The organism is Burkholderia sp. WAC0059, assembly GCF_002870125.1.
In the GTDB taxonomy this organism is placed as follows: domain Bacteria; phylum Pseudomonadota; class Gammaproteobacteria; order Burkholderiales; family Burkholderiaceae; genus Paraburkholderia.
Map to the genome: position 1 here is coordinate 1 of NZ_PNEO01000009.1, position 57,471 is coordinate 57,471.

General features: G+C 69.7%; 49 protein-coding genes (1 of these 49 only partly in view). 28 read left to right on the top strand and 21 right to left on the bottom strand.

Annotated elements, in window-relative coordinates:
* The first annotated feature begins 338 nt into the window (after positions 1–338).
* From CY652_RS10845 to metH, 5 genes are all read left to right on the top strand, one after another.
* Positions 339–1,979 (top strand): DUF3108 domain-containing protein, encoded by a 1,641-nt coding sequence (locus CY652_RS10845; RefSeq protein ID WP_102130720.1) that lies wholly within the window; start codon positions 339–341, stop codon positions 1,977–1,979.
* 137 nt (positions 1,980–2,116) lie between these two features.
* Positions 2,117–2,905, top strand: coding sequence for a 3-oxoadipate enol-lactonase (gene pcaD, locus CY652_RS10850; protein WP_102130721.1), 789 nt, complete (start codon positions 2,117–2,119; stop codon positions 2,903–2,905).
* 167 nt (positions 2,906–3,072) lie between these two features.
* Positions 3,073–3,330 (top strand): BTH_I0359 family protein, encoded by a 258-nt coding sequence (locus tag CY652_RS10855; RefSeq protein WP_102130722.1) that lies wholly within the window; start codon positions 3,073–3,075, stop codon positions 3,328–3,330.
* A gap of 285 nt (positions 3,331–3,615) precedes the next feature.
* Complete coding sequence (locus tag CY652_RS10860) at positions 3,616–4,692, top strand: homocysteine S-methyltransferase family protein (protein WP_102130723.1); 1,077 nt, start codon at positions 3,616–3,618, stop codon at positions 4,690–4,692.
* 116 nt (positions 4,693–4,808) lie between these two features.
* Positions 4,809–7,538: a methionine synthase gene (gene metH, locus CY652_RS10865; RefSeq protein ID WP_102130724.1), complete on the top strand. Its 2,730-nt coding sequence runs from the start codon at positions 4,809–4,811 to the stop codon at positions 7,536–7,538.
* Positions 7,539–7,651: 113 nt separating this feature from the next.
* Here the strand turns inward: metH and CY652_RS10870 are convergent, their stop codons facing one another.
* On the bottom strand, positions 7,652–7,978 hold the full coding sequence (locus CY652_RS10870; protein ID WP_102130725.1) for a DUF1840 domain-containing protein: 327 nt from the start codon (positions 7,976–7,978) through the stop codon (positions 7,652–7,654).
* A 357-nt stretch (positions 7,979–8,335) separates the two neighbouring features.
* Here CY652_RS10870 and argS point away from each other — a divergent pair, with 357 nt between their 5' ends.
* The 5 genes from argS (at position 8,336) to CY652_RS10895 (ending at position 14,356) form a co-directional block, all read left to right on the top strand.
* Positions 8,336–10,120: an arginine--tRNA ligase gene (gene argS / locus CY652_RS10875; RefSeq protein ID WP_102130726.1), complete on the top strand. Its 1,785-nt coding sequence runs from the start codon at positions 8,336–8,338 to the stop codon at positions 10,118–10,120.
* 69 nt (positions 10,121–10,189) lie between these two features.
* Positions 10,190–10,981, top strand: a complete 792-nt coding sequence (locus CY652_RS10880; RefSeq protein WP_102130727.1) for an SPOR domain-containing protein — start codon at positions 10,190–10,192, stop codon at positions 10,979–10,981.
* Between the two features lie 173 nt (positions 10,982–11,154).
* Positions 11,155–11,793, top strand: a complete 639-nt coding sequence (locus tag CY652_RS10885; RefSeq protein WP_102130728.1) for a thiol:disulfide interchange protein DsbA/DsbL — start codon at positions 11,155–11,157, stop codon at positions 11,791–11,793.
* Positions 11,794–11,811: 18 nt separating this feature from the next.
* Positions 11,812–12,588 (top strand): SDR family oxidoreductase, encoded by a 777-nt coding sequence (locus CY652_RS10890; protein WP_102130729.1) that lies wholly within the window; start codon positions 11,812–11,814, stop codon positions 12,586–12,588.
* Positions 12,589–12,760: 172 nt separating this feature from the next.
* On the top strand, positions 12,761–14,356 hold the full coding sequence (locus CY652_RS10895; RefSeq protein WP_102130730.1) for an ABC transporter substrate-binding protein: 1,596 nt from the start codon (positions 12,761–12,763) through the stop codon (positions 14,354–14,356).
* Between the two features lie 97 nt (positions 14,357–14,453).
* On the opposite strand, the gene CY652_RS10900 is transcribed toward CY652_RS10895, so the two are convergent.
* The 3 genes from CY652_RS10900 to CY652_RS10910 form a co-directional block, all read right to left on the bottom strand.
* Positions 14,454–15,476: a sulfate ABC transporter substrate-binding protein gene (locus tag CY652_RS10900; RefSeq protein ID WP_102130731.1), complete on the bottom strand. Its 1,023-nt coding sequence runs from the start codon at positions 15,474–15,476 to the stop codon at positions 14,454–14,456.
* A 127-nt stretch (positions 15,477–15,603) separates the two neighbouring features.
* Positions 15,604–16,386, bottom strand: coding sequence for an enoyl-ACP reductase FabI (fabI, locus tag CY652_RS10905; RefSeq protein WP_102130732.1), 783 nt, complete (start codon positions 16,384–16,386; stop codon positions 15,604–15,606).
* A gap of 57 nt (positions 16,387–16,443) precedes the next feature.
* Positions 16,444–19,005, bottom strand: coding sequence for a DUF3141 domain-containing protein (locus CY652_RS10910; RefSeq protein ID WP_258002275.1), 2,562 nt, complete (start codon positions 19,003–19,005; stop codon positions 16,444–16,446).
* A 463-nt stretch (positions 19,006–19,468) separates the two neighbouring features.
* On the opposite strand from CY652_RS10910, the gene CY652_RS10915 reads away from it, so the two are divergent.
* Positions 19,469–20,416, top strand: a complete 948-nt coding sequence (locus CY652_RS10915) for a phosphate acetyltransferase (RefSeq protein WP_102130888.1) — start codon at positions 19,469–19,471, stop codon at positions 20,414–20,416.
* On the top strand, positions 20,413–21,660 hold the full coding sequence (locus tag CY652_RS10920) for an acetate/propionate family kinase (RefSeq protein WP_102130733.1): 1,248 nt from the start codon (positions 20,413–20,415) through the stop codon (positions 21,658–21,660). Before CY652_RS10915 ends, CY652_RS10920 begins: the two co-directional genes overlap by 4 nt.
* 79 nt (positions 21,661–21,739) lie before the next feature.
* On the opposite strand, the gene CY652_RS10925 is transcribed toward CY652_RS10920, so the two are convergent.
* The gene (locus CY652_RS10925) at positions 21,740–22,360 is read right to left on the bottom strand and encodes an RBBP9/YdeN family alpha/beta hydrolase (protein WP_102130734.1); all 621 of its coding nucleotides are present in this window, start codon (positions 22,358–22,360) and stop codon (positions 21,740–21,742) included.
* 246 nt (positions 22,361–22,606) lie between these two features.
* On the opposite strand from CY652_RS10925, the gene CY652_RS10930 reads away from it, so the two are divergent.
* From CY652_RS10930 to CY652_RS10950, 5 genes are all read left to right on the top strand, one after another.
* A complete protein-coding gene (locus tag CY652_RS10930) occupies positions 22,607–23,557 on the top strand; it encodes a 2-hydroxyacid dehydrogenase (protein ID WP_102130735.1) in 951 nt (316 codons plus the stop codon).
* Between the two features lie 127 nt (positions 23,558–23,684).
* On the top strand, positions 23,685–24,608 hold the full coding sequence (locus tag CY652_RS10935; RefSeq protein WP_102130736.1) for a hydroxymethylglutaryl-CoA lyase: 924 nt from the start codon (positions 23,685–23,687) through the stop codon (positions 24,606–24,608).
* A 51-nt stretch (positions 24,609–24,659) separates the two neighbouring features.
* Positions 24,660–25,187, top strand: a complete 528-nt coding sequence (locus tag CY652_RS10940) for a YbaK/EbsC family protein (RefSeq protein WP_102130737.1) — start codon at positions 24,660–24,662, stop codon at positions 25,185–25,187.
* Complete coding sequence (locus tag CY652_RS10945) at positions 25,184–25,441, top strand: DUF1289 domain-containing protein (protein ID WP_102130738.1); 258 nt, start codon at positions 25,184–25,186, stop codon at positions 25,439–25,441. The genes CY652_RS10940 and CY652_RS10945 overlap by 4 nt, the downstream gene beginning before the upstream one ends.
* Before the next feature lie 348 nt (positions 25,442–25,789).
* Entirely contained in the window at positions 25,790–26,791 is a 1,002-nt protein-coding gene (locus CY652_RS10950; protein WP_102130739.1) for an NAD(P)H-dependent flavin oxidoreductase, read from the top strand.
* A 34-nt stretch (positions 26,792–26,825) separates the two neighbouring features.
* On the opposite strand, the gene CY652_RS10955 is transcribed toward CY652_RS10950, so the two are convergent.
* The gene (locus CY652_RS10955) at positions 26,826–27,764 is read right to left on the bottom strand and encodes a LysR family transcriptional regulator (RefSeq protein WP_102130740.1); all 939 of its coding nucleotides are present in this window, start codon (positions 27,762–27,764) and stop codon (positions 26,826–26,828) included.
* A gap of 164 nt (positions 27,765–27,928) precedes the next feature.
* Positions 27,929–28,378 (bottom strand): hypothetical protein, encoded by a 450-nt coding sequence (locus tag CY652_RS10960; protein ID WP_102130741.1) that lies wholly within the window; start codon positions 28,376–28,378, stop codon positions 27,929–27,931.
* Between the two features lie 478 nt (positions 28,379–28,856).
* Between CY652_RS10960 and CY652_RS10965 the strand changes: the two genes are divergently transcribed.
* The 6 genes from CY652_RS10965 (at position 28,857) to CY652_RS10990 (ending at position 35,850) form a co-directional block, all read left to right on the top strand.
* Positions 28,857–29,897 carry a bile acid:sodium symporter family protein gene (locus tag CY652_RS10965; protein ID WP_102130742.1) on the top strand — a complete coding sequence of 347 codons (1,041 nt, stop codon included), beginning with the start codon at positions 28,857–28,859 and terminating at the stop codon, positions 29,895–29,897.
* A 157-nt stretch (positions 29,898–30,054) separates the two neighbouring features.
* The gene (locus CY652_RS10970) at positions 30,055–31,899 is read left to right on the top strand and encodes a GGDEF domain-containing protein (protein ID WP_102130743.1); all 1,845 of its coding nucleotides are present in this window, start codon (positions 30,055–30,057) and stop codon (positions 31,897–31,899) included.
* Between the two features lie 207 nt (positions 31,900–32,106).
* Entirely contained in the window at positions 32,107–33,168 is a 1,062-nt protein-coding gene (locus CY652_RS10975) for a LacI family DNA-binding transcriptional regulator (RefSeq protein WP_102130744.1), read from the top strand.
* A gap of 7 nt (positions 33,169–33,175) precedes the next feature.
* On the top strand, positions 33,176–34,498 hold the full coding sequence (locus CY652_RS10980; RefSeq protein ID WP_102130745.1) for an AGE family epimerase/isomerase: 1,323 nt from the start codon (positions 33,176–33,178) through the stop codon (positions 34,496–34,498).
* A 49-nt stretch (positions 34,499–34,547) separates the two neighbouring features.
* Positions 34,548–35,501, top strand: a complete 954-nt coding sequence (locus CY652_RS10985) for a carbohydrate kinase family protein (protein ID WP_102130746.1) — start codon at positions 34,548–34,550, stop codon at positions 35,499–35,501.
* 127 nt (positions 35,502–35,628) lie between these two features.
* Positions 35,629–35,850 (top strand): hypothetical protein, encoded by a 222-nt coding sequence (locus CY652_RS10990; RefSeq protein WP_102130747.1) that lies wholly within the window; start codon positions 35,629–35,631, stop codon positions 35,848–35,850.
* 34 nt (positions 35,851–35,884) lie between these two features.
* On the opposite strand, the gene CY652_RS10995 is transcribed toward CY652_RS10990, so the two are convergent.
* Complete coding sequence (locus CY652_RS10995) at positions 35,885–37,153, bottom strand: EAL domain-containing protein (protein WP_102130748.1); 1,269 nt, start codon at positions 37,151–37,153, stop codon at positions 35,885–35,887.
* Positions 37,154–37,490: 337 nt separating this feature from the next.
* Between CY652_RS10995 and CY652_RS11000 the strand changes: the two genes are divergently transcribed.
* The gene (locus tag CY652_RS11000) at positions 37,491–39,164 is read left to right on the top strand and encodes a Na+/H+ antiporter (protein WP_102130749.1); all 1,674 of its coding nucleotides are present in this window, start codon (positions 37,491–37,493) and stop codon (positions 39,162–39,164) included.
* A 265-nt stretch (positions 39,165–39,429) separates the two neighbouring features.
* Here CY652_RS11000 and CY652_RS11005 read toward each other — a convergent pair whose 3' ends face one another.
* The 3 genes from CY652_RS11005 to CY652_RS11015 are packed head-to-tail and all read right to left on the bottom strand — an operon-like array spanning position 39,430 to position 41,408.
* Positions 39,430–40,266 (bottom strand): HvfC/BufC family peptide modification chaperone, encoded by an 837-nt coding sequence (locus CY652_RS11005; protein ID WP_102130750.1) that lies wholly within the window; start codon positions 40,264–40,266, stop codon positions 39,430–39,432.
* Positions 40,263–41,141, bottom strand: coding sequence for an MNIO family bufferin maturase (bufB, locus tag CY652_RS11010; RefSeq protein ID WP_258002277.1), 879 nt, complete (start codon positions 41,139–41,141; stop codon positions 40,263–40,265). Before bufB ends, CY652_RS11005 begins: the two co-directional genes overlap by 4 nt.
* Before the next feature lie 15 nt (positions 41,142–41,156).
* On the bottom strand, positions 41,157–41,408 hold the full coding sequence (locus CY652_RS11015; RefSeq protein WP_102130751.1) for a BufA1 family periplasmic bufferin-type metallophore: 252 nt from the start codon (positions 41,406–41,408) through the stop codon (positions 41,157–41,159).
* Positions 41,409–41,774: 366 nt separating this feature from the next.
* Between CY652_RS11015 and argE the strand changes: the two genes are divergently transcribed.
* Positions 41,775–42,965 (top strand): acetylornithine deacetylase, encoded by a 1,191-nt coding sequence (gene argE, locus CY652_RS11020; protein ID WP_102130752.1) that lies wholly within the window; start codon positions 41,775–41,777, stop codon positions 42,963–42,965.
* Between the two features lie 89 nt (positions 42,966–43,054).
* On the opposite strand, the gene CY652_RS11025 is transcribed toward argE, so the two are convergent.
* From CY652_RS11025 to CY652_RS11035, 3 genes are all read right to left on the bottom strand, one after another.
* Positions 43,055–44,314, bottom strand: coding sequence for a hypothetical protein (locus CY652_RS11025; RefSeq protein WP_146010071.1), 1,260 nt, complete (start codon positions 44,312–44,314; stop codon positions 43,055–43,057).
* A gap of 208 nt (positions 44,315–44,522) precedes the next feature.
* Positions 44,523–45,338, bottom strand: a complete 816-nt coding sequence (locus tag CY652_RS11030; RefSeq protein WP_102130754.1) for an ABC transporter permease — start codon at positions 45,336–45,338, stop codon at positions 44,523–44,525.
* On the bottom strand, positions 45,335–46,054 hold the full coding sequence (locus tag CY652_RS11035) for an ABC transporter ATP-binding protein (RefSeq protein WP_102130755.1): 720 nt from the start codon (positions 46,052–46,054) through the stop codon (positions 45,335–45,337). Before CY652_RS11035 ends, CY652_RS11030 begins: the two co-directional genes overlap by 4 nt.
* A 382-nt stretch (positions 46,055–46,436) precedes the next feature.
* On the opposite strand from CY652_RS11035, the gene CY652_RS11040 reads away from it, so the two are divergent.
* Positions 46,437–47,093 (top strand): OmpA family protein, encoded by a 657-nt coding sequence (locus tag CY652_RS11040; protein WP_102130756.1) that lies wholly within the window; start codon positions 46,437–46,439, stop codon positions 47,091–47,093.
* Between the two features lie 54 nt (positions 47,094–47,147).
* On the opposite strand, the gene CY652_RS11045 is transcribed toward CY652_RS11040, so the two are convergent.
* Entirely contained in the window at positions 47,148–47,897 is a 750-nt protein-coding gene (locus CY652_RS11045; RefSeq protein ID WP_102130757.1) for a GntR family transcriptional regulator, read from the bottom strand.
* A 145-nt stretch (positions 47,898–48,042) separates the two neighbouring features.
* Between CY652_RS11045 and CY652_RS11050 the strand changes: the two genes are divergently transcribed.
* Both CY652_RS11050 and CY652_RS11055 read left to right on the top strand, forming a co-directional pair.
* Complete coding sequence (locus CY652_RS11050; RefSeq protein ID WP_102130758.1) at positions 48,043–49,221, top strand: mandelate racemase/muconate lactonizing enzyme family protein; 1,179 nt, start codon at positions 48,043–48,045, stop codon at positions 49,219–49,221.
* A gap of 90 nt (positions 49,222–49,311) precedes the next feature.
* On the top strand, positions 49,312–50,637 hold the full coding sequence (locus CY652_RS11055) for an MFS transporter (RefSeq protein ID WP_102130759.1): 1,326 nt from the start codon (positions 49,312–49,314) through the stop codon (positions 50,635–50,637).
* A 60-nt stretch (positions 50,638–50,697) separates the two neighbouring features.
* On the opposite strand, the gene CY652_RS11060 is transcribed toward CY652_RS11055, so the two are convergent.
* The 6 genes in view from CY652_RS11060 to CY652_RS11085 are tightly spaced (at most 51 nt apart) and all read right to left on the bottom strand, a layout consistent with a single transcriptional unit that may run on beyond the window.
* A complete protein-coding gene (locus tag CY652_RS11060; protein ID WP_102130760.1) occupies positions 50,698–51,912 on the bottom strand; it encodes an amidase in 1,215 nt (404 codons plus the stop codon).
* Between the two features lie 51 nt (positions 51,913–51,963).
* Complete coding sequence (locus tag CY652_RS11065) at positions 51,964–52,980, bottom strand: ABC transporter ATP-binding protein (RefSeq protein ID WP_102130761.1); 1,017 nt, start codon at positions 52,978–52,980, stop codon at positions 51,964–51,966.
* A complete protein-coding gene (locus CY652_RS11070) occupies positions 52,977–54,056 on the bottom strand; it encodes an ABC transporter ATP-binding protein (protein WP_102130762.1) in 1,080 nt (359 codons plus the stop codon). The genes CY652_RS11065 and CY652_RS11070 overlap by 4 nt, the downstream gene beginning before the upstream one ends.
* A gap of 3 nt (positions 54,057–54,059) precedes the next feature.
* The gene (locus CY652_RS11075) at positions 54,060–54,947 is read right to left on the bottom strand and encodes an ABC transporter permease (RefSeq protein ID WP_102130763.1); all 888 of its coding nucleotides are present in this window, start codon (positions 54,945–54,947) and stop codon (positions 54,060–54,062) included.
* Between the two features lie 26 nt (positions 54,948–54,973).
* Entirely contained in the window at positions 54,974–55,927 is a 954-nt protein-coding gene (locus CY652_RS11080) for an ABC transporter permease (RefSeq protein ID WP_102130764.1), read from the bottom strand.
* A 36-nt stretch (positions 55,928–55,963) separates the two neighbouring features.
* On the bottom strand, positions 55,964–57,471 hold the 3' portion of the coding sequence (locus CY652_RS11085) for an ABC transporter substrate-binding protein (RefSeq protein WP_102130765.1). 157 nt of this gene lie beyond the right edge of the window; 1,508 of the gene's 1,665 nt are visible here — the last part of the coding sequence; its start codon lies off the right edge, out of view; its stop codon occupies positions 55,964–55,966.

A 57,471-nucleotide genomic window follows, 5' to 3' on the forward strand; every position in this document is an offset into this window, starting at 1 on the left:
GGGGGGGGGGAAACGCGCGTCGGGCCGAGGCCGCGCGCGTCCGGTCGATCATACCGCGCGCGCCGGCCGCGAGGCGCGCCGACCGGCCCGGCGCGCCGACGCGCAAGCCGCGCGCGGCATCGGGCGGGAGGATCACGCCAAGGGGAATCTATTCCACGATGGGCGGTCCACCCGAAAAGCCGGCCGGCATGCAGCATGCGCCCCGTCCGGGAATGCGGACCGAATGCGAACGAAGCGCGCATGCCGCGGCACGGAAAGCAGAAAGCGCTTGCGGCATAATCCAGCGCAGCGCGGCCGGCCGCCCGAAGAACGCTCACGATCCGCATCGACACGCCCCCATGTCATCGTCCACCGCCGCCCATCGCCCTGCGCGCGCGCCGTCCGGTCCGCCGCGGCGGGCGCCCGTCTCGCGCTGGATCGGCGTGTTCCTCGCCGTGACGGCCTGCCACTGGCTCGCCGCGCTGTGGATCGACCATCGTCCCGGCCTCGCACCGCCGATCCCGCCCGCGCGCGTGCCGGTGCAGGTCGCGCTGCTCAAACCCGAACGCATCGAGCAGGCTCCGTCGAAACCGGCCGCGGCGGCGCGTCCCCGCCCGGCGGCTCGCGCTGCTGCCCCTGCGCCGCGTCCGCCTACGCTCAGCGCCGTTGCCCCCGCGCGCCGGCCCGTCGTGCCGGCACAAACGGCATCGAGCCCGCCCGCGCCCGCCCGCGCAAGCGCGGCCGGTCCGGCCAGCAGCCCCGCCAGCGCGCCGGCGGCGACGACGACGGGAGCATCGGCCGGCGCCGCCGGCAAAGCGAACGGCGCCGGTTCGGGCAACGCCGCCACGGCCTCTCACGGCGTGAAGTTTTCCGTTCCGCCGTCCGGCGACATGCAATACGACACGTTCTACAACGGCATGCAGAATCAGCCGGGAACGATCCACTGGCGCAGCGACGGCCAACACTACGAGATGGTGGTGTCGGTGCCGCTGCCGTTCGTCGGCACCTTTAGCTGGACGAGCCGCGGGCACGTCGACGCGTTCGGCCTCGCGCCGGACCAGTACATCGAGAAGCGCGGACACCGCCCCGCCGACGTCACCATCTTCAACCGCGCGACGAAGCAGATCGCGTTCACGCGCACGCCGAATTCGCTGCCGCTGCCCGACGGCGCACAGGACCGCTTCAGCATGGTGATGCAGCTCGCCAGCCTCGTGCGCGGCGCGCCGGACACCTACAAGCCGGGCGTGACGCGCGAGTTCTACGTGGCCGACAACGACAGCGGCGAAGTCTGGCCGATCACGACGATCGGCGACGAGACGGTCAGCACGGCGCAGGGCGTCGTCGGCGCCCGCCACTTCATGCGCCTGCCGCGTCACGACGGCGACCGGCGCCACATCGACGTGTGGCTCGCGCCGTCGCTCGGCTGGCTGCCGGTGCGCGTGCTGCAGACCGAACCGAACGGCACGCAGTTCGATCTCGTCTGGCGCGGGCCGCTCACGCTGCCGGCAACGGATACGCAGACGAACGGCGACACGACGCACCCCCAAAACCCGGCGAACGGCGGAGCGACGGGCAGCGGCGCGACCGGCACGGGCACGGGCACGGGCACGGGCACGGGAGCCGGAGCCGGAGCCGGTACGATAAACAACGACGACAACGGCGCGACCGGAGCGGGAACCGGGGCCGGCAACGACACGAAAGGCAGCGGCGTTACGGCCGGAGCGGGAGCAGAGGCCGGCAACGGACCGGCCGTCCAGAACGGCACCGAAGGCACCGCGCAGCGCGCCGGCGAATCGAATCCGCCGCCGTCCGCGCCAGGCACAGCCCCGGCCGGGACCGCAACCGGGTCGCCGCAATCGGCCCCTCAATCCCCTCAATCGATCCAGCAACCGGCCCCGACATCGCCCTCGATGCCGTCGCCTCCATCCGGCGACAGCACGGCTCCCAATCCGGCTGCCCCGTCTCAGGCAAGCGGCGGCATCGCTCCGGCCCGGCAATAAGCGGCGGCCAACAGCGGACGGCAGCGGACGGCGCCGGACCGAAGCCCCGTCGTCCTGGGCGCGCGGCTTGCGCGCCCAGGACGACGGGCTCGCCGCGACGAGTCCCTCCCAACCCGCTGCTATGAAGGAGGCAACCCATGCAAGTGACTGTCAACGGCATCTCCACCCGCTATGTGCTCGACGACGAAGGCGGCGGCCCATGGCTCACCTTCGTGCATCAGCTCGGCGGCGACCTGTCCGTCTGGGACCAGCTCGCCGGCCATTTCCGTCACAGCCACACGGTGCTGCGCTACGACGTGCGCGGTCACGGCCATAGCGACGTGTCGCCGAAGCCGTTCGATTTCGCCGACCTGGCCGCCGATCTCGACGCGCTGCTCGACGCCGTCGGCGCGCCGCGCACGCATCTCGTCGGCGTCTCGATGGGGGGCATGATCGCCCAGCAGTTCGTGCTCGACGCCCCTGCGCGGGTCGCCTCGCTCACGCTCGCCGACACCGCGAGCCGCACGCCCACCGATGCCCGCGCGATGTGGGACCAGCGCGCCGCCACGGTGCGCCGCGAAGGCATGGACGCGCTCGCCTCCGCCACGCTCGAGCGCTGGCTGACCGGGGACTTCCGGCGCGCGCATCCGGAAGCCGTCGAGCAGATACGCGAAGTGCTGTTGCGCACGCGCCCCGAAGGTTATGCGATGGCCTGCGAGGCCCTGCGTGATTTTGACGCACATGAGAGTCTCGCCGAGTTGCACGTGCGCACGCTCGCCGTGGCCGGCCGGCACGACACCAGCACGCCGCCGGCGGCCACGCGCGCGATCGCCGACGCTATCGAAGGCGCCCACTTCGAGTTGCTCGACGCCGCCCATCTGGCCCCGGTCGAGGCGGCCCACCGATTCGCGGCCCTGCTTGAAACGTTTCTGCCCGTGCCTGTCTAACCTGCAGGTTCTGGGCGCTCCTCTCTCCTTGCACTGCGGGCGCAAAGGCGCGTTCACCAGCCCGTTATTAGCGTGAACAGATCTTGGGCCACCCCTTGAATTTCGCAACGGGCGCGCCATCTACAAGCCGAAGCAGTGATCCGAGCACAGGAAAAAGGAGTGTCGCCATGCAGATGATCTACAACAGTCCGAATTACTGCGTCGTCGAGTTTCCCCCGCAGGCCGGCCATCTGGCCATGCTCTCGGGCGGCTACGAAATCGTCGACAAGAACGCGCGCCGCGAAATCTTCATCGACGGCATGATGGCGGCGCGCTTCCGCGAAAGCGTGCAGAAGCTGATGGAAGAAGACCAGTCGCTCGACGAGGTCGACGAGTTTCTCGGTCAGTTCGACAGCCTGATGCAGCACCCGGTCATCATGCACTGACGCGGTCGCCCCAGCGGCGACGTCCTGCTTCGGGACCCCATCCGGCCTGCGCCGGATGGGGTTTTTCTTTGGCCGCGCTTATCGGGCCGCTCATTTGGCCGCTTTTCCCCGGCCGCTCATTTGCCCTCCTGATCGCGCGCGCGAACGCCCCGCCCGCCCCGCGCGCGACCCCGGCGCCCCGGGACGCCTGCGGCTACAATGACGGATTATCAATCCGTCGGTGCCCAGCCCGGCCCGACATCCGACCCGCGCCCAGACCCGGCATCCAGATCCGAGCCCTGTTCCATGAACCAGCCTGCCGCTTCAGCCTCTCCCGCCAGCCATGACGCGTACACGCGCGGCGCCGCGCTGCCCGCGTTGCTCGCCTCGCGCATCCTGATCCTCGACGGCGCGATGGGCACGATGATCCAGCGCTACAAGCTCGACGAAGCCGCCTATCGGGGCGAGCGTTTCAGGGACTATGGGCGCGACATCAAGGGCAACAACGAGCTGCTCTCGATCACGCAGCCGCAGATCATCGGCGAAATTCACGAGCAGTACCTCGCCGCCGGCGCCGACATCATCGAGACCAACACGTTCGGCGCCACCACGGTCGCGCAGGCCGACTACGGCATGGAAAGTCTCGTCGACGAGATGAACCTCGCCTCGGCGAAACTCGCGCGCGCCGCGTGCGAACGCCATTCGACGCCCGACAAGCCGCGCTTCGTGGCCGGCGCGATCGGACCGACGCCGAAGACGGCCAGCATCTCGCCGGACGTCAACGATCCGGGCGCGCGCAACGTCACGTTCGAGGAACTGCGCGCCGCCTATTACCAGCAGGCGAAGGGGCTGCTCGACGGCGGCGTCGACCTCTTCCTCGTCGAGACGATCTTCGACACGCTGAACGCCAAGGCCGCCCTCTTCGCGCTCGACCAACTGTTCGAGGACACCGGCGAGCGTCTGCCCATCATGATCTCGGGCACCGTCACCGACGCGTCGGGCCGCATCCTCTCGGGCCAGACCGTCGAGGCGTTCTGGAACTCGCTGCGCCACGCGAAGCCTCTCACGTTCGGCCTGAACTGCGCGCTCGGCGCGGCGCTGATGCGTCCGTACATCGCCGAGCTCTCGAAGCTCTGCGACACCTACGTGTCGTGCTATCCGAACGCCGGCCTGCCGAACCCGATGAGCGACACGGGCTTCGACGAGTTGCCCGCCGACACGTCGGGCCTGTTGCGCGAATTCGCGCAGGCGGGCCTCGTCAACCTCGCGGGCGGCTGCTGCGGCACGACGCCCGAGCACATCGCCGCCATCGCGAAGGCGCTCGCCGACGTGAAGCCGCGCCGCTGGCCCGGCCAGTACCGCGACGATCGCGACGCCGCCTGAGCGACGGCGCGGCGCCGGCGGCCCGACGATCCGGATCGCCCGCGAGCCCCGCCCGCAAGGCAAAAGAAGAACGCATTGCCCGTCCCGAAAGACGAATCCACGACATTGCCCACGCCATGACCGACCACACCCTGCGACTCTCCGGCCTCGAGCCGTTCAACGTCACGTCCGGCACGCTCTTCATCAACGTCGGCGAGCGCACCAACGTGACGGGCTCGAAGGCGTTCGCCCGGATGATCCTGAACGGCCAGTTCGACGAGGCGCTCGTCGTCGCGCGGCAGCAGGTCGAGAACGGCGCCCAGGTCATCGACATCAACATGGACGAGGCGATGCTCGATTCGAAGGCGGCGATGGTGCGCTTCCTGAACCTGATTGCCTCCGAGCCCGACATCGCGCGCGTGCCGATCATGATCGACTCGTCGAAGTGGGAGGTGATCGAGGCGGGCCTGCAATGCGTGCAGGGCAAGGCGATCGTCAACTCGATCTCGCTGAAGGAAGGCAAGGACGCGTTCGTGCACCACGCGAAGCTGATCCGCCGCTACGGCGCGGCGGCGGTCGTGATGGCGTTCGACGAAACGGGCCAGGCCGACACGTTCGCGCGCAAGACCGGAATCTGCCAGCGCTCCTACGACGTGCTCGTGAACGAGGCCGGCTTCCCCCCCGAGGACATCGTCTTCGACCCGAACATCTTCGCGGTCGCGACCGGCATCGAGGAGCACAACAACTACGCGGTCGACTTCATCGAGGCGACGCGCTGGATCAAGCAGCACCTGCCCTACGCGAAGGTGAGCGGCGGCGTGTCGAACGTGTCGTTCTCGTTCCGCGGCAACGACCCGGTGCGCGAGGCGATCCACACCGTGTTCCTCTATCACGCGATCCAGGCCGGCATGGACATGGGCATCGTCAACGCAGGGCAGCTCGGCGTCTACGCGGACCTCGACCCCGAGCTGCGCGAGCGCGTCGAGGACGTGGTGCTGAACCGCCAGCCGCCAGGCGACATGAGCGCGACCGACCGCCTGCTCGAAATCGCCGACAAGTTCAAGACCGGCGCCGCGAAGAAGGAAGAGAACCTCGAGTGGCGCAACCAGGGCGTCGAGCAGCGCCTCGCGCACGCGCTCGTGCACGGCATCACGACGTTCATCGTCGAGGATACGGAAGAGGCCCGCGCGAAGATCGACGCGGCGGGCGGGCGGCCGATCAACGTGATCGAAGGACCGCTGATGGACGGCATGAACGTCGTCGGCGACCTGTTCGGGCAGGGCAAGATGTTCCTGCCGCAGGTGGTGAAGTCGGCGCGCGTGATGAAGCAGGCCGTCGCGCACCTGATCCCGTTCATCGAGGAGGAAAAGCGCCGGCTCGCGGAAGCGGGCGGCGACGTGCGAGCGAAGGGCAAGATCGTCATCGCGACCGTGAAGGGCGACGTGCACGACATCGGCAAGAACATCGTGTCGGTCGTGCTCCAGTGCAACAACTTCGAAGTGGTCAACATGGGCGTGATGGTGCCCTGCAACGAGATCCTCGCGAAGGCGAAGGTCGAGGGCGCGGACATCATCGGCCTCTCGGGCCTCATCACGCCGAGCCTCGAGGAGATGGCCTACGTGGCCGCCGAGATGCAGCGCGACGACTACTTCCGCGTGAAGAAGATTCCGCTCTTGATCGGCGGCGCGACGACCTCGCGCGTGCACACCGCCGTGAAGATCGCGCCGCACTACGAAGGCCCCGTCGTCTACGTGCCCGACGCGTCGCGCTCGGTGTCGGTCGCCTCGAGCCTCCTGTCCGACGAAGGCGCGGCGAAGTACATCGACGAGCTGAAGTCCGACTACTCGCGCATCCGCGACCAGCACGCGAACAAAAAGGCGACGCCGCTCGTGACGCTCGCCGAGGCCCGCGCGAACAAGACGAAGATCGACTGGACGCGCTACCGCCCGGTCAAGCCGAAGTTCGTCGGCCGGCGCGAGTTCCGCAACTACGATCTGAACGAGCTCGCGAACTACATCGACTGGGGCCCGTTCTTCCAGACCTGGGACCTCGCCGGGTCGTACCCGGCGATTCTCAACGACGAGATCGTCGGCGAATCGGCGCGCAAGGTGTTCTCGGACGCGAAGTCGATGCTCGCACGGCTCGTCCAGGGCCGCTGGCTCACGGCGAACGGCGTGATCGCGCTGTTGCCCGCGAATACGGTGGGCGACGACGACATCGAGATCTACACCGACGAGTCGCGCAGCGAAGTCGCGCTCACGTGGCGCAACCTGCGCCAGCAGAGCGTGCGTCCCGTCGTGGACGGCGTGATGCGGCCGAACCGCTCGCTGGCCGACTTCATCGCGCCGAAGGACTCGGGCGTCGCGGACTATATCGGCCTGTTCGCCGTGACGACCGGCCTCGGCGTGGACGCGAAGGAAGCCCAGTTCGCGAAGGATCACGACGACTACAGCGCGATCATGCTCAAGGCGCTGGCCGACCGCTTCGCGGAAGCGTTCGCCGAGGCGATGCACGCGCGCGTGCGCCGCGATCTCTGGGGCTACGCGGCCGACGAGACGCTCGCCAACGACGCGCTGATCGCCGAGCAATACCGGGGCATCCGGCCCGCGCCCGGCTATCCGGCCTGCCCGGACCACCTCGTCAAGCAGGCCATGTTCGACTGCCTGCAGGCGAATTCGATCGGCATGAGCGTCACCGAATCGCTCGCGATGCTGCCGGCCGCGAGCGTGTCGGGCTTCTATCTCGCGCATCCGGAGAGCACCTACTTCTCGGTCGGCAAGATCGGCGAAGACCAGCTCGAGGACTACGCGCGCCGCATGGCGCTCTCGCGGGACGACGCGCGGCGCGCGCTCGCGCCGCTGCTTTAGTCAGGGAATCGGGGTAAAAAAACAGGGGAGCCCGCGACGAGCAGGCTCCCCTGTTTCGGGCCGAAGCCGTGGCCGGCCCGATTGCGCGGCCCCCGCGGATCGCGCGGTCCGCGTCAGACGCCCCAGAGAATGTCGCCGCCCTCGCCGCGCGCGGCCTTCAACATGTCGAGGAACGGAAACGCGCGCTGCGCGAGCCCGAGCGGCACCTCGTGGGAATGGCGGCCGTCCTCGCCTTCGTGGAAATGTCCTTCGTGCTCCGCACGTTCGCGGCGGTCGGTGGCGATGGCGGCTTCGAGCTTCGCGATCGCCGTCTCCAGCTCGTCATGGGCGATCACGCCGCGCGGACCGAGCCGTTTGCCGATGATGCCGAGCAGGTATTGCGCGAGATTGTCCAGCATCATGACATCCGGCGCCGCGTGGCATTTGAAAGTGACCAGCATGGCTTGCTCCCTTTTCTTTATGTGTTGATTGCGTCTCCCGACGGTCAGCCTCCGCTGCCGGACGGGATCGCCGCGTGCAGGTCGCCATGCAGGTCGCGTGCCTTGCGTGCGGTCCCCGACGGGCTTTCCATGGGAGATATTAGCACCTGCTAAAATCCGTCTGGACGGAACCCCCGCGCCGGCAAGCCAGCGCGCGGGACACGGCCGGCGCCCGAAACCGGCGCCGCAAAATGCCGTGAGGACCGGCCCCGCCGCGCTGCGCCGCCGGCGCGAACGCCCAGCCTTCCACGATTCGACGACGCCGGCCACGCCATGCCGGCGTCGCATCCGATTACCCGCACAGGATCTGCAACAAGCATGCTGCCCGCACAGAAACTCACCCTGGAAACCCTGCTCGCCGACGCCGTGAAGCAGGTAGCCAAGGCAACCGGGGGCGCGGACGAAGCCGCGTTCGTCGCGCCGGCCATCGCGCTCGAACGGCCCAAGGTCGCCGCGCACGGCGACCTCGCCTGCAACGTCGCCATGCAGCTCGCCAAGCCGTTGCGCGCCAACCCGCGCCAGCTCGCGCAGCAGATCGTCGACGCCGCGCTCGCGCATCCTTCGGCCGCCGGCCTCGTCGAGTCGGCCGAAGTCGCGGGGCCCGGCTTCATCAACCTGCGCCTCACGGCCGCGGCCAAGCGCGCCGCGATCGGCGCGGTGTTCGCCGAGCGCGAAGCGTTCGGCCGCTCGCCGCGCGAGGCCGGCAAGCGCGTGCTGATCGAGTTCGTCTCGGCGAACCCGACCGGGCCGCTGCACCTCGGCCACGGCCGCCAGGCCGCGCTCGGCGACGCGCTCTCGAACGTGCTCGCCTCGCAGGGCTACGCGGTGCATCGCGAGTTCTATTACAACGACGCGGGCGTGCAGATCCACAACCTCGCGCGCTCCACCCAGGCGCGCGCGCGCGGCCTGCAGCCCGGCGACGCCGACTGGCCCGACGCCGCCTACAACGGCGAATACATCGCCGACATCGCGCGCGACTACCTCGCCGGCGCGACCGTCGCCGCGAAGGACGGCGAGCCCGTGAAGGGCGCGGGCGACATCGAAAACCTCGAGGCGATCCGCCGCTTCGCGGTCGCCTATCTGCGCCACGAGCAGGACATGGACCTGCAGGCGTTCGGCGTGAAGTTCGACCAGTACTATCTGGAGTCGTCGCTGTACGCCGAGGGCCGCGTCGAGAAGGCTGTCGCCGCGCTCGTCGCCGCGGGCAAGACCTACGAGCAGGACGGCGCGCTGTGGCTGCGCACGACCGACGACGGCGACGACAAGGACCGCGTGATGCGCAAGTCCGACGGCACCTACACCTACTTCGTGCCCGACGTCGCCTATCACGTCACCAAGTGGGAACGCGGCTTCACGAAGGTCATCAACGTGCAGGGCTCGGACCACCACGGCACGATCGCGCGCGTGCGCGCCGGCCTGCAGGGCCTCGGCGTCGGCATTCCGAAGGGCTATCCCGACTACGTGCTGCACAAGATGGTCACCGTGATGCGCGACGGCGCGGAAGTGAAGATCTCCAAGCGCGCGGGCAGCTATGTGACCGTGCGCGACCTGATCGAGTGGTCGGGCGGCGCCGCGCCGGGCACGGAGACCTCGCCCGAGCTCGTCGACGAGGCCACGCTGCGCCGCGGCCGCGACGCCGTGCGCTTCTTCCTCATCTCGCGCAAGGCCGACACTGAATTCGTGTTCGACATCGATCTCGCGCTCAAGCAGAACGACGAGAACCCGGTCTACTACGTGCAGTACGCCCACGCGCGCATCTCGTCGATCCTCGCCGAGTGGAAGTCGCGCTACGGCGGCGACGCGGCGGCGCTGCCGCGCGTCGACCTCGCACCGCTCTCGGGCGAACGCGCGCTCGCGCTCGTCGCAAAGCTCGCCGAGTTCCCCGACGTGCTGGCTCACGCGGCCGACGAGCTCGCGCCGCACGCGGTCGCGTTCTATCTGCGGGAACTCGCGGCCGAGTTTCACTCGTTCTACAATGCCGAACGCGTTCTCGTCGACGACGCGACCGAGCGCGACGCCCGCGTCGCGCTGCTCGCGGCGACGCGCCAGGTGCTCGCGAACGGCCTCGCCGTCGTCGGCGTGTCGGCACCCGAGAGAATGTAAAGCGCCGTCAGGCGACGGACGGCACATGGGGCCGGCCGGGCGCGGGCGGTCGATCCAGGACTTTCTTGTTTGCAGGTGATTCAGACGATGGCACAACCGCGACGCACTTCAAAACAGTCGAAACAGTCCGGGGGAACCTTTCTCGGCATCGTGCTGGGCCTGATCGTCGGCCTTGCGATCGCGGTAGTGGTAGCGCTCTACATCACGCGCGCGCCGACGCCCTTCGTCTCGAAGGTCGCGCCGCCGTCCGCGTCCGACACCGCAGCAAGCAACGCCCCGTACGATCCGAACCGCGTGCTGCAGGGCTCCTCGCCCGGCCAGGCGGTCGCGCCGCCGCAGGCCGGAGAACAGACCGCGCCGCCCAACACGGCGCCGGGACAGACGGGCCCGGCGCAGCAGCCCGGCCTGCTCGACGAACCGCAGATCGTCGAGGTGCCGGCCAGCGGCGCGAGCGGCACGGCCGCCACTTCCGGCAACGGAAACGGCGTGGCCGTCGCCCCGTCGCCCGCGACCGGCAACGGCACGGCCGCGCAGCAGCCGCAAACGGGCAGCGCGCCCACGAACAACGTCCCGCCGAAGGTCGCCTCCGGCGCCGCGCAGCCGGCCTCCGGCGCCGACGCGAACACCGGCTACTTCCTGCAGGTCGGCGCATACAAGACCGCGGCCGACGCCGAGCAGCAGCGCGCGCGCCTCGCCTTCCAGGGCTTCGAATCGAAAGTCACGGAACGCGACGCCGGCGGCATCACCTACTTCCGCGTGCGCATCGGCCCGTTCTCGAAGTTCGACGACATGAACAATGCCCGTCAACGACTCTCCGACGCCGGCATCGACACCGCCGTCATCCGCTTCTCGAAACAATGATGCGTTTCCCGTGCCCGCCCGGCTGAACCATCGGCGCGCGGCACGGGTCTAATGCGGCGCCATGCCGCATCCCGGTCGACGGAAACTGCAAGCTTCCCGTCACCCGCCGGCATGCAAACCGAAATCGACGCGCGCTCACGCGCGTCGAAGCACGCTAACCTGGATCACACGACATGAAAAAACTGCTTGGTACCCTGTTGCTTTCGTTTTCCGTCATGGCGGGTTCGGCCTGGGCCTCGCCCGCCGCCCCCGTGTCCGGCAAGGACTACACGGTACTGCCGGCGGCCCAGCCCGTCGACGCGCCGGCCGGCAAGATCGTCGTCACCGAGTTCTTCTGGTACGGCTGCCCGCACTGCAACGCCTTCGATCCGTATCTCGAAACCTGGCTCCAGCGCCAGGGCCCCGACGTCGTGTTCCGCCGCGTGCCGGTGGCCTTCCGCGACGACTTCGTCCCGCATTCGAAGCTCTATTACGCGCTTGAAGCGCTCGGCCTCGCCCAGAAGCTGACGCCGGCCGTCTTCCACGAGATCCACGTGAACAAGGACTACCTGCTCACGCCGCAGGATCAGGCGAAGTTCCTTGCGACCCAGGGCGTCGATCCGCAGAAGTTCCTTGCCGCCTACAACTCGTTCTCGACGCAAAGCGCGCTGCAGCGCGACAAGGAAGTCATCAACAACTACCAGATCGACGCCGTGCCGACGCTCGCCGTGCAGGGCAAGTACGAAACCGGCCCCGGCGACACCGACAGCCTGCCGGGCACGATCCAGGTGCTCGACTACCTCGTCGCCCAGGTTCGCGCGAAGAAGATGTAACGACGGTACGGCGCCGGCATGAGCGAACCGCTGAAGGTTTTCATCACCGGCGCCTCGAGCGGCATCGGGCTCGCGCTCGCCGCCGGGTACGCGCGACGCGGCGCAACGCTCGGCCTCGTCGCGCGGCGCGCCGAGGCGCTCGCCGAGTTTGCGCGGGCGCATCCCGGCCATCCCGTCTCGATCTATCCCGCCGACGTGCGCGACGCGACCGCGCTCGCCGACGCGGCCCGGCAGTTCGTGGCCGCGCACGGCCTGCCCGACGTCGTGATCGCAAATGCCGGCATCAGCCGCGGCGCGCTGACCGGCGAGGGCGAGCTCGACACGTTCCGCGACGTGATGGACACCAACTACTTCGGCATGGTCGCGACGTTCGAGCCGTTCGTCGCGGCGATGACCGCCGCTCGCCGCGGCACGCTCGCGGGCATCGCGAGCGTCGCCGGCGTGCGCGGGCTGCCGGGGTCCGGCGCCTACAGCGCGTCCAAGGCCGCGGCCCTCACCTATCTCGAATCGCTGCGCGTCGAGATGCGCCCGTTCGACGTCGCGGTCGTCACGATCGCGCCCGGCTACATCCGCACGCCGATGACCGGGCACAATCCGTATACCATGCCGTTCCTGATGGACGTGGAACGGTTCGCCGCGAAGAGCATCGACGCGATCGCACGCGGAACCGCCTACGCGACCTTCCCTTGGCAGATGCGCATCGTGGGCATGCTGCTGCGCGCGCTGCCGCGCTGGCTCTACGACCGCGCGTTCGAGAAGGCCCCGCGCAAGCCGCGCGCGGCCCGGCCGCAATAAGTCCGCGACGGGTCGGCGGGTCGGGCGACGATGGGTCGCGCGATAAATTGCGCGACGGGTTGCCGCGGTTCCCGGCAAGTCGCGCCGGGAACCGCCGGCGCGTCCATCCGGTTATGCGGATGAATTTGTCTCAGGCCGCGCGCGCCGGCCGCCGGAATCACACGGAGATCCTATGCGCTTCAAACTGCCCCTCCACGTTCTTGCCGCCTTCGCCCTCGTCGTGCCCGCGCTCGCGTTCGCGAAGCCGCTGACGGTCTGCACCGAGGCGAGCCCGGACGGCTTCGACGTAGTCCAGTTCAACTCGCTCGTCACGACCAACGCCTCGGCCGACGTGATCTTCAACTCGCTCGTCGCCTACGACGAGACGGCGAAGAAAGTCGTGCCGTCGCTGGCCACGAGCTGGGACGTCAGCGCGAACGGCCTCGTCTACACGTTCCATCTGCGCCCGAACGTCCAGTTCCAGACGACGCCCTGGTTCAAGCCGACCCGGCCGCTCGACGCCGACGACGTGGTGTTCACGTTCGAGCGCATGCTCGACGCGAACAACCCGTGGCACAAGGTGTCGGGCGCGGGCGGCTTTCCGCACGCGCAGTCGATGGGGCTCACGAAGCTCGTCAAGTCCGTGACGAAGGTCGACGACCATACCGTGCGGTTCGAGCTGAACCAGCCGAACGCCACGTTCCTCCCGGTCCTGACGATGGGCTTCGCGTCGATCTATTCGGCCGAGTACGCGAACCAGTTGCTCAAGGCCGGCCGGACCGCGAACCTGAACGCGCAGCCGGTCGGCACGGGGCCGTTCATGCTGCACAGCTACACGCGCGACGCCGTGATCCGCTACGACGCGAATCCGTCGTACTGGGGCCCGAAACCGAAGGTCGACCGGCTCATCTACGAGATCACGCCCGACGCGGCCGTGCGCGCGCAGAAGGTCAGGACCGGCGAGTGCGAGATCGCGCTTTCGCCGGAACCCGACGACGTCGCCGCCGCGAAGACCAACCCGAAGCTGAAGGTCGTGCAGACGCCGGCGTTCATGACGGCGTTCGTCGCGCTCAACACGCAGAAGAAGCCGCTCGACAACCCGAAGGTCCGCCAGGCGCTCAATCTCGCGTTCGACCGCGTCACCTATCTGAAGGCCGTGTTCGACAATACGGCGACGCCGGCCGTCAACCCGTGGCCGCCCACCACCTGGGGCTACGACACGGCCATCCAGCCCTACCCCTACGACGTCGCGAAGGCGAAGCAACTGCTCGCCCAGGCCGGTTTTCCGAACGGCTTCTCGACGACGATCTGGGTGCGCCCGGGCGGCAGTGTGCTCAACCCGAATCCGCGCGCCGGCGCCGAACTGCTGCAGGCCGACTTCGCGAAGATCGGCGTGAAGGCCGACATCAAGGTGGTCGAGTGGGGCGAGCTCATCCGCGACGCGAAGGCGGGCCAGCACGACACGCTCTTCATGGGCTGGGCCGGCGACAACGGCGACCCCGACAACTACCTCACGCCGCTCTTTAGCTGCAACGGCGTGAGCTCGGGCATCAACTTCTCGCGCTACTGCGATCCGAAGCTCGACCGGCTCATCGCTGCGGGCCTCGCCACACCGGACCAGGCCCAACGCGCGAAGGCCTACGACGCCGCCCAGCAGATCATCCACGACGAAGCGCTGTGGATTCCGCTCGGCTATCCGATTGCCTCCGTCATCACGCGCGCGAACGTCGGCGGCTACCAGGTGAGCCCGTTCGGACGGCAGAACTTCCTGAACGTGTCGGTGCAATAACCGCACGCGCGGATCGTCCGCATCATGAGAAAGGGGCGCCGTTCACACACGAAGGCGCCCCTTTCTCGTTGCGTCCGGCCGACGACGTTCGTCGCCCCTAGCGCAGACGCGCCGCCACCTGATCGTAAGTGCCGCCGTCCGCGAAGTGCGTGCGCTGCGCGTTTTCCCAACTGCCGAACATCTGCTCGACGGTGAAGGTCTTCAGCGGCGGAAACTCGCGCGCGTGCCTCGCGAGCACGCCGGAATCGCGCGGACGCAGATGGTGCTCCGCGATGATCTCCTGCGCGGCCGGCGTGTACAGGTAGTGCAGATACGCGTCGGCAACGCGGCGCGTGCCGCGCGCGTCGACGACCTTGTCGACGCGCGTCACGGGCGGCTCGGCGAGCAGGCTCACCGACGGATAGACGGCCTCGAAATTCTTCGCGCCGGGACCGCTCTCGATCAGCCCCACCTCGTTCTCGAACGTCACGAGCACGTCGCCGATGCCCCGCTGCGTGAACGACGTGGTGGCGCCGCGCCCGCCCGCGTCGAGCACGGGCACGTTGCCGAGCAGCGCGCGCTCGAAGTCGAGCGCCTGCGCATCGGTCGCGCCCTGCAGCTTGCGATACCCCCAGGCGGCGAGATAGGCGTAGCGGCCGTTGCCCGAAGTCTTCGGATTCGCGATCACGACCTGGACGCCGGGCCTCACGAGGTCGCCCCAGTCGCGGATGTGCTTCGGATTGCCCTTGCGCACGAGGAACACCATCGTCGTCGTGTAGGGCGCGCTGTCGTCGGGCAGGCGCGTGCGCCAGTTCGCCGGCACCAGATGGCCGCCGACGAGCAGGTCGATGTCGTTCGGCTGGTTCATCGTCACGACGTCGGCGGGCAGGCCCTGCAGCACCGACAGCGCCTGTGCGCTCGACGCGCCGTTCGACTGGCGGATCGAGACCGTCTCGCCCGTCTGCTGGCGCCAGGCGGCGGCGAAGCTCGCGTCGATGTCGCGATAGAGCTCGCGCGTCACGTCGTAGGACACGTTGAGCAGCGACGTGTCCGCGTGGGCGGCAGGCAGGCCCGCCATCGTTGTCGTCAGGGCGATGAAGAGCGCGCGAAACCAGCGCGATGCGCGTGCCGAACCGGCCATGGAGTCCCCCCGTGTGCGTTAGAAGATCGTGCGGGCCAGCCGCGATGCGCGGCGGCCGAGGCACGATTCTAGCGGAAGGCGGACGAAGGAAAGCCGGAACGGCAGGCAACGCGCCGGGCGTCGCCGCTTACGCCATGACGTGCGCGCCGCCGTCGATGTAGACGGTGTTGCCGCTCATGCGCCGCGCGTAGCGCGTCGCGAGATAGGCGGTGGCGAAGCCGACGTCCATGATGTCCACCGCCTCGCCGAGCGGCGCGCGGTCGACCGAATCGGCCAGCAGGCGGTCGAAGTCCGGGATGCCGGACGCCGCGCGCGTGCGCAGCGGGCCCGGCGAGATCGCGTGCACGCGAATGCCGAGCGGCCCGAGCTCGCAGGCCAGATAGCGGCACGACGCCTCGAGCGCGGCCTTGACCGGCCCCATCAGGCTGTAATTCGGCACGACGCGGTTCGCGCCGTCGTAGCTCATCGCGAACAGCGTGCCGCCGCGCGGCATCAGCGGCGCCGCGCGCTTCGCCATGCGGATGAACGAGTGGCACGAAACGTCCATCGCCTCGGCGAACCCCTGCGCCGACGAATCGAGCAGGCCGCCCCGCAGATCGGCTTTCGGCGCGTGGGCGATCGAATGCAGCACGATGTCGAGCGAGCCCCATTGCGAGCGGATCGCCTCGAACACGGCATCCATCTGCGCGTCGTCGGCCACGTCGAGCGGCAGCAGCAAGGCCGAGCCGAGCTCGCCGGCAAGCGGCTCCACATAGGGCTTCGCCTTCTCGTTCAGATAGGTGACGGCAAGTTGCGCCCCCAGCTCGCGAAACGCGCAGGCGCATCCATAGGCAATCGAATCGGCGTTCGCGATGCCGGCCACGAGTGCGCGCATGCCGGCGAGCGGAAGATGAGGGGATGGCGTCTGCATGGCCCGTCGCTCCTTTTGCGTTCTTTCGTTCTGCTTCGTCGTCTTGCGCCCGGCGCGTCAGGACTGGCGCGCCGGGCGGGCGGCACGCTTGCGCGCGGTCGCCGGCGTACCCGCCGCGCGGACCGGGGCGGCCGGCAGCGATGCCGCGTGGGCCGGCGAAGCTTTCGCGCCGGCCGCCGGTTTCGACCGCGCGCGCGGCGCGGCCGCCGATGCGGTCTTCGCGCCCGCCGCCGCTTTCGCGGCCTTGGCCGCCGCCGCGTGTTTCGTCGCGCCGGAAGCGGAAAGATGCGGCCGGGCCGCATGACCGTTGCCCGAGGCCTTGCCGTTCCGGGCCCGCGTGCCCTGCCGCGCGGTCGCGCGAAGCGCCGCCGTCTCTCCGGTCGAGCCCGCCGCGGCACGCCCGGCGCCCGATCCAGGCGGCGGCAACGGCGCCTTCTCGCTGCCCGGCTCGATGCCGAAGGCCCGCTCGACGTCGCGATAGCGTTCGAGCCGCTCGCCCTCGAGCGGCCGCGACGCGGTAACGACGTGGTACACCGCGGCCATCAGCGCGCGCCGCGTTTCCCGATCCGGCACGAGCGACGGCAACGCGTCGATGGCGGCCCGCGCATCGAGGTGAACGATGAACCCCTGCCGGCGCGCCGCCGCCTTGAGCTCGGCGAGCGTCGGCTGCCGGTCGCCCAGATAGTCGCGCGCCAGCTCGCGCATGCGCTGGAACGGACGGTATTCCACGCTGTGCATCTCGTCGGCGAGATAGGCGACGATGCGCACGAACGCATCGACGAGACCGCCCCGCCCGATGTCCCCGCGCGCCGCCTCGAGCCGCAGCGCGGCCAGCTCCCTGCGCAGCGCCAGCAGCGGCGGCGCGGTCGGGTTGAGCGCCTTGCCGGGCGAGACGCCGACGAGCGCCTGCATCCACGGTGCGCCGTAGACGTTGAAAAAGACGCTCTCGGTCAGCGCGTCCCGGGCATCGCGATAGCCGTCCCAGGCCGCGTCGATGCCGTCCGACACCTGCCGCTCGAACTGCACGAGCGGATTGTCCGGCGCCGCGGGCTGGCGTTGCGCGCGCACGGCGTCGGCCGCCGCGGGCAGCCAGGCGAGCGCCGGGTTCGCGTCGCTGAGCAGGCTGCGCTCGATGCGCGACGGATGCAGCTCGCGCAGCACGTGCGCGCTGAACGGATTGCTCGACGCCTGCACGAACGGCGAGACGAACAGGTCGTAGAGCCGCTGGTTGTTCTCCGCGAAACGCCGGACCACCTCGAACGGCTGCTCGTCGTCGCGGCCGTCGTCGAGCGCCAGGATGTCGTCGATCGTGCGGCGCTCGAAATGAATCTCGTAGCGGCCCTCGAGCGGTTCGAGCCGGCCCGCCTCGGGCGCCGTGTCGGTAATCTTCGCCTCGTAGAGGCCGGGCGGCAGCACGTCGATGAGGTCGAGTGCCGAAAACAGTTCGGTATGCTCGCGATTGGCGACGCTCGACGAAACGAAGATGCCGAGATGCCCCACCTTGTCGTGCAGGCAGTACACGATCACCTGCTGGTTGGCTACGATCTCGTCGACGCTCTCGTAGAGATCGGGGATCCAGTCGAGCGCCTGCTGCGGCGGCGTGATGTTGTCGCCCCACGAGGCGAGCACGACGATCGGCGTGCGGATGTTGCGCAGGTCGATCGGCGCGCGCCGGTCCTCGCCGTGGGCCTCGCCGCGCGTCAGATGGTTGCCGACGAAAAGGTTCTGCACGATCCAGTCGATCTCGGCGCGATTGAGCTGGAAGTGGCCGCCCCACCAGCGCTCGAACGAGAGGAAGCGCTCGCGCTCGGCGTCGACGTTCGCGTAGAGATGATAGAGCTTGTCCCACCAGGTGTTGGCCGGGTTCAACTGCTCGAAGTTCTGCACGAGCCAGGCGCCGTCGAAGCGGCCGTCGCCGAGATCGGCCAGGTACGACACCGGCCACGATCCGCCGAGCATGCCGCCCGAATAGCGCATCGGATTCTTGCCGCGCAGGCCGGCCCAATAAGAGAGCGGCGAGCCGGCCAGCATCAGCGGCCCGACGAGTTCCGGCGCCGACGCGGCGAGCAGCGCCGCGGCCCAGCCGCCCTGGCAGTTGCCGATCACGAACGGCAGGCCGTCCGCGTCGGGATGAAGCTCGCGCACTTTCTTCAGGAACACGGCCTCGGCGCGCGAGACGGACTCGATGGTCTGCGTTTCGCACGGCACCGGGAAGAACGTGACGCAATAGCACGGATGCCCCTTGCGCAGCGCGATGCCCACTTCGCTGTCCATCTTGAAGCCGGCGATGCCGGGGCCGTGGCCCGCGCGCGGGTCGATGACGACGAACGGACGCGCGCGCGGATCGGCCGGCAAGTCCGCGCCAGGCACGATGCGCAGCAGCGCGTAGTTGGCGGGATCGTCGAGCTCGCGTCCGTCCACGACGACCTCGTAGTCGAACGCGAGCACGGGCGGCATGCCGGCCTTCTCGTGCAGATACGTCTGGTTGCCGCGCTCGCGCAGCACGTCGAGAAACAGCACGCCGCGCTGCCATGCATCGACGAGGTAAGCGTAAAGCGGCTCGGCCGCGGCGGTTGCCGAGGCGACGTCGGGAAGAATGGGAGAGGCGGAAACGGCCACGGCACGGTTCTCCTCGATGACTGGGAGCGCGAAGCGCAGACCGGCACGGCTTACGCATGAGAACCCGCGGAGAACCGGCTGAAGCGAGCCGGCGCCGAGCCCGCGCGACGCACGATGGACCCGGGATGGACCCGGGATGGACCCGGGATGGACCCAGGATGGACCCACGATGGACCCACGATGGACCCACGATGGACCCACGATGGACCGTCTCATGCTGCAATGCAGAGTCCCAATTTAGGCAGCGCCTCCGTCAAAGTCAAGACGCGTCACAAAGGGCTGGATCGGGCTCGTCCGCGACAATGCCGTGACGATGCGGTGAACGAATCGCGAAGGCACGAACCGCATCGAATCGACACGGCGGCGTCCGCTTGCGTCCCGCGATCGACGGCCTGATTTACACTGTCTTCGCCTCGCGCAATGCGGCATCTCCATGCCGCCCCTCGCCCGGTTCGGCATGGAGATGCCCATGACTTCGTCGCCCGACAAGTACGCCATCCTGCTGCAACGCTGTTCGGGATTCCCGCCGATTCCGACGGCCGTCGCGCATCCGTGCGATGCGTCGTCGCTGACGGGCGCGCTCGACGCCGCGCGGCTCGGCCTCATCGCGCCGCTGCTTGTCGGTCCCGAGGCGAAGATTCGCGCGGTAGCGCAGGAACAGAACCTCGCTCTCGACGGCATCGCCATCGTCGACGCGCCGCACAGCCACGCGGCCGCTGCGCGCGCCGTGCAGGCCGTGCGCGAAGGCGAGGCCGAGCTGCTGATGAAGGGCAGCCTGCACACCGACGAGCTGCTCCACGAAGTCGCGGCCGCGACGAGCGGGCTGCGCACCGAACGGCGGCTCTCGCACGTGTTCGCGATGGACGTGCCTTCGTATCACAAGCCGCTCTTCATCACCGACGCGGCGGTCAACATCTTTCCGAAGCTCGCCGACAAGGCCGACATCGTGCGCAACGCGATCGAACTCGTGCAGGCGCTCGGCATCGGACGGCCCAAGGTCGCGATCCTCTCGGCCGTCGAAACGGTTTCGGAAAAGATTCCGTCGACGCTCGACGCGGCCGCGCTCTGCAAGATGAGCGACCGCGGCCAGATCACGGGCGCGCTGCTCGACGGCCCGCTCGCGTTCGACAACGCCATCAGCCGCGAGGCGGCGCAGACCAAGGGCATCCGCTCGGAGGTGGCCGGCGACCCCGACATCCTCGTCGTGCCCGACCTCGAAGCCGGCAACATGCTCGCCAAGCAGTTGACGTTTCTCGCCGGCGCGCAGGCGGCCGGCGTCGTGCTCGGCGCGCGCGTGCCGATCGTCCTGACGAGCCGGGCCGACTCGGTGCGCGCCCGCATCGGCAGTTGCGCGATCGCGGTCCTGCTCGCGCACGCGCGGCGCGCGCGCAAGACGGCGCAGACGCTATGAACACGACGAGCGCCGCGCGCCCGGCCGGCGAAGGCCACGTCGTGCTCGTCGTCAACGCGGGCTCGTCGAGCATCAAGTGCTCGGTGTACCGCGTGATCGACGACCCGCAGGCCGAGGAAGGCGCCCGCGCGCTGTTCGGCGCGGGCGGACAGATCGAGGGCATCGGCGTCGCGCCGCGCGTCGTCGCGCACATGGCCGACGGCCGGCTCATCGTGGACGAAACGTTCCCCGTCTCCCAGGTCGACGATCACGACGCGGCGTTCCGGCTGCTGCGGCTCGTGCTCGCAGTCGGCCTGCGCGACACGCCGCCCGTCGCGATCGGCCATCGCGTAGTGCACGGCGGCGCGCGCTACGCCGACGCCGTGCTGATCGACGACGCCGTTCTCGCGGAACTCGAGTCGCTCACCCCGCTCGCTCCGCTGCACCAGCCGCACAACCTCGCGGCCATTCGCGCGGTGCGCGCCGCTGCGCCCGGGCTCGTGCAGGTGGCCTGCTTCGACACCGCGTTCCATGCGGGCAACGGCATCCTCGCGCAGCTTTTCGCGCTGCCCTACGGCTATTACGGCGACGGTATCCGCCGCTACGGCTTTCACGGGCTTTCGTACGAATACATCGCGCGCAAGCTGTCGTCGGTCGCGCCCGAGCTCGCGCGCGGCCGCGTGATCGTCGCGCATCTCGGCAACGGCGCGAGCCTGTGCGCGATGCACGCGGGCAAGAGCGTCGAGACGACGATGGGCCTCACCGCGCTCGACGGCCTGCCGATGGGCACGCGCTGCGGCATGCTCGACGCCGGCGCCGTGCTCTGGATGATGGCGCGCGGCATGAACCGCGAAGAGATCGAGCACCTGCTCTACCAGGAATCGGGGCTCAAGGGGCTGTCGGGCATCAGCAGCGACATGCGCGAACTGCTCGCGAGCGAAAGCGAACAGGCGAAGCTCGCCGTGGAATTCTTCTGCTACCGGATCGCGCAGGACGTCGGCAAGCTCGCCGTATCGCTCGGCGGACTCGATGCGCTCGTGTTCACGGGCGGCATCGGCGAGCACGCGGCGCCGGTCCGCGCGGCGGTCTGCGCACGGCTCGGGCCGCTCGTCGGCATCGAGATCGACGACGGGGCGAACGACGCGAACCGCCAGCGCCTCGACGCGCACGGCAGCCGCGTGCCGGTGTTCGCCATTCCGACGGACGAGGAAGCGATGATCGCGCTGCACACGGCGCGCATCCTGCGCGCAACGCAGCGGGCCTGACGCGCTTTCAGGCGGCGGGTACGGAATAATCGGGACTCGGGATACCGCGGAATCGAACCGCGAACGCGACGGACCGCCTTCAGGCGATGGCGGCGCGAAGCTCGCCGCCGTCCGTGTCCGTCCGCGGGTCGTCGTCGCGCAGACGGCGCGGAGCCTCGCAATGCACGAGCGTATCGACGAAATATTTCGCGCGCGGCCAGGGACCGAAACCGGCCGCCGTGTTGACGTGCCCGGCGTCGCCGAGATTCACGAAGGCGCTGCCGAGCCGCCGCGCCAACTCGCGCGCCTCGGCAAGCGGCATCCACGGGTCCGTCTCGCTGCCGATCAGGATGGACGGCACGCCAAGCCGGCGCGCTTCGAACGCGCCGGCGAACTGGAATTTCCGGGGGCTGGCCGGCGCGACGAACAGCACGCCGGCCACGTCGGCGCCCGTCGTGCCGTGCAGCAGCGCGTGCGCGGCGACGAGACAGCCGAAGCTGTGCGCGGCGAGCAGGAACGGGCCGCGCTCGCGCGCGAGCAAATCGGCGAGCGCACGGCCCCAGACCGCGAGACTGGGCGCGTCCCAGTCCTCCTGCTCGACCCGCAGCGAGCGCGGGAACTGACGTTCGAGCCAGGTCTGCCAATGAGCGCCGTCACTGCCGTGCAGACCCGGCACGGTGACGAGCCGAGGCGGCCAGCGCGATTGAGCACATGAAAACATGATTCCCCCTCCCCACGACCGCGATCCTGAAGCCGATTGTGGCGCGGGCCGCGAACGCGTCGAACCAATTTATTTTGCTTTGCTTTTTCCACCTTTCGGCCCGCCGCCCGCGGCGCGACACCCGCCCGCGGAAAGCGCGACGCGCTCGCAGCCGAAAAAGTAGAATGATGCCGATCCATCCGCTCCGGCATCGTCCTGCCACGCGAGTCGCCCTGCCGGACCCGCAGGCCACCCGAACCGAACCCCATGAAAATCCTGTTCTATCTGCCGCAAGCCGATGCCAGCGCCTGGCGGGACGGCTTCGCGCGCGCGTTGCCTCATGCCGAATTGCGCGAATGGCAGCCCGGCGATCGGGCGCCCGCCGACTACGCCGTCGTCTGGAAACCGCCGCGCGAGCTGTTCGCCGAACGCGCCGGCCTGCGCGCGATCTTCAATCTCGGCGCGGGCGTGGACGCCATCCTCGCGCTGGAGAGCGAGGCGCCCGGCACGCTGCCGCCGGCGACGCCGCTCGTGCGCCTCGAAGATTCCGGCATGGCGCAGCAGATGAACGAATACGTGACGCACGCGGTGCTCCACTACCAGCGCCGCTTCGACGAATACGCGCGACAACAGGCACAGGGCCGATGGCAACCGCTCGAAGCGCATCCGCGCGCGACGTTCACGGTCGGCGTGCTCGGGCTCGGCGTGCTCGGCAGCAGCGTGGCGCGCTCGATCGCGTCGCTCGGCGTGCCGGTGCGCAGCTTCAGCCGGCACGCGAAGATGCTCGACGGCATCGCCACGGCGTCGGGCGAGCTGCACGGTCCGCAGTTTGACGCGTTCCTCGACGGCGTGAAGGTGCTCGTCAACCTGCTGCCTTCGACGCCGGACACCGAAAACGTGCTGAACGCGCGCACGTTCTCGAAGCTCGCGCGCGGCGCGTATCTCGTCAACATCGCGCGCGGCGCCCATCTCGTCGAACAGGATCTGCTCGACGCGCTCGCGCAAGGCACGCTCGCGGCGGCCACGCTCGACGTGTTCCGCGACGAGCCGCTGCCGGCCGACCACCCGTTCTGGCGCGAGCCGCGCATCGCGATCACGCCGCACGTCTCGGCGCTGACGCTGCGCGAGGAAAGCATCGCGCAGATCGCGCGCAAGATCGAGGCGCTCGCGCGCGGCGAGGCAATAAGCGGCATCGTGGAGCGCGAACGCGGTTATTGACCGGGGCACGTCGGCCGCGAACCGGGACGCATCAAGCGGATCGCCGGCAGCGCGCCGACAACAAATACGGCGCCGTCCTCCGGACAACACGCCGGACAACCGCGCCGGTACACGAAAGGAGACACGCATGACCTTGCCCACAGCAGTCAGGATCGTCGAAGTCGGGCCGCGCGACGGTCTGCAGAACGAAAAGGCCTTCGTTCCCACGGCGCTCAAGATCGAACTCGTCGACCGGCTTTCGTCCGCCGGCTTTCCGAACATCGAGACGACCTCGTTCGTGTCGCCCAGGTGGGTGCCGCAGATGGCCGACGGTGCCGACGTGATGGCCGGCATCGGGCGCCGCGCCGGCACGGTCTACTCCGCGCTCACGCCGAACCTGCGCGGCTTCGAGGGCGCGCTCGCCGCGCGGGCCGATGAGATCGTGATTTTCGGCGCGGCGAGCGAGGCGTTCTCGCGGAAGAACATCAATTGCGGCATCGCCGAGAGCATCGCGCGCTTCGCGGACGTGGCCGAAGCCGCGAAGACGCACGGCCTGCGGCTGCGCGGCAGCGTCTCGTGCGCGCTCGGCTGCCCCTACCAGGGCGAGGTGCCGGTCGCGGCCGTCGTCGACGTGGTCGAGCGGCTCGCCGCGCTCGGCTGCGACGAGATCGACATCGCCGACACGATCGGCGTCGGCACGGCGAAGCGCACGCGCGAGGTCTACGAGGCCGTGACGCGCGTGTTTCCGCGCGAGCGCCTGTCGGGCCACTTCCACGACACCTACGGGCAGGCGCTCGCGAACATCTACGCGGCGCTCCTCGAAGGCATCGGCATCTTTCACGCTTCGGTGGCCGGGCTCGGCGGCTGCCCGTACGCGAAGGGTGCCACCGGCAACGTCGCGACCGAGGACGTGCTCTACCTGATGGACGGGCTCGGCATTCGCACCGGCATCGACCTCGGCCAGGTCGTCGCGGCCGGCGACTTCATTTCGCGCGCCATCGGCAAACCGAACGCGTCGCGCGCCGGCCGGGCGCTACTCGCGAAGGCCGGCCACGCCGCAGCGGATGCCTGAGGCACGGCCGACACGCCCTTTACTTTCCGACGAACGCAAGGAAGAACCTTCATGACGGACACCACGCTCCCGCCCGCCGGCGCCCCGCACGACCTCGACGCCCTGCCCGATGCCGCGAAACGCATCGCGCGACTGCTGCACGAGCGCGGCCATACGAAACCGGTCGTCATGCTGCCCGAAAGCGGCCGGACCTCGGCCGAAGCCGCGGCGGGGCTCGGCTGCTCGGTCGCGCAGATCGCGAAGTCGATCCTGTTCCGCCGCCTCGCGGACGACGCGCCTGTGCTCGTGATCGCGAGCGGCGCCAACCGCGTCGACGAAAAGAAGGTCGCGGTGCACGCGGGCGAGGTCGGCCGCGCCGACGCGAAGTTCGTCCGCGAAAAAACGGGCTATGCGATCGGCGGCGTCTGTCCCATCGGCCATCTCGTCGCGCCCGTCACGCTGATCGACGCGGACCTGTTCGAGCTCGACAGCCTCTGGGCCGCCGCCGGCCATCCGCACGCGGTGTTCAACCTCTCGCCGCGAGAACTGGTTTCGCTGACGGGCGCGCCCGTCGTCGACGTCGCGCTGCGCGAAGCATGAACGCAGCGAACGGGGAGCCCGCGCCCGACGGCGACTTCGGCACGGCGGCGCGGCCGCCGCGGTCGCCGTGCATCAACGTGTGCCGGATGAATCCGGCTACCGGCTGGTGCGACGGCTGCCTGCGCACGATCGACGAGATCGCCGGATGGTCGTCGTTCGACGAGGCCGCGAGGCGAGCCGTCTGGCTGGCCATCGAGGATCGTCACGGGCAACTCATGCGCGCGCCGGCACCTCGCCCTGGCGCTCCGGAATAGCGAAAGCCTCAAAGAAAAAAGCTCGCAACCGGGCGGTCGCGAGCTTCAGTGTTCTTCTAACGTGATCATATTATGGAGCGCATCATACCTGCGCCGATCCGGCCGACGCATTGGTGGTTTCCCTACGCGTTGCGGATTCGACATACGGGCCTCGCACCGCACGATCCGTCCTGCCGGATACATCGGATTCCCAGGCGGTTCCCGGCCCGCGGATAGCATCCAGGTTCGGCGCATCGTCGAGACCGGGTACTTCCTCTAACCCCGTGCGGCCGCCGCGGCCGGCACGCCCGCCTATAATCGGCCGAACCGTTCCCGACCGCCTGCAAAGAGACCCAGGAGCCCCGGATCATGGCGTTGCCCGCCGTCCTGCAAAACCTGTCGCTGCCCGTCGTCGCTGCGCCGATGTTCATCGTCAGCTACCCCGAGCTCGTGCTCGCGCAATGCAAGGCCGGCATCGTCGGCTCGTTCCCGGCGCTCAACGCGCGCCCCGCGGCGCAGCTCGACGACTGGCTCGCGCAGATCCGCGAGACGCTCGACGCCCATCGGGCCGCGCATCCCGACGCGACGGTCGGCCCGCTCGCGGTCAACCAGATCGTCCATCAGTCGAACGCGCGGCTCGAACGCGACGTGCGCGTCTGCGTCGAGCACGAGGTGCCGATCTTCATCACGAGCCTGCGCGCGCCCGCCACGGAGATCGTCGACGCCGTCCATCATTACGGCGGCATCGTGCTGCACGACGTCGTCAGCCTGCGACACGCGCACAAGGCACTCGAAGCAGGCGTCGACGGGCTGATCCTCGTCGCGGCCGGCGCGGGCGGCCACGCCGGCACGCTTTCGCCGTTCGCGCTGGTCGGCGAGATACGGCGCATCTTCGACGGACCGCTCGTGCTATCCGGCGCCATCGCGAACGGCGGCTCGATTCTGGCCGCGCAGGCAATGGGCGCAGACCTCGCCTACATGGGCACGCGCTTCATCGCGACGCGCGAGGCGCACGCCGTCGACGACTACAAGCGCGCGATCGTCGAAGCCGAGGCCGCCGACATCGTCTACACGAACCTCTTCACGGGCGTGCACGGCAACTACATCCGCCGGAGCATCGCCGACGCGGGCCTCGATCCCGACGCGCTGCCGACGGCCGACAAATCGAAGATGGACTTCGGCGGCAATCAGGATAAAGACCCGGCGAAGGCGTGGAAGGACATCTGGGGCGCGGGCCAGGGCGCGGGGCTTGTGGACGACGTGCCCGGCGTCGCGGACCTGGTGGAACGCCTCGGGCGCGAGTACGAGGCGGCGAAGGCGCGGCTCGGGATCGTCGCGCCGGCAGGCCCCGGCGGCACGACGGGGCGCTGATCCCGCCGCAGGACCGCAGCACGCGCGCGGCCGCTCACCGCATCGCGGCCGCGCGGATCTGCTCGGGCGTCGGCCAGAGCACGCGCCTGTCGAAGTGGGTCGCCAGAAAATCGACGAACGAACGGACCTTGGCCGACAGATGCCGACGGCTGGCATAGAGCGCGTAGATCGGCAGCTCGCGCGGCGGCAGCGCGTCGACGAGCAGCGGCACGAGCCGGCCGGCCGCGATATCGTCGCCGATCACCTCGGTGCCGAGCATCGACAGGCCGGCGCCCTGCAGCACGACGACGCGCAGCGCCTCCAGATGATTGACGACGAGGTTGCCCGCCAGCCGCACGCGGCCGCCGCCGGCCTCGGCGAACGGCGTGAGCTCCTGCGCGGACACGCTCGAATAGTGGATGAAGTTGTGGCCGGCGAGATCCTCGATGCGGCGCGGCACGCCGTGCCGGCGCAGATAGTCGGGCGAGGCGCACAGCACGATGTGCGCCGTCGCAAGCTGCCTCGCGATCAGCGACGACGACTTGAGCCCGGACGGCGAGGCGCGGATCGCCACGTCGAACCCCTCGTCGATCAGCTCCACGACGCGATCCGACAGCGTGATGTCGACCGTCACCTGCGGATGTCCGGCCGCATAGCCGGCCACCGCCCCCATCACGTGGCGCAGGCCGAACGCGGTCAGCGACGAGACCCTGAGCCGGCCCTGCGGCACGACACTCGCCGCGCCCACGGCCTGCCCGGCCTCGTCGAGTTCGGTAAGCGCCTGCGAGAGCCGCTCGTAGTATTCGCGGCCCGCCTCGGTCGGCGCGACGCGCCGGGTCGTGCGGTTGAGCAGTCGCGCGCCGAGCTGCTGCTCGAGATGCATCACGTGCTTGCTCGCCATCGCCGCCGACATGCCCATCCGGGCGGCCGCGCCGACGAAGCTTCCCGCCTCGACGACATGCCGGAACACTTTCATGCTGACGAGGGTGTCCATCGCAATCGCTCTCGTTGAGAATCAATCGGCGATATTGTGCCCGCTTTGCCAATGGGCAGTCGTCAAACACAAAAAGGGGAAACGGGCCGAGGCGCGACGAACCGGGACAACCGGAGGAGCGGAAAAAGATGGGAGCGCCAGGCGCCGCAGGCAGGACGAAGCCGCTAATTCCGGTAAGGAGACGGCGGCATCGGCGCGCGGGACCCGTCGTTGCCGGTGGGCGCGAACGACCGCCAGCCGCTGTGTTCCGCGCTGAAGCGGGCGACGTCCTCGCGAATCGATCCGGCGCGCAGCGGGGAATCGACGGGCAGATGTTCGTCGGGCCGCGCCTCGGCGCTCACGGGCCGGATGCCGTCGTAGCCGGCGGCCATGCCGCTATCGCGAATGGCGCGGCGGCCGGCGTCGTCGCCATAGGCGCCGCGCGCGCCCGCATGCCTTGCGCCGTACCAGCGCGCCGCCGCGCTGCCGTGCGGAAGGGCCGGACGGCCCATCTCGCGCGCTTCGCTGCGGACCTGCACGCGCTCGAAGCCGGCGTGAGACGAAACCGGCGACGAATGGGCATGAGCGAGCGCGACCGCGGCCGCCAGACCGGCACCCAGAACCCACTGCCCCATTCTCGACAACCCTGCGTGCATTTGCGCGTTTCACCTGCCCGACGATCGGCCCCCACGGCCATCATTCCGTCCGTCATTCGGGCTGTGACAGGGCGGGTCCGGAAAACGGGGGCAGACAGCACGGCACGCCACCTGCGCGCACCTGTCGTCCCGATCACCGGTCGTCCTAATTTATTGACAGCCGCTGTAAGTGTCGAGTTTAAAAGTGTTATGTCTTCGGAAGGGTTGTAACGTCGTGTAACTACGCGATTTTCCTCATATTTTTCGCGAATCGTCCGCCGGCTACCACATCCTCCGGCAGCAACGGATGCAAAACGTGGGGCGACTCATGCGCCGCGCACATTAATCAATTACTCAAATGAATTTGCTTTTTTTATCGCTTTTCACGGACAATAGCAACTTAATCCGTGACTACCCGCGACCTGTCGTCGCACAGAGTGCGGCATGGCGCCCCAAAGGCGCATTCCGAGATCCTGAGATGGCCCGCCCCAAGTTTCTTCCCGACAACTTCACGCTGTGCCTCGTGGGCACGGTGATTTTCGCCAGCCTGCTGCCCGCGCGCGGCACGGCCGCCGTCGCGGTCGACGGCATCACCAACATCGCGATCGGCCTGCTGTTCTTCCTGCACGGCGCGAAGCTCTCGCGCGAGGCCATCGTCGCCGGCGCGACGCACTGGCGCCTGCACCTCGTCGTGCTCGCGAGCACGTTCGTGCTGTTCCCGGCGCTCGGCTTCGCGCTGAAGCCGGTGCTCTCGCCGCTCGTCACGCCGACGCTCTACATGGGCGTCCTGTTCCTCTGCACGCTGCCCTCGACGGTCCAGTCCTCGATCGCGTTCACGTCGATGGCGAAGGGCAACGTGCCGGCCGCCGTCTGCAGCGCCTCGGCCTCGAGCCTGATCGGCATCTTCGTCACGCCCGCGCTCGTCAGCCTCGTGATCTCGAATCAATCCTCGGGCGGCGGCTCGCCCTGGCACACCGTCTGGGACATCGTGCTCCAGCTTCTCGTGCCGTTCGTGGCCGGCCAGTTGCTGCGCCCCGTCATCGGCGGCTGGATCGACCGCAACCGCGCCGTGCTGAAGTACGTCGACCAGGGCTCGATTCTCTGCGTCGTCTACAGCGCGTTCAGCGAAGCCGTCAACGAAGGGCTCTGGCATCACATTCCGCTCAGCGCGCTCGGCGGCATCGTGGTCGTGAACGCGGTGCTGCTCGCGCTCGCGCTCGTCGTCACGATGTTCGTGAGCAAGCGGCTCGGCTTCTCGCGCGCCGACCAGATCACCATCACGTTCTGCGGTTCGAAGAAGAGCCTCGCGGCCGGCGTGCCGATGGCCAAGGTGATCTTCGCCTCGAACGCGGTGGGCGCCGTCGTCTTGCCGCTGATGCTGTTCCACCAGATCCAGCTCATGGTGTGCGCGGCTCTCGCGCAACGCTGGGGCGCGCGCGACACGAGCGGCGAGACGGACGCGGCAACGGGCGACGGATCGCGCGCGGGCCAGCGTCCGGCGACGGCGGCGCGCCGCTAAAGAGGCGCAAACGTTAAACACGAATTGCGCCGGTATCCTTGCGATCCGGCGCGCGCGGCGTCGCCGCTCCCCAATAAGTCGTGTCATCCAAAGTTCATTTAACTCCGGCGCGCGAACGCCGTTAAATGATGGACTATCCTGTCCTTATGGCTAGTCCATGTCCGCCGCTTCGTCGCCGTCGTCCCCTTCGTCCCAGATCGCCAACCTGATTGCGCAACGCACGTTGCGAGCGGTATTCCAGCCGATCGTCGATTTCGACGACGGCGCGATCCTCGGCTATGAAGGCTTGATCCGGGGACCGGCGGGCACGCCGCTCGAAACGCCGGCCGCCCTCTTCGCGCAGGCATCGGCGGAACGGTGCACAACCGAACTCGAATGCGCCGCGGCCGAGGCCTGCATCGAGGCGTTCGCCAGGCTCGGCTACGAAGGCAAGCTGTTCCTCAATTTCAGCGCCGACGCGCTGCGCGAGCTGACCGACTCCGGCAACGGCGCGTTCGCACTGTTCGGCTCGCGCGTCGACGCGCAGCGCATCGTCGTGGAGCTGACCGAGCAGAGCGCGATCGCCGACCTGCGCGGCTTCGCGCCCGTCATCGCGGCGCTGCGCACGGCCGGCGCGCAATTCGCGCTCGACGACTACGGCACGGCGAACGCCAGCATGAACCTCTGGGTGCAGTTGCAGCCCGACCTCGTGAAGATCGACCGCTTCTTCGTCCACGACATCGCCAACGACGCGCTCAAGTTCGAGGCCGTGCGCGCGATGCAGCATTTCGCGCAGGCGAGCGGCGCGCGGCTCGTGGCCGAAGGCATCGAGAACGAGGCCGACATGATCGTGCTGCGCGACATGGGCATCGGCAGCGGCCAGGGCTATTTCTTCGGCCGGCCCGACGCGCAACCGCCGCGCACGCTCGGGCAGGACGTGCGCGAGGCGATCCGGGCCGGGCACATCGCCGTCTTCCCCGAAGCGACGCGCGCCGCCAACTCGTCCTCGGGCAGCGCGGCCACGGCCAAGATGATGATGCGCGCGCCCGCGCTGCCGCGCCAGGCGACCAACAACGACGTGCTCGAGCTGTTCAACCGGATGCCCGAGCTGCACGCGGTCGCCATCGTCGAGAGCGACCGGCCCATCGCGCTCATCAACCGCCGCGCGTTCATGGACCGCTACGCGCTGCCGTATCACCGCGAGCTGTTCGGCAAGAAGCCGTGCCTGCAGTTCGCCAACGCCTCGCCCGTCGTCATCGAGCAGTCGATGAGCGTCGAGCAGATGGCCGAGCTGCTTGCAAGCGACGACCAGCGCTATCTCGCGGACGGCTTCGTGATCGCCGACGGCGGCCGCTACGCGGGCCTCGGCACGGGCGAGAGCCTCGTGCGCGCGGTCACGGAAGTGCGCATCCAGGCCGCGCGCTACGCGAACCCGCTCACGTTCCTGCCCGGCAACATTCCGATCAGCTCACACATCACGCGGCTGCTCGAGCACGACGCGGGCTTCCACGCGTGCTATGTCGACCTCAACCACTTCAAGCCGTTCAACGACCAGTACGGCTACTGGCAGGGCGACGAGGTGCTGAAGTTCGCGGCGGCCGTGCTCGCCGACGTCTGCGATCCGACGCGCGACTTCCTCGGCCACGTCGGCGGCGACGACTTCCTGATCCTGTTCCAGAGCGAGAACTGGCGCGAACGCGTGCTGCAGGCCATCGAGGCGTTCAACACGGGCGCGCTGCGCTTCTATGCGCCGGCCGACCGGCTCGCGGGCGGCATCCACGGCGAAGACCGCCGCGGCAACCCGACCTTCTTCACGTTCGTGACGATGGCCATCGGCTGCGTGCATATCGCGCCGGGCAGCGGCATGCCGCGCAGCAGCGAATCGATCGCCTCGCTCGCGGCGCTCGCGAAGCGGCGCGCCAAGCACGAGCCGTCGGGCTTCGTCGTCATCGACGGCCGCGACAGCGAGCAGTTGCTGCCTCACGACGAGCAGGAAGCGGCGCTGCCGCGCGAAGCCGGCTGACGGCACGACGCCGCTCGCCCGGTTTCCCCGCTGTTTGTTTAGCCGTTTTTACTAAACGGCATCGCACGCATCGACAGCCCGCAACCACGGGTATCTACGCATGCCAACGGCCCGTAACGGACGATTCCGCGCCGGATTTTTACTATACAATCCCCGGCACCTGACAACATCCGGAACGGCGCGCCGCGCCGTCGTCCGTAGCTCATCATGGGGACAACCATTCGCGACGTGGCGCGCGCGGCCGGCGTGTCGATCGGCACCGTCTCGCGCGCATTGAAGCACCAGCCGGGGCTCTCCGAGCCTACGCGGCAGCGCATCGTCGAACTCGCCCGCGCGCTCGGCTACGACCCGGCGCAACTGCGCCCGCGCATCCGCCGCCTCACCTTCCTGCTGCACCGGCAGCACAACAATTTCGCCGCGAGCCCGTTCTTCTCGCACGTCCTGCACGGCGTCGAGGACGCCTGCCGCGAGCGCGAAATCGTGCCCTCGCTCCTCACGGCCGGCCCCGTCGACGACATCGTGCCGCAACTGCGCCTGCACGCTCCCGACGCAATCGCCGTGGCGGGCTTCGTCGAGCCCGAAACGCTGGCCGCGCTCGCGGCGCTGCAACAGCCGCTCGTGCTGATCGACCTCTGGGCGCCGGGCCTGCGCTCGGTGAACGTCGACAACGCGACGGGCGCGGCGCTCGCCATGCGGCACCTGTTCGAGCGCGGACGGCGGCGCGTCGCCTTCATCGGCGGCTCGCTCGCCCACTTCAGCATCGCGCAGCGCGCGCTCGGCTATCGGCGCGCGTTCTTCGAAGCCGGACTGCTGTTCGATCCGTCGCTCGAAGTCGCGACCGAAGCCGGCCTCGACCCCGACGCCGGCGCGGCACGCGCCATGCTGCAACTGCTCGACGGCGCGCGCGGCGCGCCGCGTCCCGAGGCCGTGTTCGCCTACAACGACGCGGCCGCGCTCGCGGCCATGCGCGTGTGCCTCGCGGCCGGGCTGCGCGTGCCGGAAGACATCGCGATCGTCGGCTTCGACGACATTCCGGCGGCGCGGCAGGCGCATCCGCCGCTCACGACGATCGCCGTCGACAAGGAAGCGCTCGGCCGGCGCGGCATCGAACTGCTGCTCGACGACGCGCCCGCGGCAACCGAGGTCAGCCTGCCCGTGCGCCTCGTCGCTCGCGCGAGCACCGCCCCGCCGCCTCCCGAACGGACCGCGGAGCCGATCTCCGCCGGCCCGGCCGATCACCCCGCCGACGCGTCGCCGACGCCACGATGAGCCCGTCATGACGAACCGCCCCGCCCGATCCAACGCCGCCATCCCCGCCGCCGCCCGGCCCGACCCGCACGCGCGGCCGGACCACGCGCCCGACGTCGCCTCGTTCCGCGACCGCGCGTTCCTGCTCGCGCACGTGCGGGACACGCTGCGCTTCTACGCGCCGAACGTGCTCGACCCCAGCGGCGGCTTCTATCACTTCTTCCGCGACGACGGCTCGGTCTACGACGCAACCACCCGACACCTCGTCAGCAGTTGCCGGTTCGTCTTCAATTACGCGACGGCGTACCGGCAGTTCGGCGACCCGCTCCACCTCGAATACGCACGCCACGGCCTGCGATTCCTGCGCGAAGCGCACTGGGACGCGCGACACGAAGGCTACGACTGGGAGATCGAATGGCGGGCCGGCGCGAAGCGCGCGCTCGACGCCACCCGCCACTGCTACGGCCTCGCCTTCGTGCTGCTCGCCTGCGCGCACGCCGCGATGGCCGGCATCGAAGAAGCGCGCCCGCTCGTCGCCGCGACGTTCGAGCTGATGGAGCGCCGCTTCTGGGACGGCGCGGCCGGCCTCTACGCCGACGAGGCGAGCGCGAACTGGACCCTGTCGAGCTATCGCGGCCAGAACGCGAACATGCACGCGACCGAGGCCCTGCTGGCCGCCTACGAGGCGACGGGCCACCTCGTCTATCTGGACCGCGCCGAGCGCGTCGCGTCGAACATCACGCTGCGCGAGGCGAAGCGCTCGCACGGGCTCGTCTGGGAGCATTTTCACGCGGACTGGTCGGTGGACTGGCATTACAACGAGGACGACAGCTCGAACATCTTCCGCCCGTGGGGCTTCCAGCCCGGCCATCAGACCGAGTGGGCCAAGCTGCTGCTGATCCTCGAGCGCCATCGGCCGCTGCCGTGGCTGATGCCGCGCGCGGTCGAGCTGTTCGACGCCGCGCTCGCCCATGCCTGGGACGACGACCATGGCGGCGTCTATTACGGCTTCGGCCCGGACGGCACCGTCTGCGACCACGACAAGTACTTCTGGGTGCAGGCCGAGACGCTCGCCGCCGCCGCGCTGCTCGCGAAGCGCACCGGCAGCGAACGCTTCTGGGACTGGTACGACGAAATCTGGCGCTATAGCTGGACCCACTTCGTCGATCACCGCTACGGCGCGTGGTATCGCATCCTCACCTGCGACAACCGCAAGTACGGCGACGAGAAGAGCCCGGCGGGCAAAACCGACTATCACACGATGGGCGCGTGCTACGAGGTACTCAACGCGCTGCCCGGCGAAGGCGCCGCCCCGCCGCGCGCGCGCGCCGGCGAAACCGCGCGCGCCTGACTCGCGTCCGCTCCACGATTTCCGCACCAAACGCGCGCCACAAACGACGATGAGCCTCTGCCGCCCCGACTCCCCGTTCCTTTCCGGCTTTCCGGCCTTCGTGTCGGCCGGCGACGTCCTGACCGACCTCGTGCGCACGCCGCTCCCCGGCGCGGCAGCCGGCGAAGCCTGGCTCGCGCATCCGGGCGGCGCCGGCTGGAACGTCGCGCGCGCGGTGGCGCGGCTCGGCCTGCCAAGCGCCTGCGCCGGCGCGATCGGCACCGACTGCTTCTCCGACGCCATCTGGCAGGCGAGCGCCGCCGCCGGCCTCGATCTGCGCTTCATGCAGCGCGTCGAGCGGCCGCCGCTCCTCGCCGTCGTCCACGAGACGCATCCGCCCGCCTACTTCTTCATGGGCGAGCACGGCGCCGACCTCGCGTTCGATCCCGCGCGGCTGCCCGAGGGCTGGCGCGACCACGTGAAGTGGGCGCACTTCGGCTGCATCAGCCTCGTGCGCCAGCCGCTCGGCGAGACGCTCGCGACGCTCGCCGCGCAATTGCGCGAGCACGGCGTGAAAATCAGCTTCGATCCGAACTGCCGCAACCTGATGGCGCACGGCTACGCGCCGACGCTGCGCCGCATGGCCGCGCTCGCGGACCTCGTCAAGGTGTCCGACGAAGACCTCCGGATGCTGTTCGCGGGTCTCGACGAAGACGCCGCCATCGCGGCGCTGCGCGCGCTCAATCCGGCCGCGACCGTGCTGGTCACGCGCGGCCCGCAGCGCGCCACGCTCATCGCCGGCGATACCGTCCACGAGGCGCGCCCGCCGCGCGTCGAAGTCGCCGATACGGTCGGTGCCGGCGACGCGTCGATCGGCGCGCTGCTGTTCAGTCTCATCGGCGCGCCGCAGCGCGGCTGGGCGCAGCATCTCGCGTTCGCGCTGGCCGCGGGCGCCGCCGCGTGCCGCCGCGCGGGCGCGCATTCGCCGACGCTCGACGAGGTGGTTGCGCTGCTCGAAAGCTGACGCGCCGGCGCGCCGCCAGGGCGCCGGAACGCGGCGGGCCGCACGTCACGAAATCGTCTTCGGCGCGCGGGACTCGCCGCGAGGGCGTCGTGCTACGATGGGTCTTCCTGCCATCAGGAGTGCCATCATGGAAGACGTCAGCTACACCAAGGGGATCTACACGGCCGTCGCCGCCGTGCGCGCCGTGGACGACGGGCACTATCAGGGCGTGGTCTCTCTCGCGCGCGACAATGGAGAAGCGCTCGAAAATTCGGTGTACGAAGTCGATGCCGTGTCGGGCACGCCCGAGGAAGCCCTGGAAGAAGCCAGGGCGCTCGCTCACCGGATTCTCGGCGAACTCGAACTGTAGCGATCCGCGCCGCGGCGGCAGCCGTCGTCGGCCGTCAGTTCTCCGTCCAGTCGATGTCGCCGCACAGCACGCACAGGCGACCGTCGATCTGCACCGCGATCGACAGCGTCACGCAGGGCAGCGCCTCGTTGATCGAGAGATAGGGCGCCGTCGCGTGCACGCGGTCGGGCGCGGCCAGCGCCGCGCGGAAGTACGGCCGGCGCAGCCAGTTCGCGCCCTGGGCGTCCTCGAGCGGCAAAAAGCGCGCCTCGCGCGGCGCGCGGTCGACGCGCAGCGCCACGTTGCGCCCCATCTGCCGACCGCTCGCGTCGAGCAGGAAACAGCGCGCCGCCTCGTCGAGACCGAGGAAATTCCAGCACACTTCGCCGAGCGGCTCGCCGGCCGCGAGGCGCTCGGCCGCGCGTTCTAGCGCGCGCGAATACGGCGCGAGCCGGCTCGCCATGCTCCGCTCGTGCGCCTCGGTCTGCTCGCGGTAGCGTTCGGTCGCCTCGCCGATCACCGCCTTCACGTGGACGGCGTCCGCCAGCCCCGGCAGCGGCCGGCCGAAGAAGAAGCCCTGCACGAAATCGGCATTGCACGCGAGCGCGAGCTGCGCCTCGTGCTCGGTCTCGACGCCCTCGACCAGCACGAGCTTGCCGGCCTCGTGCAGCAGCGACACGAGCGCCGGCAGCGCGGCGGCCATGTCGGCGCGATGCGAGGCGTGCAGCAGCATGTTGCGGTCGAGCTTCACGATGTCGGGATTCAACTGCCAGACGCGGCCGATGTCGACGTGGCCCGCGCCGAAGTCGTCGAGCGCGATCAGGAACCCGCGCTCGCGAAACGACGTGATGGCGGCCGCGAGCTGCTCGAGATCGACGGGCCCTTCCTCGAGCACTTCGAGCACGACGCGGCGCGGCGGCAGCCCGATGCGCGCCAGGCTCGCGAGCAGCGCGGCCGCGTGATACGGCTCGGTCAGCGTGCCGGGATGCACGTTCAGGAACAGCCATTCGGACTCCGCGCCGAGCAGCCGGAAATTCTCCAGATGCAGCGACTGCGCGAGCCGGTCCACCTGGAGCAGGTCGCCGAAGCGGGCCGCCTCGCCGAACACGTCGAGCGGCGAGACGGGCCGGTCGAACGCGTCGTGCGCGCGCAGCAACCCCTCGTAGCCGACCGCCCGCATGTGCGAGAGGCTGAAGACGGGCTGAAATACGGTGGTCAGCGTCAGGTCCGCGTGCTGCGCGCTGTAGCGCTGCAGTCCCGACGTGACGCTGAGGTTGAAGCCGTGCGGCGTCGCGGTGATTCTGTCCTGCTGCTCTGTCGTCATGCATTCCTCTCGCGCGAGCGGGGGTCCGGGGTGCGCGCATATGCCGCGCGACGCTACCCCGCCCGCTCCAACTCCCGAAATGGGTACTCATGGAACGACTCAAGCAAACTCCGTGCGCACTCGCGCGCACGCTGCCGGGAAGGCCGTCCGCGGCCGCGCACCGCGCGCAGGGACAATGCGTCGCCAGCGGGCATGCGCGCACCACGACCGTGCATCGGCCCGCGTCGGGCGGCCGTGCGTTCCGTGCCGTTGCCGCACCGTGTCGGGCTACACTGCGCGCTGACCTGATTTATCGCGCCGCCGCATGGATGCGCAAGCGTATCGAAAACCCGCATCGATGGAAATCGTTTTCACCGTTCTCCTCCTACTGCTCGCAGTCGCACTTTCGGGCGCGATCGTCCGGCTGCTGCCCGTCAACGTGCCGCTGCCGCTCATGCAGATCGGCATCGGCGCCGTGCTCACGTTTCCGGGCCTGAACCCGCACGTCACGTTCGACCCCGACCTCTTCATGCTGCTCTTCGTCCCGCCGCTGCTGTTCGTGGACGGCTGGCGCATTCCCAAGCGCGAGTTCTACATGCAGCGCCGCGCGATCCTGATGCTGGCGCTCGGGCTCGTGCTGATCACCGTCGTGGCGCTCGGCTACTTCGTGCATCTGCTCGTGCCGCACATTCCGCTCGCGGTCGCCTTCGCGCTCGCGGCGGTGCTCTCGCCGACCGACGCCGTCGCGCTCTCGGCCATCGCGGGCAAGGACCGCCTGCCGCCGAACCTCATGCACATCCTCGAGGGCGAGGCGCTCATGAACGACGCCTCCGGCCTCGTCGCGCTCAAGTTCGCCGTCGCCGCCGCGCTGACCGGCGTGTTCTCGCTGCGCGCGGCGACGTTCAGCTTCGTCGTGATCGCCGCGGGCGGACTCGCCTTCGGCGCCGCGCTCGGCTGGCTCTTCAGCCTGCTCTCGTCGCGCTTCCTGAACCTCGGCGACGGCGACGACCCGGCGCCCGCCGTCGTAATGACGCTGCTGCTGCCGTTCGCCTCCTACCTGCTCGCCGAGCATTTCGAATGCTCGGGCATCCTCGCCGCCGTCGCCGCGGGCATGACGATGAACTACCGCAGCGTCGCCCATCTGAACCCGGTGGCGTGGCGCGTGCGCGCGGCCAGCACGTGGACGATGATCGAGTTCGTCTTCAACGGCATGGTATTCACGCTGCTCGGGCTGCAGTTCCCCGGCATTCTCGGCAAGGCGCTCGTCGACGCGCATCGCGCGGGCGACGGGCAATTCGCCGTGCTGCTCGGCTACGTCGCGGCCGTGCTGCTCGCGCTCTACGCGATGCGTTTCTCGTGGGTGTGGCTGCTGCGCTGGTTCGCGAGCCGCGGCGCGGCGCGCCAGGGCGTCGCCAACGCGGTGCCGGGGCTGCGCATGGTCGCCATCACGACGGTCGCCGGCGTGCGCGGCGCGATCACGCTGGCCGGCGTGCTGGCGCTGCCTGTCGCGCTCGCCGACGGCAGTCCGCTGCCGGGCCGCGACACGGCGATCTTCATCGCGTCGGGCGTCATCCTCACGTCGCTGCTCGTCGCGATCGTCGGGCTGCCGCTGCTGCTGCGCGACACGCGGCTGCGCGCCGCCCATGCGCCGCATGCGGCCGAGGAACGGCGCGCGCGCGTTTCCGCCGCGCAGGCCGCCATTCGGGCGGTCGACGCGCTGCACGAGAAGACGAGCGGCGATCTCGACGAATCGTCGGCCGCCTACGCCGCCGACGTGACCGCGCGCGTGATGGACCTCTACCGCCGCCGGCTCGCCGCGCTCGATGACGACGACGACCTGGGCGGCCACGCGCGCCGCGCCGAAGCGCTCGAACTGAAGATGCGGCTCGCGGCCATGCGCGCCGAGCGCGCGGCGCTGCTCTCGCTGCGCCGCGCCCAGAAGATCAACGACGAGACGATGAACAAACTCATGCGCGAGGTCGATCTGGCCGAAACGGCGCTCGCGATGCGCGGGCGCAACCGGAATACGTAGAAATACGCGGACGCGTCCGGCCCCGCGCCGATTTCGGATTGTTTCTATGTCCGACGAGCGGGCGGCTGGATAGACTCCAAATGCTGTGTGCTCCGTGGTAGTTCCACATGCAGCATGTTGTAACTTTGTAACTCTCCGACTTGCCGCTCATGCACCCGCATGAGCGGTTTTTTTTGCCCGCTTTTTTTACCCTCCGTTTTTACCCGCTGCTATCTTCTCCGCCTGCCTCGCCTCCCCGGCCGATCCCCCGCCTCACGGCAGATCGTCACGGCAAGCCAACCAGCCCGACGATCGCCGCTGCGTCGATCCACGCGCGCCACTGACGGGCGAAATCGAATTCGGGGTCGAGCGCGAACGCCTCGTCCAACGCGGTATCGAGCGTGTCGCCGCGCTGCAGGGCGACGAACGCCGCGTGCGCGGCCGCCGACTGGATCAACACGCCGGGCCGCCACCGCGGACGCACGACGAGCGCCCACGACGGCGTGTCGATTCGCGGCGGCCACGCGCCGCCCGGCCGATGCGCCTGCCAGAGGTCGGCGCAGGCATAGGGCGAAGCCAGCGCGACGCAGGCCGGATGCACGACGAGGCGCGCGCCCGACAGCCGCGCCGGGCCGAGATCGACCCACTGCCCAGGCGTGAGCGGCACGACGTCCGCGGCGAACGCGGCCGCATGCAACGCCCATTCGAGGCGCGCGACGTCGGCAAAATAGCGGTAGCGCGGATCGGGCTCGTAGTCGCCGAGAAAACCGGGTAGCGACGCGCCGAATCGGTTGAGGTCGCCGTCGGGCGTCGGATGCGCGCGAGCATAGGCGATCGAGAGCGCGTCGAACCAGGCGTCGCCCGCGAGCGCGAGCAGAACCGGATAGGCGCTCGCCAGCGCCCGGCGGCGCGCGGCGCGCACGCCGCCGCGATAGAGCCCGATACGCGCGCGCAGCAGCGAGGCGTCGTCGCTCGCGCGGCCGGAAGATGCCGCGTGCCCTGGCGATCCGGCCGGACGCAGGCATTCGGCAAGCGCCGCATCGTGCGCGGGATCGTCGAGCGCCTCGGCAAAGAGGCGCTGCGTCGCATCGAATGCGTGGGCCGGCGGGCGCGTCGTCGTCATACCGGCCTCCCGGCGGCGAGCCGCTCGCGCGCGAGTCGCGCCTCGTCGAGCAGAATGTCGAGCGGCGGCACGTCGGTGTCCCATTCGATCAGCGTCGGCACGTCGCCGAAGCGGCGCAGCGCCGCTTCGTAGAGCGCCCAGACGGGCGGCGCGACGCGCGAGCCGTGATCGTCGATCACGGCCGCGCCGGTCACGCGATGGCCGGCGAGATGCACCTCGCCTACCGCCTCGCGCGGCAGGGCGTCCATCGCGGCAAGCGCATCCTCGCCGTGATTGCACTGATTCACGTACAGATTGTTGACGTCGAGCAGCACGCCGCAGCCGGTCCGTCGCGCCAATTCGGCGAGGAACGCGGTCTCGCCGAACGCGTCGTCGCGAAAGCGGACGTAGGTCGAGACGTTTTCGAGCAGGATCGGCCGGCGCAACACGTCCTGAATCTGCGCCACGCGCGCGCCCAGGTGATCGAGCGTCGCGCGCGTAAGCGGCATCGGCAGCAGTTCGTGCAGATGGCCCGCCGCCGTCGCGCCCCAGCACAGATGCTCGGAGACGACCGCGGGCTCGATACGCTCGACGAGACGGCGAAGCCGCTCCAGATGCGCCGGCTCGAGCGGCGCCGCCGAGCCGGGCCCGAGGCCGACGCCGTGCAGGCTCACGGGCAGATCGCGACGCACGGTTTCGAGCACGTGCAGATCGTAGCCGCCGTCGCCGAAGTAGTTTTCGCTGTGGACCTCAACCCAGTCGAGTGCGGGCGGAGCGTCGAGAAACGCCTCGTAATGGGCATGGCGCAGCCCGATGCCGACGCCCGCCGGCGCGCGCGCCCCGCTCACGGCCGGCGCCCGGCTCGCGCCCGAACGCGGCGAGACGGACGACGACACGGCTTCACGCCCGCCTCACTCGCCGACCACGCCGCCGAGCTTCGTGCAGGTCCCTTTCGGTACGGTCCGGAAGTCGCCCTTGTCGCCGTCGACCTTCGCCTGGCCCGCGCAATCGTGCGCGCCGGTCGTGCTCGCGCAGTCGTTCTGGCCAGCCTTCGCGATGCCGTAGCACTTCACGTTCTCGTCGGCGGCGTGCGCGGCGCCCGCGCCCGCGAGGCCGGCCAGCGCCACCGCGATCAGCGCCTGACGGCTAAGGTTCGTCTTCATCGTTCGCTCTCCCGTTTCGAAGATACGGCCCGCGTTGCCGGCGGCATGCAAAGCCCTCTGCTGAACGTCATTCTGCCCGAGCGGGCGGCGGACCGTGGGCCGACCTCGCCGATGCCGATGCCGATGCCGATGCCGATGCCGACAACGATCCGACCCGCCCGCTCGCCCGGTGCATTTTTGACGCGTCGCCTGCCGTCGCCCGATTACGGGTAGACTCCCCTACGGTTCCGGCCGTGCGACGCGCGGCCGGAAGCATGACGACGACCCGCAGACGAACGACTTGCGCGACGTGCGCGACGCCTCCCGGCCGACGCCCAGCGGCAGCGCGCCCGACCCGCCGTTCAGACGCCGCCACCCCAGCCCGCCATGACTCATCCTTCGCTTGCCCCGACGCTCGACCTGCTCGAGCATCTCGTCGCGTTCGATACGCGAAGCTCCGAATCGAACCTGCCCCTCATCGCGTTCGTGCAGGACTATCTGCGCGGACACGGCGTGAGCTCGACGCTCGTCCACGACTCGACGCTCACCAAGGCCAATCTGTTCGCGACGATCGGCCCCGCCGACCGGCCGGGCCTGTGTCTCTCGGGCCATACCGACGTCGTGCCCGCCGCGGGCCAGCCGTGGACCGTGCCGCCGTTCGCGCTCACGCGCGCCGAAGACCGCGTCTACGGACGCGGCACCGCCGACATGAAGGGCTTCCTCGCCGCGGTGCTCGCGGCCGTCCCGCACTTCGTGCGCACCTGCGACGCCACGCCGATCCATCTCGCCTTCAGCTACGACGAGGAAGTCGGCTGCCTCGGCGTGCGCGGCCTGCTCGCGCAGCTCGCGAACGCGAGCGTCAAACCGCTCGCCTGCGTCATCGGCGAACCGACCGGCATGCAGGTGGCCGTCGCGCACAAGGGCAAGCGCGCGTACCGCTGCTGCGTGAAGGGCCTCGCCGGCCATTCGGCGCTCACGCACCTCGGCGTGAACGCCGCCGACTTCGCGGCCGAGCTCGTCACGTTCCTGCGCCGCACCGCGCGCGACATCAAGCTGCGCGGCCACCACGACGACGAGTTCGATCCGCCGTACACGACCGTGCATACGGGCAGGATCAACGGCGGCATCGCGCTGAACGTGATTCCCGACCGCGCCGAAGTGGAGTTCGAGATCCGCAACCTGCCCGCCGAGCATCCACAGGCCATCGTCGATGCCGCGCAGGCCTACACGCAGGGCGAGCTGCTCGGCGAAATGCGTGCCACCTACGAGGGCAGCGCAATCGAATGGCAAGAACTGATCGACTATCCGGCGCTCGCCGACGAACCGGCCGCGGCCTGGCTGAAGGAACTCGCCTGCGCCGCGACCGGCAACCCGCGCGTGCGCACGCTGGCGTTCGGCACCGAAGGCGGCCTGTTCCAGGCGATCGGCATTCCGACCGTCGTATGCGGCCCGGGCTCGATCGAGCAGGGGCACAAGGCCGACGAGTTCGTGACGCTCGACCAGCTCTCGCAATGCCTCGACTTCATGGATGCGATTTCGGCGCGCGTGGCGCGGGGGCTGACGGCCGGAGCGGCCTGACGCCCGACGAACCGGACGGCAGGCGCGCGGCAAACGGCGCAGGACGGCCGGCGCCGTGCGTCAATCCTGAATCCCGACGCCGGGCCCGTTCAGATCTGGCGCATGTACGACCAGGCCGGCGCGTCGAGCCCGGCCGGCGGCGGACATAGCGGCCCCGAGCCGCCCTCCGGAGCGGCGCCGCTCCATTGGGTCCGCCCGACGTCGAGCACGCCGACGAAGCCCCTGGTCCAGTGCCCGTCGAGAAAATCGCGGTAGGCGACGTAGCCGTATCCCCAAAGCCGCGTCGTGCCGGCGCGCAGCGCCTCCAGCTCTTCGGGCGGGATCGGGATGGCCAGCGAGCGCAGGTCGAGCGACTCGCCGGGCCGGACCACCTCGCCGAAGTCCGCGAAATGCCCGCCGTCCGGATAACGGGGAGACGCGCCGAGCTCGTTCGCGACGCCGCCCGCGAACACCGCGCCCGTGATCTCGGCCGGCGTGCGGCCGTGATTCGTCAGCGTCGCCTCGACCCGGCATTCGATGCCGCCCGCTTCGGTCGGCCCGAGGATCTGCATCCGCATCGACGCGACGATCCAGCGCGGCCGCTCGGCCAGCGAAGCCGTCTCCGCGCCCACGAGCGCGGTGCGGGCGCTGTCGGCCGCGGCTCGCGAGGCCGCCTCCGCCACGGCGCGATTGGTCTTCGTCTCTTTCCACAAGGCGCGCGTCGACCACCAGAGCAGCCCGGCGAACAGCGCCAGCAGCGCCGCGAAGACGGTCAGCAGCAACCCCGGGAATAGCGGGAGACGGGCGGACGGCTCGATGGCCGGTTGTCCGCCGGACTGCGCGGGCGTCGATTCGGCGGTCTGGACCAGCGGCACGGTGCTGCCGGCCGATTCCGTGGCGGCCGGCGCGGGCGCCATCGATATCGCGCCGGTCTGGACCGCGCCGCTCGCGCCACTCGGCCCGGCCGACACCGTCTCCGTCGATTCGCCGCCGGACGGACCGGTCGCCTGCGCCGCCGTCCCTGACGTCGCGCCCGGCCCTGCCGGCACCCCGGGCGCCGACTCTCTCTGCTCGACCGCCACCGCGGTGCCGACCGCGGGCGCCCCCGTCACGGCGGCCGCTACGGAGGGCGGCGGCGCCGAATAAAGGCCGCCCTGCGGGGCCGGCGTGGCCGTGGGCGTCGAATAGAGGCCCCGCGCGAGCGTCATGGAGGCGGCCGGCGTGTCCTGCGCCGCGGCGGCACAGGAGAACGTCGCGGCGAGCGCGAAGGCGAACGGCGCGAGCCGGCGCGGCGTCGGGCCGGAGAACGCCCGGCCCGGGCGCGCGGACAGTACGGCACGGGCGCGAGGCGCATCGGTGAAGGTCGGCATGCGGTTCATCCGGTCGTTCCCGTCTGAGGATGGCCGGCCGATTGTACGGGCCGCGCGCGCATCGCCAAGCCGGGATTACCGGGCAAAAAGCGCCCCGTTTCGAGGCGATACGACGATGCGCGCGCAACGCGACCAGGCGGCGAAATCGGGGTACGCCAGCGTCGAAGAGGCCGCGCCGGCGCCGAGCACGCGGGAAAGCCCGGCCCGCTTACGACTGCCGCTGCGCCGCCCGCTCGACGAGCCGTGCCGCGAGAAACCGGTGCTCGGGCGAGAACAGGCGCCGGTACGCGAGCAGCACGGCGCCGACCGTGCCGAGCGCCGACGACGCCGCGACGAAGAACATGATCACGATCTGGTAGCGCACGGCCTCGAGCGGCGACTGGCCCGCGAGCACCTGGCCCGTCATCATGCCGGGCAGGCTCACGACGCCGACCACGGCCATCTGGTTCAGCGTCGGCGTCATGCCCGCGCGCACCGCCTTGCGCGCCGCCTCCTGCGCGGCTTCCCAACGCGTCGCGCCGAGCGCGAGCGCCATCTCGACGCGATCGCGCCGCGCCGTCAGCTCCTCGGTCATGCGCTCGATGCCGAGCGATACGCCCGTCAGCGTGTTGCCGAGAATCATCCCGAGAATCGGGATCGCGTACTGCGGCTCGTACCACGGCCGGATGCGGATCACGACGAAGAGCGCCACCGCCGCGATCAGCCACGAACTGGCCCAGATCGACGCGATGCTGTCCACGCGCTGCCCGACGTACGTGCGCACGCCGCGCTGCGAGCCCGCGACGCCGGCGATCACCGTCATCAGCGCCATGAGCGGCAGCACGACGTACCAGCGGTCCCAAGAGAACACCCAGCCGAGCACGTAGCCGATCGCGAGTAGCTGGACGACCGTGCGCAGCGCGGCCCACGCGAGCTTGCGTTCGAGATCGAGCTTGAGCAGCACCGACACCGCGCCGTTCACGAACACGAGCAGCGCGGCGACGGCCACGTCGCCGAGGCCGAGATTCTGTAACCCCTGGCTCATCGAATGGACTCCTGATGATCGGACGTACCCCGCACGGCGGGCGCTTCGCCCAGCACGCCCGCCTGCATCGTCAACTGGCGTTCGCCCACGCGCCGTGCCTGCGCCGGGTCGTGCGAAATCCAGATCGTCGCGCGCGCCTCGCGGCGCGCCTCGAACCAGCCGAGCACGAGCGCCTCGATCGCGCGCGCGGCGTCCGGATCGAGCGAGGCCGTCGGCTCGTCGAGCAGCAGCGCCTGCGGATCGAGCTGCAGAACGCGGATCAGCGCGACGATCTGCGCCTCGCCACCCGAGAGCTCGGCGGCCGGCCTCGACAGGAGCTGCGCATCGCGGCCGGCTTCGCCCAGCAACGCCCGCACGCGCTCCGCGTCGAACGTCAGGTCGCCATAGACGCGCAGCGAATACGGGTAGCGCAGGTTGTCCTCGACGGTGCCGTCGAGCAGCGCCGGCCGCTGCCGCAGATACGCGATGCTGCGGCGAAAGACGGGAATCCGCGCGCGGGCGACGGGCTCGCCCTGCCAGTCGATGCGACCGCCGTCGAGCGGATCGAGCAACGCGAGCGCGCGCAGAAAGACGCTCTTGCCGGAGCCCGATGAGCCGGTCAGCGCCGCGCGCTCGCCGGCGCGCAGCGCGAAGTCGGTGCCGTGCAGCAGGATTCGGCCGTGCAGCGGATCGCGCCGCGCGATTTGATGCGCTTCGATGAGAGGCGGAACGGTCATGGAATGGGTGGGAACGGGTATCGGTTCGCCGAGTCGGACGACCGGCAAAGCCCGGAAGCGGCCAAAGACGTTACCCTGGCTTGCCGTGCATGACAACCGGCGTGCCTCGCGCGACGCCCGCGCACAACAGGCGATACCCGGCGCCGAAAGCGGCGAAAGCGGCGAAACCCGCGCCGGCACGTAAAGGTTCGCGAATGGCGCGCCGGCGAGGCAGCGGTTCGGACGCGGCGGGCCGCCGTTTTCCCGGTCCGCTCGCGCATGAATTTTTCTTACATTCGGTAAAAGCTTGTCATTGAAGCCGCGCCTATCCTGAGCCGGTCCGGAAAACGCCGCCGCCCTCGCTCGCCGGCCCGCCCGTCAAATCACAGGAATCACGGCCGCCATGAAAAACCTGCGTCTGCCCCGCCCGTCCGCCGCCACGCGCGTCCTGCTCGCCGTGCTGGCCGCAACCGCCGCCGCTCAGGCCGCGCACGCCCAGATCATGGTGCTCACGCCGCCGCCCGCCGTCTACGTCGCGCCGCCCGTGCCGCGCGCCGGCCTCGCCTGGCAGCCCGGCTACTGGGGCTGGCAATACGGCGGCTACGTCTGGGTGCCCGGCCACTGGGTCGCCGTGGGTCCGGTGGGCATGCCGCCGCCCCCGCCGCCCGTCGCCCAGGTGCTACGGCTCTCGGCCGACGCGCTGTTCGCCTTCGATCGCGGCAGCGCCCCGGACATCCTGCCCGGCGGCCGCGCCGAGATCGCCGATGCCGCCGCGCGTCTGCGCAGCAGCCGCTTCTCGCGCATCGAGGTGCGCGGCTATACGGACCGGCTCGGCTCGCCCGGGTACAACCTGCAGTTGTCGAGGCGCCGCGCCGCGGCGGTGAAGGCCCTGCTCGTCGCGGACGGCCTGCCCGCCGACCGCATCGACGCCGTGGGACGCGGCGCCGCCGATCCGGTCAGCCAATGCGGCAACGCCCTGCCGCGCCCGTCGCTCATCGACTGCCTGCAGCCGGATCGGCGCGTGGAGATCGTGGTTTACGCGGACAGAACCGCGGGATAGCGTCGCCGCGACGGCGTCCTGCCCGGCGACGATCGCCCGGTTTCCCCGGTCGCCTCAGGGCGCGCCGCCGGCTCCGGTCCAGCGCAGTTCGCTCAGGTAATCGTGCGCGTCGGTCGCCATCCACGAGCGCCGGTATTCGACCGGCACGCCCTGCAGGTCGTAGGCCGTCCGCACCGACAGCAGCACCGGATGACCGGCCGGCAGCGCAAAGCCGGCCGCGATGTCGTCGGGCAGCGCGCAGGCGCTCAGCCGATCCTCGACGCGGCTCACCGACACGCCGCACTGCTGCTCGAGAAACGAATAGACGAGGTGCGCCGCCTCGTCGCCGATCCCCCATTCGTTCGCGCCGACGCGCTCGTACGGAAACGCGATCGTCTCGAACACGATCGGCTCGCCGTCGAGCGTGCGGCGCCGGCGCAGGCGGTACACGAGTTCGCCCGGCGCCAGCTTCAGCGCATCGCATTCGGCCGGATCGGCGGATGCGCGCTCGCGCAGCAGGATCGTGTCGGCCGGCAGCCGGCGGGCGCCGTCCGCGCGGTCGACGAGCCGGAAGAAGCTCGTGAACGCGCGCTCGTTGGTCGCGCGGGCGACGAACGTGCCGCGCCCGCGATGCCGCGTGACCAGCCCCTGGCCGCTCAGCACGTCCAGCGCCTTGCGGACCGTGCCGACGCTGACCTTCATTTCCTTCGCAAACGCCTCTTCGCCGGGCAGCAACTGCCCCGGCAACCACTCGCCGCCAATGATGCGCTCGCGGATGTGCCGGGCGAGACGCACGAACGCGGGACTCAGATCGATCGAATTCATTTCTACATTCTATATAGAACATAGAATAAACACTATAGAAATTGATTCCCAACCGACCGGCATCTTCCTAGAGTTCAAGCTCGTACGGCGAGCGCCATGCCGCCTCGTTCGTGAGTTCAATGACAAAAATCCATCCCGGTTCGCCATGACCCAATCGATCCATCGCATCAGTTCCGTCGAAGCGCTGCACGTCGGCCAATTCCTCTACGCGCGCATCCGCACCGAAGCCGGCCTGACCGGGTACGGCGAAGCCGGCTCGTGGGGGCACATCGAAGCGGCGAAGGCGGCGCTCGAAAAATTCGGCCAGTATCTCGTCGGCCAGGACGCGAACCAGATCGAGCTGCACTGGAACGTGATGCAGCGCTTCTCGCACTTCCGCGGCACGGCGGTCAACGCCGCCGTGTCGGCGATCGACATCGCGCTCTGGGACCTGCTCGGCAAGCGCCTGCAGGTGCCGGTATGGCAGTTGCTCGGCGGCAGCTACCGCAGCAAGCTGCGCGTCTACGGCCACGTGTACGCGGAAACGCTCGACGAGGTGCTCGCGGACTGCCGCCGGCTGCGCTCGGAAGGCTTCACGGCGGTCGGCCACATCAACCCGTTCCTCGACGAGCCGGAGGGCGAAAGCTATTTCCGCTCGCACGCCGGCAAGGTGCGCGACGCGAAGGAGCGCGTGATGGCGTTCCGCGAGGCGGTGGGCCCCGACGTCGATCTGCTGATCGAGATGCACCGGCGCCTGAGCCCGGCCGAGGCGATCGCGATCGGCCAGGTGCTGGAGCCGCTGACGCCGATGTGGCTCGAAGACCCGCTGCGGCCCGAGTTCTATCCGCAGATGACGACGGTCGGCCAGGCGATCCGCGTGCCGATCGCGACGGGCGAACGCTTCTGCTCGCCGGCCGAGTTCCAGTTGCAGCTCGCGGGCGGCGCGGTGCGGTTCGCGCGCACGTCGGTGTGCGTCTGCGGCGGGATTACGGGCGCGAAGAAGATCGCCGCGCTCGCCGAGTCGCAAAACGTCGACATCGCGCCGCACAACCCGCTCTCACCGATCAGCCTCGCCGCGTGCATGCAGGTCGCGGCCGCCGTGCCGAACTTCGCGATCCAGGAATACCCGACCGGCTTCGAGAACCTCGTGCTGAAGTCCGGCCAGAAGCTGCTCGGCTCGGACCTCGTGAAAAGCCATCCGGTGCCCGTCGCCGGCTTCGTCACGGTGCCCGACGCGCCCGGGATCGGCGTCGAGCTTTACGACGACGTCGAGCATCGCCGCGCGCCGCTGCACCGGCCGGTGTCGATGCGCCGCACGATCGACGGCGCGCCGCTCGACCAGTAAGCACGACCGGCAGCCCGGGCGCGACGGCCCTGGGCGCCGCGCCGTTCGCGCGAATCCCTCGCGCAACCGATAACAACGATGTGGAGACCCATGCCGAACACCCCGTCCACCCATGCCGCCGCCATCGGCAAAAACCGCTGGCTGATCGTGCTGCCGATCGTCTTCGCGGTCTACATGCTGTCGTACTTCGACCGCGTGAACATCGCGATGGCGCTGCCGCGCATGTCGGCCGAATTGCACCTGAGCCCGGTGCAGGCCGGCTGGATCGGCGGCGCGTTCGCGTGGGGCTACGCGCTCACGCAACTGCTCGCCGGCTACCTCTCCCTGAAGTTCGGCGCGCGGCGCCTCGTCGCGGTCTGCCTGCTGCTGTTCGGCGCGGCCGCGGTGCTGACGGGCGTCGCGACGTCGTTCGGGCAGGTGCTCGCCGTGCGCGTCCTGCTCGGCGTCGCCGAAGGGCCCGTGTACGCGGCGACCTCGATGCTGCTCGCGCAATGGTTCATGAAACCCGAGCGCGGCCGCGCCTTCGGCATCTGGAATCTCGGCGCGCCGCTCGGCGGCTTTCTCGCCGGGCCGATCTCCGGCCTGCTGATCGCGCATTTCGACTGGCGCGTCATGCTGATCGCGGAAGGATTTCCCGCCTGGCTTTTCTGCGCGATCTGGTTCCGCGCGATTCCGCAGAGTCTCGACGTCGCGCGCTGGCTCTCCGACGCCGACCGCGCCGCGATCCAGCAAACGCTGGCGGCCGAGCAGGCCACCTACCGGAAACCGGAAGCCGACCCGTGGTGGACGATCTTCAACGAACCGGCGGTCTGGCTGATGACGCTCGGCTTCGGGCTCAACACGATCCTGCTCTACGGCACCACGCTGTGGTTGCCGACCGTCATGAAGTCCTACGGCCAGCTCAGCGAAACCGCGATCGGCTTTCTCGCCGGCGCGCCGTTCGTGATGTCGATGCTCGGCATCTACTACATCAGTTGGCGCTCGGACCGGCACGGCCAGGAGCGCCGCTGGCACGCGGCCATCCCGACGATGATCACGGGCGTGCTGATGATCGCCGCCGCGTTCGTGCCGGCGCCGCTGTATTACCTGCAGATCGCGCTCTTCATCGCCCTCGGCTTCACGCTGAAAATGCTGATGCCGCTCGTGTTCGCACGGCTCACCGAAATGCTGCCGATGGCGAAGGCGATGCCGGCGGTCGCGTTCGTGAGCGGCGTCGGCAATCTGATCGGGCAGTTCCTGGGGCCGCTGCTGGTCGGCTACGTGCGCTCGATTTCGCGCGACTACGCGCCGTCTCTGCTGATGCTCGGCATCTCGGCGCTGATCGGCGGCGTCGCCATCGCGCTGTCGCGCGCGCGGCCGAACCTCGAGGCCGGGGTCGACGACCGGCTCGTGAAACACCCCGGAATCTCGAAGTAACGGCTTCGTTTTCCGGGCGGCGGCGCCATGCGGCCGCCGCCCGCTTCTCTCAGGCTCCGCTCAAGTCCCGATCGCGGGATCGAGCGAAAGCGGCGGCGCGGCAATCCGGCTGGCCAGCTCGACGAGGCTCAGGTCGCTGCCGTGCGGCCCCATCAGCGAAATGCCGAGCGGCGCGCCGTCGCGGCACGCGAACGGCAGCGACAGTTGCGGGAAGCCGCAGAGCGGCGACAGCCCGAGCAGATGCGTCGCGCGGTTCCGGTAGATTTCGAACGCCTCGGCGTCGGTATCGAGCAGCGGCGCGATGTCGGGCATCGACGGCGCGATCAGCACGCCGTCGTCGCCGAGCAGCGCCTTCAGCGCGGCGGTGAACGCCGTCCGCACGGCGTCGGCCGCTTCGGCCTCGGCCGCGCTTACCTGCTTCGCGAACGCGAAGCGCTGGGCAACGTCGGCGCCCAGGCGCAAGCCGTGGCGCTCGATCAGCTCGCCGGCGCCCTGCCATGCCTCCCATCCCTGCAGCACGCGATACGCGGTGTAAAGCTCGCCGATCCGGCCGCCGGCCGCCGCGACCGGCTGCGCCGGCCCATACGCCGCTTCGATCGCTTCGACCGCCGGCTGCAACGCGGCGGCGACCGGCGCTTCCACGAGCGCGAACAGGTCGGTTGCGAGCAGCAGGCGCGGACGCGCCGGCAGCGGCGTGCGATCGGCGCCCAGCAGCACGGCGGCCACGCGCGCGAAAACCGACGGATCGCGCGCGAGGAAGCCGCACGTGTCGAAGGTCCGGCACAGCGGGAAGCATCCGTCGAGCGAGAGCCTGTCCTGCGTCGGCCGGATGCCGTAGAGCCCGCAGTGATTGGCCGGGCCGCGCACCGAGCCGCCGGTATCGCTGCCGAGCGCGAAATCCGCCAGCCCCGTGGACACCGCCGACGCCGACCCCGACGACGATCCGCCCGTGATCCGCGCCGGCGCGGCGCCGTTCAGCGGCGCGCCGAAATGGGCGTTGTTGCCGCGCGCGGAAAACGCGAGTTCGTCGGTGACCGTCTTGCCGACGAACGCGGCGCCCGCGTCGAGCAATGCGGCCACGACCGGCGCGTGCCGCGTCTTGATGCCCGACATCGCCAGCACGTGCGGATTGCCGGCGCTCGTCGGATAGCCGGCGACGTCGTAGAGATCCTTGACGGCGAAGTGCAGGCCGGCGAGCGGACCGGTCGCGGCATGTGCGACGGCCACGTCCGGATAAGGAATGAACGCCTGCGAAGCGGGGGCGGGTGAGCGCATCGGACATCTCCCGTTGATCTGGGTTGGCGAAGGCGAAGGGCGAGAAAGAAGTCAGTCCGCCCCTTGCAGCGAGACAGCCGGTTCGACGAGCACGCAGCGCACGTGATGATCGTGCTGCACGCCGACGAGCGCGGGCATGCGCGCGGTACACGCCGGCTTCGCGTACGGGCAGCGCGGCGCGAACGCGCAACCGTCGCCGAGCGTGGCGAGGTCGGGCGGCGAGCCGCCGATCGTCTGAAGACGCTGCCCGCGCACCATGCCGCCTTCGCGCCGGCTGTTCAGCAGCGCCCGCGTGTACGGATGCTGCGCGTCGCGGATCAGGCTGCGCACCGGCCCGTCCTCGACGATCATGCCGCCGTACATCACGGCCACGCGATCGGCGATCTCGACCGCCGCGGCGATGTCGTGCGTGACGAACACGATCGCGACGCCGAGCTCGCGCTGCAACTCGCGCAGCAGGATCAGCACCTGGATCTGCACGGTCGCGTCGAGCGCCGTGGTCGGCTCGTCGGCCAGCAGCACGGACGGCTCGCCCGCCAGCGCGAGCGCGATCATCGCGCGCTGGCGCATGCCGCCCGACATCTCGTGCGGATACGCGTCGAGCCGGCGCGCGGCGCTCGGAATGCGGACCGACTCCAGCAGCCGCAACGCCTCGGCCCGCGCGTCGCGCCGCGACATCGGCCGATGCGCGCGCACCGTCTCCGCGATCTGCTGGCCGATCGTGTAGACCGGGTCGAGCGCGAGCAGCGGTTCCTGGAACACCATCGCCACGCGGCCGCCGCGCAGCGCATTCAGTTGCGCGCCGTTCATCGCCAGCAGATCCTGGCCTTCGATGGCGATCGAGCCTTCGATCCGCGTCGTGCGCGGATCGTGCAGGCGCATCAGCGAACGCAGCGTGACGCTCTTGCCCGAGCCCGATTCGCCGAGCAGCGCGACGGCCTCGCCCGGCTGCACGTCGAGCGCAATGCCGTTGACCGCGCGCACCGTGCGGCCGCCGCGCGAAAAGCTCACGCGCAGATCGCGGATCGAGATGGCCGGCGTGCCGTCGTGACGGGAAAACGTGCTCATGCGGCCAGGCTCCCCGGCCTCGCGGCCGCCCCGGATACCGCGTGCGGCGCCGCGCTGTGCGTCGAGCCCGGTTCGTACATCAGGCAGGCCACCTCGCCGCCGCCCGCCTCGTCCGTTGTGCGCAGCGTCGGACGGCGCGTGGCGCAAACCGCCTCCGCGTGCGAGCAGCGCGGATGGAAATGGCATCCGGCCGGCGGATCGACAGGGTTCGGCGGATCGCCCGCGAGCGGCGCGGTCAGCGTGCGGCGGTCCGGGTCCATCGACGGCACCGACGAGAGCAGCGCACGCGTGTACGGATGCGCGGGCCGCGCGAAAATCTGCTCCGTGTCGCCGATCTCGACGACCTTGCCGAGATACATGACGAGCACGCGGTCGCACAGGTACTGCACCACGCTGAGATCGTGACTGATGAACAGATACGTGAGACCGAATTCCTCCTTCAGGTCGAGCAGCAGATTCAGCACCTGGGCCTCGACCGACTTGTCGAGCGCGGACACGGCCTCGTCGAGCACGACGAGGCGCGGCCGCAGCGCGAGCGCCCGCGCGATGTTGACGCGCTGGCGCTGGCCGCCCGAAAGCTCGTGCGGAAACCGCCCGGCGAAGCGCGCCGGATCGAGGCCGACGCGCATCAGCAGCCGGTGCGCGCGCTCGACCGCCTCGCGGCGGCTCACGCCGTGCACGCGCGGCGCGAACGCGATCGAGTCCTCGATGGTCATGCGCGGATTCAGCGACGAGTAGCTGTCCTGAAACACCATCTGCACCTGGCTGCGGTAGCGCCGCAGCGGCAGCGCATGCGAGCCGACCGTTTCCGCGTCGAACACGAACTCGCCCCGGTCCGGCTTCGCGAGCTGCGTCAGAAGCCGCGCGGTCGTCGACTTGCCGCAGCCGGACTCGCCGACGACGCCGAGCGTCTCGCCCTTGCGAATGTCGAAGCTGACCTCGTCGACGGCCTTGACCGATCCGCCCGGGCGCCCCGGCATCACGCCGCGCAGCGGGAAATGCCGGACGAGCCCGCGCACCGAGAGCAGCGGCTGGGCCGGCCCGCCCACGTCGTCGTCGGGAAGCGCCGTCTTCATGGCTTAGCCCCTGATTTCCATGGCCTGGCGAATCGCGTCGGCCAGCAGGTTGAACGAGATCGACGTGATGAAGATCATCACGCCCGGCAGCGCCGCGATCACGGGCTGCGTGTAGATCGCGTTGCGCAGCGCGTTCAGCATCAGCCCCCACTCCGCGCTCGGCGGCTCGACGCCGAGCCCGAGAAACGACAGTCCGGCCGCGAGGATCATCGACACCGAGATCAGGCTCGTCGAAAACACGAAGATCGGGCCCAGCACGTTGCCGAGCAGTTGCACCCGCACGATCGTGAACGCCGACGCGCCGGAGGCGCGCGCCGCGTCGATGAAGTCGCTGCTGCGCAGTTGCGTCGTCACGCTTTCGGCGACGCGGATCACCTGCGGCGTGAACACGATCGTCAGCGACAGCAGCGCGTTCCTCACGCCGGCGCCGATCGTGCCGGACAGCGCCACGGCGAGCAGCACCGACGGAAACGCGTAAAACACGTCGACCGTGCGCATCACGAGCGTGTTCACGAGGCCGCCCGCGTAGCCGGCCAGAATGCCGATCGCGCCGCCGATCACGAACGCGATGACGACGGGCGTGATGCCCATGAAGAGCGACAGGCGCGAGCCGAGGATCAGCCGCGAAAGCAGGTCGCGGCCGAGCTCGTCGGTGCCGAGCGGGTGGCCCGGCGTGCCGACCGGATCGAGCCGGTACAGCATCGACGATTCGTACGGATCGTGCGGCATGAGGAGCGGCGCGAAGATCGCCATCAACAGCAGCAGCGCGATCACGGCGCCCGAGCCGAGCGCGACCGGATCGCGCCGCAGGCGCCGCAGCGTGCCGAGCCAGTATCCCGGCGAGCGCTGCGCGGGCAGCGCCTCGTCGACGAGCGGTGGACTAGCGGACATGCGCAACGTGTACTCCCTTGTTTCGTTCAGGCGCGCGCGATGCGGGGGTCGATCAGCATCTGCAGCGCGTCGACCACCACGTTGACGACGACGAACAGCAGCGCGAGCACGAGGATCGTGCCCTGCAGCAGCGGATAGTCGCGCTGGAAGATCGCGGTGTTCAGCAGAAAGCCGGTGCCGGGCCACGAAAAGATCGTCTCGATCAGGATCGACCCGCCGAGCAGATAGCCGAGTTGCAGGCCCATCACCGACAGCGCGGTCGGCGCGACGTTCTTCGCGACGTGCAGCAGGATGGCGCGGCTGTCGAGCCCGCGCGCGGCGAGGCCGACGATGAACTCCTGGCCCAGGATGTCGGCGACGAGCGCGCGGATCGTGCGCGCGATGATCCCTGTCGGGATCACGGCCATCGCGACCGCCGGCAGCACCATGTACTGGACGTGCGACCAGTCCCAGTGCCAGCCCGGCGCGCCGTCGGGGCCGCCGCCCGTGGCCGGCAGCCAGGGCAGGAACACCGAGAAGATGATCACGAGGATGATCGCGAGCCAGTAGTGCGGCACGCTCACGCCGAGCACCGACACGACGGACGACACGCGCTCGAGCGCCGAGCCGCGAAAGTAGCCGCCGACGAAGCCGAACAGCAGGCCGAAGACGAAGCCGAGCAGCGTCGCGACGAGCGCGAGCCGCAGCGAGTTGGCGACGGCGCCGAACACGTCGCGCGAGACCTGATCGCCCGTCGAGATCGACATGCCGAGGTCGCCGTGCAGCGCCCGCCAGAGCCAGCTCACGTACTGCACCGGCAGCGGCCGGTCGAAGCCGTACAGCGCCATCATCTGGTTGCGCAGCGCCTGCGACGCGTCGGCCGGCAGCACCGACGACAGCGGGTCGCCGGGCGCGAGATGCAAGAGCGCGAAGCACAGCAGTGTCACGCCGAACATCGTCGGAATCGCGTAGAGCACGCGCTGCAGCAGATAACGCACCATCTCAACCGTCTCCCGTCGAAACTCGCCCGGACGTCGTCACTGGATGGACATCGTGGCGATGTCGATCAGCCAGTTGTGCGGCTCGACCACGCCGTGCACCCTCGGCGACATCGCGCGCGGACCCACGTCGTGCGCCACGAAGACGAACGGCAGTTGCTGCACGATGTACGCATGCAGTTGCCCGAGCAGCGCGTCGCGCTGGGCCGGATCGAACGTGTTGCGGGCCTCCTGCACGAGCTTTTCGGTGGTCGCGTCGCTGAAGTAGCCCCAGTTGTTCGACACCGGCGGGAACGCGCCCTTGCTCGAGAAGCGCACCATGCCGAAGAACGGGTCCATCGTGCTCGCGCTCACGTTGATGGCGTTCGCGCCATGCGCGGCGGGGTCGAGCGCGCCGAGACGCCAGTTCGAGAGCAGCGTGTTCCAGTCGAGCACCTCGAGCTTCACGTCGAAGAAGCACTGCTTGAGGTTCTCCTGCATGAACTCGTTCATCTCCTCGGGCTGCATCTGCCCCGAGCCGGCCGACGAGATCTGCACCTTCACTTCCATCGGCTTCGCGGCCGAGTAGCCCGCCGCCGTCATCAACTGGCGCGCGGCGGCCGGGTCGTAGCGGATGTGGTAAGTCGGGTTGCCCCACCACGGGTCGCCCGGCGAGTAGACCCCGAGGGCGGGCGTCATGTAGCCGCCGAGCAGCGTCTTCATGCCGTCGCGGTCGATACACATGTTCGCGGCCTGCCGCACGCGCAGATCACGCCACGGCGAGCCCGGCGCGAGCGACAGCTGCCACGGCCACAGGTGCGGCTGGGTATTCGCGTAGATCGTGAAGCCGGCGCGCTTGATCTGGCTGATCGCGTCGGGCGCGGGCGCCTCGATCCAGTCGACCTGGTGGCCGAGCAGCGCGGCCGTGCGCGCGCTCGCTTCCGGCATCGGCAGCAGCACCACGCGGTCGATCTTCGGCCGGCGCGCCGGGTCCCAGTAGTCGGGGTTGCGCACCATTTCGAAGCGCTGATGCGGCACGAGCAGCACGCCCTTGAACGGCCCCGTTCCCGACGGATGCGCGGCGAACGTCGCCCACGCGAGCTGCGAGCGCTTCGCCGGGTCGGTGACGGAAGCCGGCACCGCGTCGTAATCCTTTTGCCATTGAGTCGGCGACGCGAAATACAGATTCGTCGCGTTGTACGGAAAGAACGAATCGGGAATCGACGTGGTCAGCTCGACCGTGAGGTCGTCGATCTTGCGCGCGGACACAAGCGTCGGCATCCGCGAAATGGTCAGGCCCGCCTGGCGCGGATCGAACTGCGGCGCGCTCTTGTCGGCGATCTTGCGCACGTTCCAGACGACCGCGTCCGCGTTGAACGGCGAACCGTCATGGAATTTGACGCCGGGGCGCAGCTTGAAGATCCACTTCGTCTTGTCGGTGCTCGACACCGACCAGCTCGTGGCCAGATCCGGAATCAACCCGGAAGGCGCGTTGGCCTTCGACAGATCGAACTGGATCAGCGAATCGTACAGGGTGATGCCGGTGAAACGATTGCCTTCGTAGCCCT

Coding starts and splice junctions, on each gene's coding strand:
- CY652_RS10960 (WP_102130741.1), bottom strand. CDS start 28,378: ATGGGGCAGTGGGTTCTGGGTGCCGGTCTGGCGGCCGCGGTCGCGCTC.
- CY652_RS10870 (WP_102130725.1), bottom strand. CDS start 7,978: ATGCTGGTCACTTTCAAATGCCACGCGGCGCCGGATGTCATGATGCTG.
- argS (WP_102130726.1), top strand. CDS start 8,336: ATGCTGCCCGCACAGAAACTCACCCTGGAAACCCTGCTCGCCGACGCC.
- CY652_RS10890 (WP_102130729.1), top strand. CDS start 11,812: ATGAGCGAACCGCTGAAGGTTTTCATCACCGGCGCCTCGAGCGGCATC.
- CY652_RS11005 (WP_102130750.1), bottom strand. CDS start 40,266: ATGACGACGACGCGCCCGCCGGCCCACGCATTCGATGCGACGCAGCGC.
- metH (WP_102130724.1), top strand. CDS start 4,809: ATGACCGACCACACCCTGCGACTCTCCGGCCTCGAGCCGTTCAACGTC.
- CY652_RS10940 (WP_102130737.1), top strand. CDS start 24,660: ATGACGGACACCACGCTCCCGCCCGCCGGCGCCCCGCACGACCTCGAC.
- CY652_RS10895 (WP_102130730.1), top strand. CDS start 12,761: ATGCGCTTCAAACTGCCCCTCCACGTTCTTGCCGCCTTCGCCCTCGTC.
- CY652_RS10945 (WP_102130738.1), top strand. CDS start 25,184: ATGAACGCAGCGAACGGGGAGCCCGCGCCCGACGGCGACTTCGGCACG.
- CY652_RS10885 (WP_102130728.1), top strand. CDS start 11,155: ATGAAAAAACTGCTTGGTACCCTGTTGCTTTCGTTTTCCGTCATGGCG.
- CY652_RS10995 (WP_102130748.1), bottom strand. CDS start 37,153: ATGACGACAGAGCAGCAGGACAGAATCACCGCGACGCCGCACGGCTTC.
- CY652_RS10950 (WP_102130739.1), top strand. CDS start 25,790: ATGGCGTTGCCCGCCGTCCTGCAAAACCTGTCGCTGCCCGTCGTCGCT.
- CY652_RS10845 (WP_102130720.1), top strand. CDS start 339: ATGTCATCGTCCACCGCCGCCCATCGCCCTGCGCGCGCGCCGTCCGGT.
- CY652_RS10920 (WP_102130733.1), top strand. CDS start 20,413: ATGAACACGACGAGCGCCGCGCGCCCGGCCGGCGAAGGCCACGTCGTG.
- CY652_RS11080 (WP_102130764.1), bottom strand. CDS start 55,927: ATGGTGCGTTATCTGCTGCAGCGCGTGCTCTACGCGATTCCGACGATG.
- CY652_RS10860 (WP_102130723.1), top strand. CDS start 3,616: ATGAACCAGCCTGCCGCTTCAGCCTCTCCCGCCAGCCATGACGCGTAC.
- CY652_RS10980 (WP_102130745.1), top strand. CDS start 33,176: ATGACGAACCGCCCCGCCCGATCCAACGCCGCCATCCCCGCCGCCGCC.
- CY652_RS10900 (WP_102130731.1), bottom strand. CDS start 15,476: ATGGCCGGTTCGGCACGCGCATCGCGCTGGTTTCGCGCGCTCTTCATC.
- CY652_RS10935 (WP_102130736.1), top strand. CDS start 23,685: ATGACCTTGCCCACAGCAGTCAGGATCGTCGAAGTCGGGCCGCGCGAC.
- CY652_RS11000 (WP_102130749.1), top strand. CDS start 37,491: ATGGAAATCGTTTTCACCGTTCTCCTCCTACTGCTCGCAGTCGCACTT.
- CY652_RS11030 (WP_102130754.1), bottom strand. CDS start 45,338: ATGAGCCAGGGGTTACAGAATCTCGGCCTCGGCGACGTGGCCGTCGCC.
- CY652_RS11035 (WP_102130755.1), bottom strand. CDS start 46,054: ATGACCGTTCCGCCTCTCATCGAAGCGCATCAAATCGCGCGGCGCGAT.
- CY652_RS10985 (WP_102130746.1), top strand. CDS start 34,548: ATGAGCCTCTGCCGCCCCGACTCCCCGTTCCTTTCCGGCTTTCCGGCC.
- CY652_RS11025 (WP_146010071.1), bottom strand. CDS start 44,314: ATGCCGACCTTCACCGATGCGCCTCGCGCCCGTGCCGTACTGTCCGCG.
- CY652_RS10955 (WP_102130740.1), bottom strand. CDS start 27,764: ATGGACACCCTCGTCAGCATGAAAGTGTTCCGGCATGTCGTCGAGGCG.
- CY652_RS11060 (WP_102130760.1), bottom strand. CDS start 51,912: ATGCGCTCACCCGCCCCCGCTTCGCAGGCGTTCATTCCTTATCCGGAC.
- CY652_RS11055 (WP_102130759.1), top strand. CDS start 49,312: ATGCCGAACACCCCGTCCACCCATGCCGCCGCCATCGGCAAAAACCGC.
- CY652_RS10855 (WP_102130722.1), top strand. CDS start 3,073: ATGCAGATGATCTACAACAGTCCGAATTACTGCGTCGTCGAGTTTCCC.
- pcaD (WP_102130721.1), top strand. CDS start 2,117: ATGCAAGTGACTGTCAACGGCATCTCCACCCGCTATGTGCTCGACGAC.
- CY652_RS10915 (WP_102130888.1), top strand. CDS start 19,469: ATGCCCATGACTTCGTCGCCCGACAAGTACGCCATCCTGCTGCAACGC.
- CY652_RS11065 (WP_102130761.1), bottom strand. CDS start 52,980: ATGAGCACGTTTTCCCGTCACGACGGCACGCCGGCCATCTCGATCCGC.
- CY652_RS10930 (WP_102130735.1), top strand. CDS start 22,607: ATGAAAATCCTGTTCTATCTGCCGCAAGCCGATGCCAGCGCCTGGCGG.
- CY652_RS10990 (WP_102130747.1), top strand. CDS start 35,629: ATGGAAGACGTCAGCTACACCAAGGGGATCTACACGGCCGTCGCCGCC.
- fabI (WP_102130732.1), bottom strand. CDS start 16,386: ATGCAGACGCCATCCCCTCATCTTCCGCTCGCCGGCATGCGCGCACTC.
- CY652_RS11040 (WP_102130756.1), top strand. CDS start 46,437: ATGAAAAACCTGCGTCTGCCCCGCCCGTCCGCCGCCACGCGCGTCCTG.
- CY652_RS10965 (WP_102130742.1), top strand. CDS start 28,857: ATGGCCCGCCCCAAGTTTCTTCCCGACAACTTCACGCTGTGCCTCGTG.
- CY652_RS11015 (WP_102130751.1), bottom strand. CDS start 41,408: ATGAAGACGAACCTTAGCCGTCAGGCGCTGATCGCGGTGGCGCTGGCC.
- CY652_RS11045 (WP_102130757.1), bottom strand. CDS start 47,897: ATGAATTCGATCGATCTGAGTCCCGCGTTCGTGCGTCTCGCCCGGCAC.
- CY652_RS11050 (WP_102130758.1), top strand. CDS start 48,043: ATGACCCAATCGATCCATCGCATCAGTTCCGTCGAAGCGCTGCACGTC.
- CY652_RS11070 (WP_102130762.1), bottom strand. CDS start 54,056: ATGAAGACGGCGCTTCCCGACGACGACGTGGGCGGGCCGGCCCAGCCG.
- CY652_RS11075 (WP_102130763.1), bottom strand. CDS start 54,947: ATGTCCGCTAGTCCACCGCTCGTCGACGAGGCGCTGCCCGCGCAGCGC.
- CY652_RS10925 (WP_102130734.1), bottom strand. CDS start 22,360: ATGTTTTCATGTGCTCAATCGCGCTGGCCGCCTCGGCTCGTCACCGTG.
- CY652_RS10975 (WP_102130744.1), top strand. CDS start 32,107: ATGGGGACAACCATTCGCGACGTGGCGCGCGCGGCCGGCGTGTCGATC.
- CY652_RS10970 (WP_102130743.1), top strand. CDS start 30,055: ATGTCCGCCGCTTCGTCGCCGTCGTCCCCTTCGTCCCAGATCGCCAAC.
- argE (WP_102130752.1), top strand. CDS start 41,775: ATGACTCATCCTTCGCTTGCCCCGACGCTCGACCTGCTCGAGCATCTC.